Source organism: Streptomyces sp. NPDC047043 (assembly GCF_040644055.1).
GTDB lineage: Bacteria > Actinomycetota > Actinomycetes > Streptomycetales > Streptomycetaceae > Streptomyces.
This window is the reverse complement of the sequence record NZ_JBEYVO010000056.1, coordinates 1-42107: the sequence shown is the minus strand read 5'-3', so window position 1 is coordinate 42107 and position 42107 is coordinate 1. Positions and strand designations below refer to the sequence as shown.

Below are 42107 nucleotides of genomic sequence, written 5' to 3'. Positions count from 1 at the left end.
TCCGGTCCGGGAGCAACGGCTCGATCCGCGCCCACTGCGCATCACTCAACGACACACCAGACCAACGATCCGATGATCTAAACGAAACGCCCTAGTTGTTGCGGGTCAGGACGTTGGTGACGGCGCATAGTGGTGGGCAAGATTGGTGGCGAGGTCGCGGAGGTGAGCCCTGGCTTCGGTGGGGCCGTGCACAGTGATGGCGCTCCCGAACGGCAGGAGTGCTCGCACGTCCTCCAGCTGCAGGAAGCGGATCGTTACCTTGCGGCCAGTGGCAGATTCTTCCTGGTCGTCCGGGGCGAGTCGTAGGCCGAAGATCCGTTGCGCTCGCTCGATCTGGGTGTGGTCGATGGTGGCGCTGACCTCTATCGCGTGGTTGTGCTCCCACTGATCAATGAGCGCTGCAGCGACGGTGGCCAGGGTCTGGCTCTCGCGGATCCGTCGTGGCTGGTCGACTTCTTTCCACGTCGTGATCCGTTCGAGTCGGTACATCCGTGGCTCTCGGGCACAGTCGGCGACGAGGTACCAGATGCCGGCCTTGGCGAACAGCCCGTAGGGATCCACGACCAGGTCGCGTGGGCATGACTCGCGTGGGCTGTCGTACGCGATCCGTAGCCGGCGGCCTCGCCGCACTGCGCCGATCAGCGAAGCCGGAGTCGTGCCGGAAGCTTGTGCCTGACGCCAGGGACGGCTGTCCACGTGCACTACGTCGGTGAGCGGCAGGAGCTCATGAACTCGACGTGGCTGTGTAGCGACGATCTTGGAGAGTGCACGCTGGCTTTCGGCCGATGCGTTGAGCTCCGCTCGTTGCTTCTCATCCAGCCCGGTGAGCGACAGATGATCACGCTCGTCCGGTGTGAGTCGCGTGAGGTCGAGCCCGGACCCGGGCGGCATGGTCACGCCTCCGAGGCGGCCCCGGTGTGCGGTCACCGGCAGACCGGCGTCGCGGAGCCAGTTCAGGTCTCGGGTGATGGTTCGAAGGGACACTCCGAGCGCTGAGGCAAGTTCCTGTGTGGTCACGGCATCCCTCGATGTGAGGAGCAGCATCAGGGTGAAGAAGCGATCTGGGGTCACACGCCAACTTTTTCAGGAATTGCGACATGATGCGGCGCATATCCCGGTCAGGCTGGTGGATGCGTACCTACGACCTGTGAGAAGGAACAACCATGACCCGATCTGTCGTGTCCATCGTCTACGTGAACGACGCTCCCGCCGCAGCGCGTTTCTACGGCGACCTCCTCGGCATGAGCCCCTCGTTCGAGACTTCGGGATACATCACCTTCGACCTCGGGCCAGGCGCTGATCTCGGTCTGTGGTCTGGCCAGTTCGAGGATCTGTCACCGGACGTCCCGCGCACCAGTGAGGTGTGCCTGGCCATCGACGGTGGACCCGACGAGCTCAACGCGATCTTTGAGCAGTGGAATTCCAAGGCGGTCACGATCCTGCGCGAGCCTCATGATGCGGGGTTCGGGCTGACCTTCCTCGCAGCCGATCCTGACGGGAACCGTATCCGCGTCGCACCGCGGGGCTGAAAGGCCGCAATGCGGCAGGCGCGCACCATAGGTGTCGCGCCTGCCGTCGTCTGACTTCGAGAGGACGACGAGTGCCCCACGCGAATGCGCCCCTGAGCGTCGAGGGCCGTAGGCGGCTCGTGAAGCGGTGCCAGACACGTGCCATCGCCCACGTCGCCGCTGAGATGGGCATCTCTCGCGCATGCGCCAGCACGTGGGTAAATCGCTGGCGGCTACACGGTGATGCGGGATAGCGAGGCCGGCCGTCGAGTCCGCACCGGAGTCCGAACGCGACTCCAGGAGGTTGCAGGCGAAGATCCCCAGTCCGGTCCCCGTCTGGGCGCCGGCCAGGCGTGGCAGGCGAGTGCGGCGAAGGCCGAAGCTGCGATTGAGGTGACTGATTCCCTCGACGCCGACCCTCCAATTGCGCATCCGCCGGAATCGGCGGCTCTGCTCGTACAAACCCCGCGCCTTCCCGGGCTTTCCAACGCGTTGCAGTCCGATCCGCCGGACACCGAGTCCGGCCGGGGAGAGATCGTTGGCCGCGGTGGCGAAGCCGCGCGGCGACGACCCTGCTGGTCGGCGGCATCACCTACCTGCCCACCGCCGAGGGCTGGGTCTAACTCGTCTGCCGGCTGGACCCGGTCGCTGGCGTGGTCGTCGGCTATGCCATGGCCGACATCACGGCGCCGAACTCGTTCTAGACGCCCTGGACTTGGCCTGTGGCCGCGGCCACCTGGAGCCCGGCTGTGTGATCCACAGCGATCGCGGAAGCGCATATACCTCGGCCCGATTCCTCGGACGGATAAGGGAGTTGGGCCTGCGGCAGAGCCGCGGATGCACCGGATCATGCTTCGACAACGCCGCCGCGGAGAGCTTCTGGACCCTGCTCAAGGAGGAGATCGGCGCCCGCACCTGGCCCAACGGGGCCTCGCTCACGCCGAGGATCTCAACTGTCGAGTTGCCAAGGTGGTTGATGCTGTCCTTGGCTGCGGTGTGGTGCGGCAGGTGTTCGGCGAGGAGGGGGTGTGGCGGGCTGCCTGGGCCGGTCGGGTCGGGGGGTGAGCCGTCTGCGTTGTGGTACTGACGGTGTGCGGGACTAGACGGGGGGCTGTCGCCGTGTGTGCGTGCGAGGCAGGCTTCACGGCCGCGGACATCACCACACCGGTGCAATGCGGCAAGGATGATGGTCGTCCCCTCTGCGGATGTCTTCGAGCGGGAGACGCGAGATGCGGGTGTCGTGCGGGCAGTGCGCACGGTGTACTCCCGGGATGGCCGCGATCCGCCGTTGCACGGCAAGGCCCGGCCGGCGACCGGGGGTGACTGATGGGTCAGCCCACGGGTGTCTTCGATGCGGGCTGTGCCTCTTCTGGGTGGGGGTAGGACGGTTGGACGCGCAAGGGGCGGGCAGCCCAGCCCGGGAGGTACCAGTTCCACGAGCCGAACAACGAGACGAGCGAGGGTACGAGCAGCATCCGCACGATGGTCGCGTCCAGGAGGATGCCGAAGCCGAGGCCGGTGGCCAGGGTCTTGAGGTCGGTGCCGGGACCGGAAGCGAGTGCGGCGAAGGCGAGGAAGAGGATCAGCGCTGCGCTGGTGACGAGACGGCCCGTACGGCCGACACCCTCGATGACGGCGGCGTTGGTCGATCGTGGGGTGTCGTACTCCTCGCGGATGCGGGACAGGATGAACACCTCGTAGTCCATCGACAGGCCGAACAGGAATGCGAAGACCATGAGGGGGATCCAGAACGTGATGGCGCCGGTGGCCTCGATGCCGAAGATCGCGTTGGAGCCGTGACCGTACTGCCAGAAGATCACCATCAGGCCGAGTGTCGCGGCCAGTGAGATCAGGTTGAGGAGCACCGCCTTGAGGGGCAGCAGCAGCGAGCGGAAGGCGCGCACCAGCAGCACGTACGTCAGCAGCGCGATGATCGTGAGCATCAGCGGGAAGTTGCCGTAGACGGCGTGCATGAAGTCGATCTGGGCCGCCCCGATGCCGGCGACGCCGACGACCCCGGGAAGGTTGTCCGTGGCGTGCTTGACCCGCTTGACCACGCCAATGCTCTTCGAGTTCACCGTCTCGTCGTCCGGGATGACCACGACAATGCTCTGTCCGCCCCGGTTGCCGGCCGGCCCGGAGGGCACGAGCGCCCGCTTCACGCCGTCGACCTTGGCCAGCTCGGCGGCCACCGGCTGGGCCCGGTCGGTGCGGACCAGGACCTCCATCGGGGTCAGCACGCCGGTCGGGACACCGCCACGTTCCAAAGTGGTCAGGGTCTCGTACGCCGGGCCGTTCTTTGCCAGCGATTCCGAGGAGGCGAGGCCGATCTTGACACCGAAAAAGACCCCGATCAGGGCCGCCAGCGCGGCGAGCGCGGCGCCGGCCGCGATCCAGCGGTGCCGCACCACGGCGGCGGTCCACCGGCTCCAGGCGCGGCTTGCCCGGTTCTCGTGGCGGATCTTGGGCCAGTCGACCCGCGGTCCGATGCCGCCCAGAATCGCCGGCGTCAGGGTCAGCGTCGTCAGCACGCTCGCCAGCGGGATGAGCGCCCCGCCGTAGCCCATGCTGCGCATGAACGGCACCGGGAGGACGACCAGGGCGAGCAGGCCGATGGCCACCGTCACGCCGCTGAACACCACCGCATGCCCGGCCCGTTCCATCGCGACCACGACCGCTTCGTGGTTGTCCCGGCCGTGGTCGCGCTCCTCGCGCCAGCGGGTGACGAACAGCAGCGAGTAGTCGATCGCCACACCCAGTCCGATGAGGGCGACCAGGAATTGCACGATGAACGACACATTGGTGGCGTAGGTGAGCGGCAGCAGCATCACGAAGGTCGCAAGGATCGACACCGCTGCTACCAGCAGCGGCAGCAGAGCGAGGAAGGAGGCGAAGACGAAGGCGAGCACGGCGAGGGCGCCGACGGCGCCGAGGAGCGTCTCTCCGAGCACCCCCGGCCCTCCGTTGTCGTCGCCTCCGGAGGCCAGAACGTCCTCACCCGTCACTCCGACCGTGGCGCCGGAGGGCGTGGCCTTCTCAGCCGCCGAGCGGATCGGATCGGTCAACAGCTTCTGACTCGGCGACGGGTTGAACCGGTAGAACACCAGCGCATAGGCGGTGCGGTCGTCTTTGGTCCGGAAGGCCTTGTCACCGGTGTTCGCCTCGTCGATCACCCGCACATTCGGGACCGCGTCGCCGACTGCTGTGAACACCCGGCCGACGTCGGCCTCGTGGCCGGAGATCGTTTGCCCGGCCGGGAGCGTGACCGAGACCAGGTAGGGACTGGTATCGCCGCCGCTGCCGAAGGCGTGCTCGATCTTGTGCGCCGTCACAGTGCCAGGTTGGCCAGGCAACGAGAAGTCGATCGTCATCCGATCCGTCGTCCGGCCGGCCAGCAACACGCCTGCAATCAGCACCAGGCCCCAAAAACCCACAACCGCCTTGCGATGCCGCAGAACGAACTCGGCCCACCGTCGCATACCGGCCACCCCCATGGCGTAGGTTGCGCGAGTCTAGCCCTCGGTCCCCTTCCTCCGCTATCAGGTAGATCGATGTGCTTTGATCCCCTCGGGCGGTAGTGCTGGCCGCCGTCACAGGTGTCGTTCTCGGGGTGCCCGGGCCATCGCGTCGGTGCGGTAGCGTCCATGGCCTCCGGCGGTGCTCATCCCACAGGCTTGCGGGGTTCGGCTGCCAGGCGTTGCGACGCGCTGGGCTTTGTCTCTTGGTGACGGCCGAATTCTGGCTCATCCAAGATTTTCCGTGAAACGGGTCATGAGGCTGTTGCGACTCTGTGTTGTCGGTGGTCTGCGGCAACGAGGGGAACTCGCTTGCGGAGCAAGGGATGCTTCTGGCTCAAGACCCACCTGTCGCTGGGCCAGTTGGAGCACTCCACCGGCAACCACCACGACCGCACCGCGTGGGCGTGCACCCTCCCGCCGGACTGGGACAGGCCCGCGGCGATGCTCCACCACCTCAGAATTCAAGGCGACGGCGGTCCTCCTCGTCCCACGTGCGGGTGTCGCGCGGCTCGACGTACGGCTCCGCCTCGGCCGGATGGCCGCCCGCGACGGCCCGCTGGCGGGCCAGTTCCGCGTCGACCTCCAGGCCCAGCAGGATCGCCAGGTTCGTGATCCACAGCCACACCAGAAAGACGATCACGCCGGCGAAGGTGCCGTAGGTCTTGTTGTAGGAGGCGAAGTTCGCCACATACAAAGCGAACCCGGCCGAGGCGACCATCCAGATCACCAGCGCCAGGAAACTGCCCGGCGTGATCCAGCGGAAGCCGCGCACGCGCGCGTTCGGTGTCGCCCAGTACAGGATTGCGATCATGATCGTGACCAGGAGGATCAGCACGGGCCACTTCGCGATCGACCACACCGTCAAGAACGTGTCCCCGACCCCGAGCGTAGTGCCGGCCTGGCGGGCCAGGCTGCCGGTGAACACCACGATCAGCGCGCTGATCACCGCCAGGACCATCAGGACCGCGGTCACACCGACGCGGACCGGGAGCACCTTCCACACCGGGCGGCCCTCCGGGACGTCGTAGACGGCGTTCGCGCTGCGGATGAACGCGGCGACATAGCCGGACGCCGACCACACCGCGAGCACCAGACCCACGATCGCCATGATGGAGCCGAGGCCGGCGTTGTGCTGCAGTTGCGTGACTGCGTTACCAAGAACGTCCCGCGCCGCGCCCGGGGCGAGCTTTTGGATGTTGTCCAGCACCTGCTGCGTCGCCGACTGTCCGACGAGGCCGAGCAGCGAAATCAGCGCCAGCAGGGCCGGGAACAGCGCCAGGATCCCGTAGTAGGTCAGCGCCGCCGCCCGGTCGGTCAACTCGTCCTTCTTGAACTCCCTCACGGCGCCCTTCAGCACCGCCGCCCAGGAGCGCTTGGGCAGATCCGTCGGAGTGTCCGGCGCCTGCCGCTCAACCTGCTCATCCGGCCCGGTCTCACGGGCCCGCGCGACATCGGCCTCCTGGCCGGCCGCAGCGTGTCCACCGTGCCTTCCATGCCCCTTCAACGTCCGTACCATTGCGCCCGGGTATCCGGCCGGGGCACCAGCCATGCCTGCAATTCATGACAAATAACCCCTGTTTGCTGGGGAAGGGTAAGCCGGACACGGGGGTCGTGCTGTACGCGAGTCCGTGTGGTGGCGCAGCTGGCGGAGAGCCGTTAGACCCTGGGGTGAAGGCCCGTGTATGGAGGCCGCACGGTTGCGGGCCCGGTGTTCGCCGCCGTTCTGCGGCGTGTCCCGGACGCACGCCGTTGGCCGCTGTTTGCCGTCCAGGCAGCCAGGGCGGAAGCGGCCTTCTCGGTTCCGCTGGGCGGCCCGAGAGCGGTATTGGGCACTCTCGACCTGTAGCGGGACGCCGCAGGCGAGGAGGAAGGCACGAGGTCATCAGACGCAGGTGGCCGATCGCTCCCGCCGTTCTGCCGTGATCACGTCGGCGCGCGCTTTCCGGCGACAGCGTCCGACGGGGTGGCGGGGGACAGCAGTGCCTCCGCGGCCCTGGCGTGCAGGACGTCCAGCGCCTGGATCTGTTGCTCCGCCCGGTCCAGTAGCTGTTCGAGCCAGTCGGCGTCCAGGCGGGAGTCTCGCGCTGATGCGGAGAGCAGGGAGCGCCAGAGTGATGCCTTGCCCTGCACCCCCGTCCGCAGGGTTTCGAGTTCGACCAGCAGGGTGAGGCCGGAGCGACGCAGCAGGCGGCCATTCGGCTTCACCCGCGTAATTTTCTCGCCCAGCCACGCCCCGTAGAGCTTGTAACGCCTTATCGGGAGGTCGAGATCTGCAACCAGCCGCAACAGAGCCTGACGATCCTGTGAGATCTCCGCCGACAGTTTCCCCAAGGTGCCGGCGTACGCAGACCCCTGATGCTCCTGAACCATGCGCCGGGCAAGCTCGGTGCCCGTCGTGGCACCCGCCAGGTGATCATTGAGGTAGATGCCCAGCATCTTCTGCCGCGTCGGGCCGTCGCGAGAGTCCCGTGTCGTTACGCTCATGGTTTCACTCCCAGTCCTCAGGTCCTTTGCGGTCACCGAGTTCCCCGACTGCGCCGGCCAACCGCTTCGGTCGATCAGCAGTCGACAGTCCGTTCCGGCGTCCGAGGGCCTGGCGCGGGGCCCTTGGGCTGCAGGGGCCCCGGGGCGGGCGCGGGTACGTACGGCGGGTTGGAGATCACCAGGTCGAAGCGACGGCCGGGCACTGCCGCCGTCGGGTCGCCGTGGCGCACGCAGCGTCTGACCGTTCAGCAGGGCGTTCAGCCAGGCTGCGGCGATCGCCCACCAGGAGATGTCCCCCGCAGTGACCTGGCAGCCGAGGCGGGCCGCCGCCACCGCGAGCAGGCCGCTTCCAGTACCCAGGTCCAGTACGTCCTTCCCCGCGGTGCCTCTCCCCCCGCGCATCGCACGCTCCAACAGCCGGGTGTCGGTCTGCGGCGCGTACACACCCGGGGGCACCCAACAGCGAAGCGGGGGAGCGTTGGCGAGGGTCTCGGCTGTCATCGGCGCCTCCTCGGCCGGTGTCCGCGACGGGCAAAGAAGGACAGAGTCCGGGCGATGCCGCAGACCAGTCCCTCGGCAGCAGGCGTAACGATGACGAACTGCCCATCTCGCACCCAGGGGATCTTGAGGCTGTCAATCCAGGTGAAGTCGCTATTGGCGGGTGCGTCCTGTCGCTGGTGTGGCACTTGTCGTCTCATGGAGTGGAAACGTAGGGCGGCCCGGACCGTCCGGTGGCGGGTCGGCACTGCCGTACGGGCGGTGCGGCGGGCGTGGGCCGGCCCGGGGCCTGAGCGGGATCTGGCGGTGCAGGTGGGGAAGGGGGCACTGGCCGCCTGGGTGGCATGGGCCGTCGTGGGCTGGTGGCTCCAGGCTCCGATGGCGTTCGTGGCACCGTGGGTCGCGGTCGTGCTGGTGGAGTCGACGGTGTACAGGTCGGTCGCACACGGCCTGCAGCAGCTCGCCGCGATCGCGGTGGGCACGCTGGTCGCGACTCTGGTGGCGCTGCTGCTGGACCGCACGATGATTACGATGGCCCTGGTCCTCCCGGCGGTGCTGCTTCTGGGGCAGTGGCAGCGCCTGGGGAGCCAGGGCATCTACGCCGCGACCGGTGCGCTCTTCGTGCTGACCGGTGGCCAGGTCACCGTCGCCTCGGCGGCCGCCCGCATCGCGGAGGCGGTCTTCGGCGCGGTGGTCGGCGTGGCGGTCAACGCGCTGGTCCGGCCGCCGGTGTACTTGCGCGACGCCCGCGCCGCGCTGGAGGACGCGGCCCGTGAGGCGCAGGAGATCCTGGATGCGGTGGCCGACGGACTGGCCACCGGCGAGTGGGACGGCCACGCGGCCGGGGAATGGCACGAGCGCGCACTGCGTCTGGGCCGCCTGGTCGACCGGGCCCGGTCGGCGATCGGCTGGAGCCGCGAAAGCATGCGCGGCAATCCGCGCGGGCGGCACGAGAGGTCGCCTTCCGCGCACGACCAGGCCTATGCCGACGGGCTGGCCGTCCTCGACTCCGTCGCCGTCCATACGGCGGGTATGACCCGGGCCGCACGGGAGATCGCCGGCAGGGGGAGGGCGGCCCCGCCGACCGCAGCACTCACCCGTGCCTACGCGGACTTCCTGCGTCATACGGCGTATGCCGTCCGGCTCTACCGTCAAACCCGGTTCGCCCCGGGCCGTCGCGACGACTGCTCCGCGAAGCGGCTGCCCGAGGCAGTCGGCGAACTCCACCGCACGCTCGACGAGTTCCGGCGACGGCTGCCGGAAGCCGTGCCCGACGACCCCGACGCGCTGGCGGCCTACGGAACGCTGCTGGCCCAGGCGCATCGCCTTGCCGATCAACTGGTCCAGGACTGACGCTGCCGACCATGGCTCGGTGAAGGTCGCCTCTCTGTGCTGCCGTACCTGGCTGGGAGAGCGAGCGCGCACGCCATCCCCGCCGACCGAATGCGCCGGCCTGCGCATGCACGTCGGGAATCGTCAGGTGGGTGCCGACAGGGGCCGGGCGTTCAGGCTTGATCGACCGGGATGACCTGAAAAAACGTCGGTCGACGAGCGTGCAACGCGTGCTGAGTGCGCCGCAGCGTCGAGATGTACAGAGCGGTGGTCGGCAGTCCGCGATGCTGAGCCCCGCGCTTGGCCGCTGCGTTCGAGTCTGTCTGCTCGGGCTGTATTTCACCGGTTCCTTGGCTGCGCCCACGTTCGGGCCGATGCCACGTTTTGTGGCGGGCGCTGAGTGCACCGGTCGGCGGATCTCCGGGCGGCTGGCACGTCGGGAGCCGCGCTCCTGCGTGCCGGAAATCGTTCTCGCACCCGCCTGGCCGCGGTGGTCGGGACGGGAGACGGCCACTAGCACCGGCTGCACGGCGTTGACCAGCTCTTCGGCGCAGGCGTTCAGGTTGTGTTCAGGCTCGGAGGAGTATTGGGCAACTCGGGTTCCAGAAGCCCCAAAACAATGGCAAAGGGGTCTGGGGCGGCGACCGGTCACCGTGTCATCGTGCGTGCCATGTCGACTGATCACCTCACCCACAACCGGCCCGCGGGCCACATCCGTCACGCGGCGAGCACGGTGCCGGAGGTGACCGTCTACTTCTGGATCATCAAGGTGCTGACAACCGGGATGGGCGAGACGGCCTCCGACTTCCTGGCCCATGCCTTCGGCCCGATCCCCGCTGTCGGCCTCGGCGGCGTCGCTCTGGCGGCCGCCCTGGCGGTGCAGTTCGCCGTCCGGCGGTACGTGGCCTGGATTTACTGGACTGCGATCGTCATGGTCAGCGTGTTCGGCACGATGGCCGCCGACGTCCTGCACGTGGGGCTCGGCGTGCCCTATGCGCTCTCGACCCCGTTCTTCATGGCCGCGTTGGCCGCCGTCTTCGCCTTCTGGTACCGCAGCGAAGGCACCCTGTCCATCCACAGCATCCACACCCGGCGCCGCGAGACCTTCTACTGGGCCGCCGTGCTGGCCACGTTCGCGCTGGGCACCGCAGCCGGGGACCTCACCGCCACGATCGGCCTCGGCTACCTCGGTTCCGCCGTTGTGTACGCCGCTGCGATCGCCGTTCCGGCCGTCGCCCACCGCTGGGGAAGTCTCAACGCCGTGGCCGCGTTCTGGGCGGCGTACGTCATCACCCGCCCGCTCGGTGCCTCCGTCGCCGACTGGATGGCCGTCGGCCACAGCCGGGGCGGGCTCGACCTGGGCCTGGGGCCGGTCACGCTGTCCTGGACGGTGGCCATCCTCGGCTTCGTCGGCTATCTGGCCGCCTCTCGCAAGGACGTTGGGCACGACGTCATGCCGTGAACACGGCGGTGTCGCCGACCGGTGCAGGCTGTTACCCGGCGGGCAGGCTGACCACGAACCGTGCCCCGGGCGTGTGCCCGGGGTCGTGTGCCACCTCGCCGCCCGCGGAGCGGGCGAGGCGTCGGGCCAGCGGCAGGCCCAGGCCCGCTCCGGCGTGTCCGTCGTCGGGATCCGCGCGTCGGCCGGGTTCGAAGAGGTGCCTGGCGAACGCGGGAGGAACGCCGGGGCCGTCGTCGACGATGTCGATCCGTACGCCGCCCGGTGTGCGGTGCGCGCGGACGGTGACGCTGGAGCGGGCGTAACGGCAGGCGTTGGCGAGGAGCGGGCTGACGATGCGTTCGAGGAGAGCAGGCGGCACCCCGGCCGTCACAGGCGGGCCGTCGGCCGTGAGCGTCAAGTGGCCCGGCATGTCCAGGGCTTCGACGAGGCGTTGCAGAGTGGGCGGTATTTCGGCGGTGCCCCGTGCGGTGAGTGCGCCGTCGCGGGCGTCGTCGAGAAGGGTGTCGCAGATGGTGCGCATGGACTCGGCGGCATCCACGATGACCTGGTGGCTGGCGCGGGTCTGGTCGGCCGTGCGCGGGCGGGTCTGCCACCAGTCGAGTTCGGCGATGATCCGGCTGAGCGGTGTACGCAACTCGTGCGAGAGTTCCCCGGTGAGCTGCCGTTCGTGCCGCAGAACGGTGCGAATGCGGTCCAGTATGGCGTCCAACGACGTACCGAGGCGGGCCAGTTCGGCCGGGTGCCGCATGCTCCCGAAACGCTCTTCGGAGGCGACGGCACTCCACTGCGTCGCCTGGTCCGTCATCGTGCGCACGGGCCGCAGCGCGCGGCCGACCGCAAGCCGGGTCAGGCCGTAGGTGCAGGCGAGCATGACGGCGTCCAGGGCGAGCGAGCCCAGGAGCAGGGTGTCGGCCGAACTCCGGTAGGGAGACAGATCCAGCGCCGTGACCACCGTGGCCTCGCTCCTTCCTCCGGGCAGCGGGTGGGAGCACAGCCGGAAGGGGCCGTGGACGTCGGTGGTGAGGCATCGCTGCCCGCCACCGTGGGCGAGTGCGCCCGCGACGGGGGTCAGCGGCCCGGCGGTCGGCGGTGCTTCCAGCAGTCGGCGGCCGGCGTAGATCCACACGTTGGCGTCGAGGAGTTCGTCGTGGGAGGTCTCCAGGACCCGTACGGTCGTGCCGCCGGTGTCGACGGTCGTCGCCACCGCGACGGCACGGGTGCGTAGTTCGTCGTCCGCCTGGTGCTGGAGGCGGCGCTGGACCACGGCGTTGAAGGCGACGGTGAGGACCAGCATGAGCAGTGTGGCCGTGATGAGGGCCACGAGGGAGAGCCGGCCGCGCAGCGTGCGGGGGCCCAGACGCCGCAGGACGGAGGCCGCGGCGGGCCGCAGTGAGGGGCGGGCGTCGCTCATGAGAGGCGGTGGCCGATCCCGCGGCTCGTGCCGATTGTCCGGTCGCTGCCCGCCTCGCGCAGCTTCCGGCGCAGTCGGGTCAGGTACTGGTCGAGGGTGTTGTCGTGGACCTGGGCCCCTTCCGGCCAGCCTGCGCGGACCAGGTCGCGGCGGGGCACGATTGCTCCGGAAGCGGCCATGAGAGCGGCCAGGAGACGGAACTCGGTCGGAGTCAGATCGACCCGGGCGCCGCGCACGCTGACCGTATGCCGGACGGCGTCCAGGACCAGGTCTCCCGCGATGGCGGCGGGTACCGGAGCGGCCCGATTGAGGACTGCCCGCAGGCGGGCGGCGAGTTCGGCGAGGTGGAACGGCTTGGGCAGGTAGTCGTCGCCTCCAGCGGAGAACCCGGAGAGCCGGTCGGGGAGCCGGTGATGCGCGGTCAGGAAGATGACCGGCGAGAGGAACCCGTTCGCACGCATCGCCTGGCATACGTCGCGCCCGTCGGCGTCGGGCAGCCCGATGTCGAGTACGGCGGCGGAGATGCCGGTGGTGGCCAGCCGCAGGGCAGTGGCGCCGTCCGGTGCGGGGACCGTGTCGAAGTCCTCGTCGCGCAGTCCGCGCATCAGCACGTCACGCAGGGCGTGATCGTCCTCGACGACCAGGATCGTCCGGCGCATGGTCCTCCCTCTGTTCGTGTGCCGTGTCCGCTCGGTCTCCTGTCGAGGCCGTCGCCTCCTTCGCCCTGTGCGCCGAGTCGCTCTCCGTCGTGTCGGGGGCCCAACGCCCGGGCAGCCACCAGGTCACGGCGCACAGGCACACGCCGAGCCAGCCGAGTGCGAACAGCCAGCCGCCGACGACATCGGTGAACCAGTGGACTCCGAGATAGACGCGGGTCAGCCCGACCAGCGCGCCCCAGGTGCCGATGACCAGGACGAGCGGGGACCGGCCACGTGGGCCGCGCACGCAGACCGCGATGATCAGCAGGCCCGCGGTGAGGGCCGCCGTGGTGGTGTGACCGGACGGGAACGCCCAGCCCGAGGCATGCGTGTCCCAGTCCGCCTGCGGCGGTCGCGGCCGGGCGACCACCGCCATCACCGCATACCGCAGCATCTGGCCCACCCCGAGGCAGGCCAGGCAGAGCGCGGCGGCGAGAGCGCGCCGCCGCAGGGTACGGCCCGCGATGATCCCGGCAAGCGCCGCCAGGGCGTACGGGACGACACCCGTCCCGGTGGCGGTCAGCCCTCGGGCGAATGCCACCGCCACGTCCGGCCGGTGGCTGACGGACCAGGTCAGAAGGTCGCCGTCCGCGAAGAGCGGTGTGCCGTCGTGGCCCACCATGACCATGGTCAGCACGCCGAACGCCGTCCACGCGCCCAGGCCGCAGCTGCCGGACAGTTCGGCGATGTCGCCGCGCTTCACGACACCGCCAGCAGCCCATGCAGGCGAGTGACCGTCAGCCGCTCGGCCAGTGCCCCCGCATGCCTGCGCACTGCCGGCATGACAAGCAACACGGTCAGGACGCCGACCACGACTCCTGCAGCAACGTCATGGGGGTAGTGCGCGCCGATCCAGACCCGCGAGGCCGCCATTGCACCGGCGGCGACGACAGCAATCCAACCGAGTCGACGCGAGACGAACAACAACGCGACGGCCGCGGCGGCGGTAATGGCCGCGTGGTTGCTGGGGAAGGACCAGTCGCCGGACGCCGGACACGCGTCCAGAGGAGCCACCCGCAGGCTCCTGCAGGGGCGGTCCTCGCGCACCAGCAGCTTCCGCACCGCGTCCACTCCGTGGGCCACGACCGCGACGAACGGCACCGTCAGCGCCGTCACCGACGCGGTGGCGCTCGCCCGCCGGGCGCGCCACCAGCCGAGAACCATGAGCACCGCGAACAGGGCCAGTCCGTACGTCGACCACACCGACACGGTGTCTTTCAGCCATGCGGGGGCGTGCCGGGCGAGCCCCACCACGTCGGTGTAGGCCGGGCCGTCGATCGACGACCCGTCGAGGGCGAGAATCATCCGCGGGCCTCCTTCGCCTTTGCGTCCCGCCGTGAGCGGAGCACCTCGGCGGCGAGCGGAATCAGCGACAGGGCCACGATCACCGCGACCATCGGCAGCAGATACCGGTCCACGTTGGGTACCGAGGAGCCCAGCGCGTAGCCCGCCAGCGTGAGACCCAGGCTCCACACCAGCCCGCCGGCCATCTGCCAGACGGTGAACGTCCGCACCGGCACCCGCAGGGCGCCCGCCATCGGGTTCAGGACCGTACGCACCACCGGAACGAAGCGGGCCAGCACGATCGCCTTCGCATGCCCGTAGCGCTCCAGCAGCTCCTCCGCGCGCTGCGCCCCCTCGTGCAGGCGGGCCGAGCGACTGCGGGCGAGCAGGGCGCCGCCCGCTCTTCGGCCCAGGAGAAAACCGCACTGCGAGCCGGCCAGCGCCCCCACGGCCGCGGCGACCAGCAGCGGGGCGAGCGACAGCTTCAGGCCGCGGTCGGCGGTGCCGGTGCACAGCAGCCCCGCCGTGAACAGCAGCGAGTCGCCCGGCAGGAAGAAGCCGATCAGCAGCCCGGTCTCGGCGAACAGCACCACGCCCACGCCCAGCACGCCGAAGGCCGACAGCAGCGAGCGCGCATCCAGCACATTGACGGCGAGCTGCGACGACAGGTGCATGGCTGTGGTCATCGTCGAGAGCCCTTTCGTCGTTCTTTCGGACCGTCGGGCGCGGGGAGAGGGCGGCATCCGACGGGTGACTACAATCCTGTAGACGGTCTACTCAACTGTAGACGACGGTGGAGTGAGGAATGTTCCCATGACCGACGCGCGGGACGACAGGCGGCCGGCCGGCGAGCTGGAAGCGGCCGTCATGGCGGCGCTGTGGGCGGCGGGTGTCCCGCTTACGCCAGGTCGGATTCAGGGTGAACTCGGCTCCGGGCTGGCCCGGACGACGGTGGCGACGATTCTGACCCGTCTGCACGAGAAGGGTGTGGTCAGCCGTGAGCGGCAGGGGCGCGGCTACGCCTATGTCCCCGTGCAGGACGCCCAGGGCCTGACTGCCCGGCGCATGCACACCGAACTCGACCGGGACACCGACCGGGAGACGGTCCTGGCCCGCTTCGTCGCCCAGCTCAGCCCCGGCGACGAACAGGTCCTGCGCCAGCTCCTGGACGGTGACGGGCAATGACGGCTCTGCTGCTCGTACCGCTGATCCTGTCCTTCCTCGTGCCGAGGCCGGCCCGCTGGACCCTCGACCGTCTGGCCCCCGCCACCGCGCTGCAGGTCCTCACCGCCTCGGCCCTCGCGCTGGCGGGAGCCTGCGTGGCCGCCCTCGGTGCCCTCGTCCTGACCGGGCTGCTCACGTTTCCCGCTTTCGCCGCCCTCGGCGAACTCATCCACCCCCTGCACACTCCCTCGGACTACCTCGTCCTCCCCGCGGCCGCCGCGGCGACCGGAGTGCTCACCCTCGGTGCTCTCACCCTCGCCCGTTCGGTCTTTCGGCAGGCCCGCGCACTGCGTGCAGCCCGCATCCAGGCCGGTCGCCGTCCCGCCGCCGGCGACCTCTGCGTCGTCGACTCGCCCCACCCGGACGCGTACGCCCTGCCCGGACGGCCGCACCGCATCGTCGTCACCACCGCAATGCTGCGCAGCCTTCAACCCGCTGAACGAGAGGCCCTCTTCGCCCACGAACGCGCCCACAACCGGGCCGGCCACCACTACTTCCTGGCCGCCGCGGAACTCGCCGCCCACTGCCATCCCGCGCTGCGCAGCGTGCGCGACTCCGTCCGGCTCGCTGCCGAGCGGGATGCCGACGAGGCCGCTGCCAGCGCAATCGGTGACCGGCGTCTGATCGCCACGGCGATCGCCCGCGCCGCCCTCGCCGGTCACGCCTCCCCCTCCACGCGCCCGGACTTCGCACCCGCCGCGGCCACCGGCCCCGTTCCGCAACGCGTCGCCGCCCTCCTGGCACCCGCCGGGGGCCGCCCGCGCGCGGCGTGTTGCACCGCGCTCCTTCTCGTGGCCTGCGCACTCCTGTCCGTCACCGCCGGAACGGCCGGCGTCGTCGACTTCCACCACGAGGTCGAGATCGCCCAGGGAGAGAACGGCCCGTGACCGCTCGGGGCCGGCCGCCGACCGCCTGCTGTTCACCCCGTCCCGAGTGATCATCTTGGGGTGCGGGTCGGCTTCAACGGTCGCGACAGGTCGTCGCTGGCATCGGGGCGCCCGGCGCGGTGACGGCGAGACGGGTGGAGCGGAGTCTGCGTCACGGCTCCCGGTATTCGGCCGTGAACGCCGCCCGGGCGGTGCGCGGACGGTCACCGTGGCCATCCGCGCCCAGTCTGACGGCCTGTCCCGTGGCGAGGATCTCGCCCGCCAGCTCATCGGCGTTACGTCATGCGGCTGCATGCGGCTCCCTTCGGCCCGGCCGGGGAGCCCGTGTCGGCCGGTCCGGAAGCCCTTGCGGCGCGTGGCGCTTTGACGCTGCACAGCGTTGCCGGAGGTCCTGAAGGTTGTAGAGTCGGTACTCCTACAAGTTGTAGGAGCAAGAGGTGTGTGATGGCAGACGGCGTACAGGCCCTGACGGCCGGCCCGCGCAGGCCCGGCCCACCGACGGCCGTGCGCGCCGACTGGCGATCCCTGGGCGAGGTGGCCCTCGCGGTCGTTGCCGGCGCCTTCGCACTGACCCAACTCCTTCTCGTGCGACCGGGGATGGGCCTCGGTTGGGACGAGTCGGTCTATGTCAGCCAGGTCGCCTCGCATGCGCCGGCCGCGTTCTTCAGCGCACCACGCGCTCGCGGCGTTCCGCTGCTGGTGGCGCCGGTCGTCGCCTGGTCGTCGTCCACCGCTCTGTTGCGGATCTACCTGGCCGTCCTGTCCGGTCTCGCCCTCTTCCTCGCCCTCCGCTGCTGGCGTGGGGTCTTTTCCGCCCCTGCGCGCACGATGGCCGGCGCCCTCTTCGCCACCTTGTGGGTGACTCTGTACTACGGCCCGCAGGCCATGCCCAACGTCTGGGTCGCCGTCGGCGCTTTGGCCGGCACGGGCTGCTTCCTGCGCGCCCAGGCGAACCGCTTCGACCGCACGGCCCTGTGGGGCGTGGGTCTGAGTGCGGCGCTGATGGCCTGGATGCGCCCCGTGGACGCGGTCTGGGCGACCCTGCCCTTGCTCGTCCTGCTGGTGGGCGTACGGCGCTGGCGGCGCCCCGCGCTGCTGATGGCGCTGTTCGCCGGGCTCACCGCCGGGGCGGCCGAGTGGGTGATCGAGGCGTATGTCTCCTACGGCGGCCTCACGCAGCGCCTGTCCGACGCCTCCCGCGTCGAGGGCGGCCTCGGCTGGCACTTCGCCGTCGGAGACCAGCTGCGTGCCCTCGGCGGACGTACGCTGTGCCGCCCGTGCACCGGTGCCGCGCCGCCTGCCGCGGTGACCTTGTGGTGGTGCGCCTTACCCCTCCTCGCCGTCCTCGCCGCAGTGGTCGCCATGCGCACTCGGCGCAGTGCTGCGGCGCTCGTACCGCTGGCATGCGCGGCCTCGGTGGCCTTCCCCTACCTTTTCCTGATCGGCTACGCGGCGCCCCGTTTCCTGCTGCCCGCCTATGCGCTGACAGCCGTCCCGGTGGCCGATCTCCTGGTGCATCTGCTCCGGACACCCGGACGGATCCGTCGGCCGCTGACCGTGGCGGTGCTGACGTGCGCTCTGGCCGGGCATCTGGCTGTGCAGTTCGTGGTGCTGGAGCACACCGTGCACCGCACGACCGCCGCCCATCGCGAGTGGGCCGCTGTCGCCGCCGGGCTGCACCGGCTGGGTGTCCGTCCGCCCTGCCTGGTGACCGGAGAGGACTACGTCCCGATCGCCTACTACGCGGGCTGCTCGTCCGCGGCGATCGGTGGCCACGACGCCAGCACCACGGCAGCCGCCATCCGGCAGGCTGCCCGTCGGATGCCCACCGCCACGCTGGTGGCACCGCGGGGTGGCCCGCCCGGCTACGCCCGCTCCTGGACTGCGCACCGGGTCTCCGGCCTGCGCGTGTACGTCGCATCCGCCCCGGAGCGGGGAGGACGGCGGTGAGTGCCACCGGCGCGCCGCCGTCCCGCGGCTTCGGCCGGCCCTGGCAACTTGCCGTCACTGCGGCCGCGGCTGTGGCGGCGGCTTGGGGCCTCGCCGCGCACCGAAACACGGTGGACGCCGGCGCAGACCAGCTCGCCGTCGCGGACCGGAACTGGCTGCTGGCTGCCTGCGCGGCCGCCTGGCGACCTGGGTGTGCGCGGCCCTCGCCCAACAGGGGGCGGTGGCCGAACGGCTGCCCGCCGGGCGGCTGGTGGCCGCACAGTTCGCGGCATGCGCGGCCAACCACGTGCTTCCGGCCGGGATCGGCGCGAGCGCGGTCAACCTGCGATTCCTCACTCGCTGCGGCCTGTCCACCGCCCGCTCGGCGACCGCGCTGGCGGTCAAGGCCGCCGCCGGCGGGCTGGTCCGTCTCGGGCTGGCCGGTGTGCTGCTCCTGGCCTGGCCCCAGACCCCGCGGCTGTCGACGACCATCCCGCGCAACTCCCTGGCGATACCGGTCGTCGGCTGCATTGCGGTGGCCGCCCTGGCCGTGGCGCTGAGCCGACCGCTGCGCCACCGCGTGGGGCGCGTGGCTCGGCGCGTCCTGACCGACGTGAGAGCGGCGCACGGCAGGCGTTCCAGGGTTTGCGCCCTGTGGGGAGGATGTCTCGGCTTCGCCCTGCTGCACGCCGCCGTGCTGATCGCCGTGGTCCGGGCACTGGACGTGACCGTGCCCGCCGGTCACGTCCTGCTCGCCTACCTTCTCGCCAGCGGCGCCGCCGTCCTGCTGCCCACCCCCGGCGGACTGGGCTCGCTGGACGCCGCGCTCGTGCTGACGCTCACCGCGGCCGGCGCACCCGGGTCGGCGGCCCTGTCGGCGGTCATCGGCTACCGCCTGTTGACGGGTTGGCTGCCGTTGCTCCCTGGCCTGCTGGTCCTGGCGCTGTTGGCGCGCCGCTCGGTTTTGTGATCCTGGCTGGGCGGGCGGGTCGGACCCGTCCAATCTGAGAACGTGACCCTGGGGACGACGCGGCGTCTTGGAGCACTGCTGTCCGGCACCTTCACGGTCTCGGATGTCCTTGACGAACTCGGATGCGGATCACTCGCCGCGCGGCTGCCTGAGAGCGCATCGCTCGACGAACTCCTCAGCGAGGCCGAGCACGAGGCCCGGTGCCGTCGGCATCCGTACCTGAGCAGCGAGCACGTCCTGCTTGCCGTCGCCAGGGCGGCCGGGGAGCGTGAACTCGTCAGCGAGTACGCGGGGGCACTGGACCGGACTCCCGTCCGGGTGCACCGGTGGTGGCGGCCACGAGGACGCAGCTCCGCGCTCCGGGCCCGAGGCCAGAGGCTCCTGGACGAGCAGCAACGATCTGCCCTGGAGCGCGGACGCGACTGCCCCTGAACCGTCAGGCCGGTCGGGGCCAGCCGTGGTCGCGCAACCGGCCGACCCCGTAGCCCCGTTGCTCGCAGGTGTCGAGGATGCGAGGGAGCGCGCCCAGAGCCGAGCGCCAGGCCCCAGGGGCGGAGGTGCAGTCGGAGTCGTGGAGCAGGATCGTGCCGCCGCCGTCCAGGTCGGACGTGACGGTGCGGTGGACGGACTCCGGAGTGGCGCGGGCGGTCCAGTCCTCGCCCCAGCTGGTCCACAGCACCGGAGTGAGAGCCAGGCGGCGGGCGGCCAGATGGGCGGCGGTCGACATGACGCCGTACGGGGGCCGGAACAGCGTGGGCTGCTGCCCGGTGAGGTCGGCGGTGGTGTCGCGTGCGCGGGCGAAGTCGTCGTACGTGGCGCGCGGGCCGCGCAGCAGCAGTGGGCGGTGCAGCCAGCCGTGGATGCCGATCTCGTGACCCGCCGCGGCGATCTCGCGGACCAGGCCGGGCGAGCGGTGCGCCTCGCGGCCCAACAGGAAGAAGGTCGCCCGGACTTGGCGCCCGGCGAGGAGGCCCAGGAACTGCGGGGTGGACAACGGGTCGGGGCCGTCGTCGAAGGTGAGAGCGATGTGATCCGGGCGGCCCCGGCCCGACAGACGGGGCATGGTGCGGTTGCGCAGCGGTCCGAAGGTCGAGATCACCGGCGCTCCATGGGTGGCCATCAGAGTCGGCGCGGCGGCGAGGGCGGCGGTGCGCAGCAGCCGGGCGGCGGTCACGAGTGATGTCCTTCCGGACGGAGATCGCGGCCGGGATGGTGGTCGTCGAGGTCGAGGCGGTGTCCGATGGCGTGCAGCACACCCGGGCCGTCGTATGCCGTCGCGACCCCCGTGCCGACGGCGCACGCCCACACGGCGCACGCCACGGCGCTCGTGGTGACGAGCCGGCGTGCCGTGGGGCGGCGCCGTCGCCTGAGCGTTGGCGGCCGCATGGGCGGCAGGCCCTGGGCGCGGACGAGGGCTATCTCGGCGGCAGGCCCGGCGTCGGGGTCCGGGGCGAAGAGGGCGAGCCCGGCCGCGCGCCGGCGCCGTCCGAGCGGGCCGTCGATCAGTTCGCCCAGCACGGTCTCGAGGTGGGCCGGGTCACGGATCCAGACGGCCGCGCCGGCCTCCTGCAGGGCGGCGGCGTTGGTCAGCCCGTGCCCCGGTATGCACCGGTAGCTCGCGACGGGCAGACCGGTGGCGAAGGCCTCCAGGGAACTGAGCCCGCCCGCGTTCTGGACCAGGACGTCGGCGGCGTGCATCAGGCCCGGCATGTCGTCGACCCAGCCGAGTGCGTGCTCGATGCCGTCCGCCCGCAGCTGTGCGGCCAGGGCCTCGTTGCGGCCGCAGACGACCACGGGGAGGGCCACGCCGCAGTCGCGCAGTTCCAGGGCCACCTGCCGGACCGGTCCGACGCCCCAGGAGCCGGAGACCAGCAGTGCCAGCGGGGCGTTCTCCGGCAGCCCGAAGCGGGCCCGGGCCGCCTCGCGCTCCCGCGCGCTGCCGGGACGGAACCGCGGATCCACCACCGGACCGCACACCCGGACGTCCCGTGCCCCGACGGCCCGCGCCTGCGCGGCGGGCACCGCGTGCGCGGCGAGATGCACGTCCACGCCGTCGGCCACCCACAGCGGGTGCACCGAGAAGTCGGTGAGATACGTGACGACGGGCACGGCCAGTCGTGCGCGCCGCCGCAGGCCGCCCAGGACGCGGCTGGCTCCCGGGTAGGTGGAGACGACCGCGCCGGTGCCGGGATGCAGCGCGTTCAGCATGCGTTCCTCGGCGGTGCGCAGCAGCGCTCGTGCCAACGGCCCGCCGCCACCGGCGCGTTCGGTGCTGCGGTAGACCCGCTGGTAGGCCCAGGGTGCCTGGACCAGCATGCGGTGGTAACCGTCCCGCACGAGCCGTCCGAGATGGGCCGGCAGCAGGTCCAGCAGGTCGAACCGATCGACGGTGAGGCCGTCGGCCGTGAGCCGGCGGGCAAGCTCTGCGGCGGCGCCGTCGTGACCGGCACCGATGCTCGCCGAGACGATCGCTACGCGCGCGGTCTGCACCGTCGCCGGCACCGGCTCGGAGCGCAGGGTGGCGGCCGCCAGGGCGCGCAGATGCACCGAACTTCCGAGGTAGGGCATAGGGGCTCGTTCCTCCGCGGGGTGGAGTGGGCGGCCGAACTCTACAACATGTAGTAGAGCAACTCGTACAACATGTAGTAGCTCTGGTGGCAGCGATCCCGCACCGGTTCTACAGGTCGTAGTAGCTCCCGGTAGGCTGGGGCCGAGCGGGAAGGCGGTGAACGGTGCGCGACCGGAAAAGCGACGAAAGCGGCGAGACGACCGGCAGAAGAGCACGCGGGGAGCTGGAGAGCGGTGTGCTCGGCGCATTGTGGGCCGCTGACCAGCCGCTGACCGCACGGCAGGTCCAGGAGCGGCTGTCCGGGGACCTCGCCTACACGACAGTGCTGACGATCCTGTCGCGCCTGCACGACAAGGGCATGCTGGTACGGCATCCCGCGGGCCGCGGCTACGTGTTCGCGCCGGTCCGGGACGAGGCGTCCGAGACTGCCGTACGGATGCACAGCCTGCTAGAGCGCGGTTCGGACCGGGAGGCGGTGCTCGCCCGTTTCGTGTCCGAACTGTCGCAGGAGGACGAGCAGTTGCTGCAGCGTCTGCTGGGCGGGCAGGACGCCGGGAGCGGGGACGACGGGCAGTGAGCCGGTGAGGATCAGCGTCTACGTCCCGCTCCTGGTCACCGTGGTTCTCGCGGTGCTCGCACCCCGGGCTGCCCGGCGCCCGGCACCGCGCCCTGCGGCCTGGTTCCTGGCGTGCGCGGCGCTGGTGACGGCGACCGGCTGGCTCGGCTCGCTGGCCCTGCTGGCGTTCACCGGGTTCGCACAGATCCCCGAGGTCGCCGAGGAGGGCCACTGGTCGGTGGTCGCACTTCGCACGCAGGACCCGGTCTCGCTGGCCGTCGCGGCCGTCAGCGCCCTGGCACTCGCGGCTGGGCTCCTCTCGCTGGGCGTGGCGGCCGTACGGCAGGCCCGCCACCTCCTGTGGGCGCGGCGGCAATGCGACCGACTGCCCACAGGGACCGAACTGGCGGTGCTCGACGACGAGGCACCGCAGGCGTTCGCGCTGCCCGGCACGCCCGGTCGGATCGTGGTGTCCCGAGGAATGCTGCGCTGCCTCGGTGACGCGGAGCGCGAGGCCCTGCTGGCGCACGAACGGGTCCATCTCCGCGGCCGCCACCACCTCTTCCAGGCTGTGTGGCGGCTCACGGCGGCCGTCAACCCCATGCTGCGCCCGCTGGCCGAGGCGGGCGGTTTCGTCCTGGAGCGGTGGGCCGACGAGGAGGCCGCGGCCCACGTCGGCAGCCGTAAGGTCGTCGCCCATGCCGTCGGACGGGCGGCTCTCGCCTCGGCAGGCGCCCCCCGCCCGGCCGCCCTGGCGGCGACCGGCGGCGCGGTGCCCCAGCGGGTGCAGGCCCTGCTGGCCCCGCCGCCCCCGCGCCGCACCCTGCCCTTCGCGGCGGGCGCCCTCCTGCTCACCCTGTGCTGCGCCAGCCTGGCCAACGCCGCCTCGGACAGCGAGAGCCTGGTCGATAGCGCGGAGCGGGCCCAGTGCGCCGCGGATGCCGGGCCGGCCGGCGCGGCGTCGGCGGGCCATGTCCCGCACGGCCCGGATCCTTGCTGCGACCACCGTGGAGCCGACGCGCACGGAAGTCACCGCTGGTAGGCAGGTAGTACCGCGGTACTACCTGCCCGTCGCCGGTCAGCCTTCCGGTACCACCGGATCGGGCGGATCGGCTCCTAGCGTTGCGGGTGAGGCGTCGGCAGTGACGGGCGCCGCAGTCCGACAGGGAGAACGCGGATGATCGACGCACGGCAGTTGACCAAGAGGTACGGCGAGAAGACGGCCGTCGACAGCCTGGACTTCGTCGTGAAGCCCGGCACGGTGACGGGCTTTCTGGGGCCCAACGGCGCCGGCAAGTCCACGACCATGCGCATGATCGTCGGCCTCGACGCCCCGACGAGCGGCTCCGTCACCGTCAACGGCCACCACTACGCCCAGCACCGGGCACCGCTGCAGGAGGTCGGCGCCCTGCTGGAGGCGAAGTCGATCCACCCGGGCCGCTCGGCCTACAACCACCTCAGGGCCCTCGCGCTGACGCATGGCATTCCGCGCCACCGGGTGGAGGAGGTCATCGATCTCGCCGGGCTGGCCAGCGTGGCGAACAAACGGGCCGGCGCCTTCTCCCTCGGGATGGGCCAGCGCCTGGGCATCGCGGCGGCGCTGCTGGGCGATCCGCAGACGGTGATGCTGGACGAGCCGGTCAACGGGCTGGACCCGGAGGGCGTGCTGTGGATCCGCAATCTGCTCAAGAGGCTTGCCGACGAGGGCCGTACGGTGTTCGTGTCCTCGCACCTGATGAGCGAGATGGCCCTGGTGGCGGACCACCTGATCATCGTCGGCCGCGGGCGGCTGCTGGCCGACACCACCGTCGGAGACCTCATCCGTGAGGCGGGCGGCGACACCGTGACGGTCGCGACGCAGGACCCGGCGCGACTGCGGGACGTACTGGCCGGACCGGGCGTCGACATCACCGGCCGCATCGGCTCCGAGGAACTGCAGGTGACCGGGCTGACCGCCCGCGCGATCGGGCTGAAGGCGGCCGAGCACGGGATCGCACTCTTCGAGCTGAGCGCCCGGACCGTGTCGCTGGAGGAGGCGTTCATGGACCTGACCAGGGACGCCGTGGAATACCACGGCTCCACGACTGGCATCGAGACCCTCGGGAGGCCCGCATGAGCACCCTCACCGCAACCGCCCAGGAACCTGGGACCGTCCCCGCCCGCCCCGCCTACCGGGTGACCGGACGGCGCGTGCTTTCCTCCGAGTGGGCGAAGCTGTGGTCCCTGCGTTCAACCTGGATCACCCTGGGTCTCGGCCTGCTGTTCCTGGTGGCGTTCGGGCTGATCGCCGCGAGCCGCTACGAGTCGGGCATCAACTCCGGACACATGGACCGGGACTTCGCGGCTTCGACGGCAGTAAGCCTGTCCCTGTTCGGTACGAACTTCGCCCAGCTGGCCCTGGGCGTGCTCGGTGTGCTGGTCACGGCGGGCGAGTACTCGACCGGCATGATCCGCTCGACGCTCGCGGCGGTGCCCCGACGGCTGCCCGTGCTGTGGTCCAAGGCGGCGGTGTTCGGGCTGGTCGCGCTGGCGGTGGGCATGCTGGGGGCGTTCGTCGCCTTCCTGTTCGGGAGCGGCATCGTCTCGGGTACACCCGCGGCCATGGGCCTGACGCACGCGGGTGTCCTGCGCAGCCTGCTGGGCGCCGGGCTCTACCTCGGCCTGGTCGGCGTGATCGGCACCGCGCTGGGTGCGCTGCTGCGGTCGGTGGCTGGCGGGATCTCGGTGCTGGTGGCCTCCCTGATGCTGATCCCGGGCCTGATCTCGCTGCTGCCGAGCTCCTGGCAGGACGACATCAGCCCCTACCTGCCGTCCAACGCGGGGGAGTCGATGTTCGCGCTGACCCACGACTCGACGACCCTGTCGCCGGGTGCCGGGCTACTGGTCTTCCTGTGCTGGACGGCGCTGGCGCTGGGCGGCGCGGCGTACCGGCTCGCGCGCAGCGACGTCTGACGGCCGCACCATGGACAGGTGACGTCCGTGACCACCGATGACCTCAGCGGGATGGGACCGCTGGTCGCCCGCCTGTCCCGGGGCGGCCAGCGGTTGCGGCAGGCCGACCGGGCACACCCGTGGGTGCTGGACACCGCGGTCGTGTTCCTGGTCTTCCTGATGTTCTGTCTGCCCGAACTGATCCACGGCGGCGCCGACGACGACGGCGACGGCCCACGCCGTTTCCGGCTCGCCTTCACCCAGCTGCCCGTCGCGGGGATGCTGGCCCTGCAGGCCGGCCTGGTCCTGCCCCTGCTGTGGCGGCGGCGCAGGCCCGCGGCCGCCTTCGGCGTCATTGCCGCGGTGTTCGTCCTCCAGTGGTCCTTGGGCGCGGCGCTGCGCGCCGACGTCGCCCTCTTCGTCGCTCTGTACAGCCTGGCCCTGCACGGGCGGCTGCGGCACCTGCCGTGGGCCTGTGCCGCCATGGCAGGTGCCATGGTGCTGGTCGCCGTACGCGTGTCCGTGGCCGTGTCCGTCTGGGACGCGCTGTTCTTCCTGCTCAGCACGACGACCGCGGCCCTCGCACTCGGCCTGATGGTCCGTATCCGCCGGGCCCAGCTCGCCGGACTGCGTGACCGGGCCGCCCGCCTGGAGATCGAGCGCGACCAGCGCAGCCAACTCGCGGCGGCCACCGAACGCACCCGCGTGGCCCGCGAGATGCACGACATCGTCGGCCACAACCTCTCCGTCATCATCACCCTCGCCGACGCCGGCTCCTATGCGAGCGACACCGCACCCGAACGCGGCAAGGAAGCCCTCCAGCTCATCGGCGACACCGGCAGGCAGGCCCTCGGTGAGCTGCGGCGCGTGCTCGGTGTGCTGCGCGGGCCGGCGGAGGCATCCCCGGCCGGGCCCGAGCTCAGCCCGCAGCCCGGGATCGCGGACATCGACTCGCTGTGCGCCACAGTGCGCGCCGCCGGACTGGAGGTCGTCTACCGGACCTCCGGTGACGTGGACGCCCTGGACAGCGGGGTGCAGCTGACGGCGTATCGCATCGTCCAGGAAGCCCTCACCAACACCCTCAAGCACGCTGAAACCGATACCCGGGTGCACCTGGCGATCATCGAGTCGGACACCCGGCTGACCATCCGGGTCCGGGACACCGGAGCGGCCGCGCCGCCCGCGCCGCACGAGGAAGGGCACGGACTGGTCGGCATGCGGGAACGGGCAGCCCTGTACGGCGGGAGCGTCATCGCGGGGCCGGCGGGCGGCGGAGGATGGAGCGTCGAGGCCGTCCTCGATCTCACACCCGAAGGAGATGCCCGGTGACCACCGTGCTCGTCGTGGACGACCAGCCGCTGCAACGCTACGGCTTCCGCATCCTGCTGGACTCCGTCCCCGAGACCGACGTCGTCGGTGAGGCCGGCCACGGCGCTGAAGCCGTCCGCAAGGCCGCCGAACTGCGCCCGGACGTCGTCCTGATGGACATCCGGATGCCCGGGATGGACGGCATCGAAGCCACCCGCCGCATCGTCGCCGCCGGCGAGCGATCGCGCGTCCTGGTATTGACCACCTTCGACCTCGACGAGTACGTCCACGCCGCCCTGCGGGCCGGTGCCAGCGGCTTCCTGCTGAAGGACGCGCGCCCCGAGGAGCTCCTGGCCGGCATCCGGGCCGTCGCCGTCGGCGATGCGGTCATCGCGCCCGCACTCACCCGTCGTCTCCTGGACGAGTACGCGCGGTACGTCCCCGCGCACCGCGGTGACCTCACCGAGGACCCGAGGCTGAGCTCCCTCACCGACCGCGAGCGCGAGATCCTCGAAGCAGTCGGCAAGGGCTGGACCAACGGCGAGATCGCCACCCGCTTCGTCCTGTCCGAGTCCACCATCAAGACCCACGTCGGCCGCGTCCTCGCCAAGATCGGCGCCCGTGACCGCATCCAGGCCGTGATCTTCGCCTACGACCACGGCCTCGCCCGGCCCAGCGCAGACTGAGCCACGACAGGCTCCAGTCGGTAGCCGCGTCCGCGCGGTGTGTGTGGTGCGTGCGCCCGGATACGGCCGCTCGGCCGCCAGCAGCGCCGAAAACGCTTCATGCAGGGCCTGGCGCCAGTCGCGGATGGGCTAGACTCCGGCGGCTGCCCAGCGGTCGTGGCCAAGGACGCCGTACGCCGGTCTGTGGGCCGGCGTAAGTAGGCGTCGCTGGTGGTCGGGCGGACCCGCTCGGGGTCCGCGCCGAGCAGCCGGAAGATCTCCCGGGTGAGGCCGAACCAGGTGGTCTCGTCACCGCTGGTGCCGTGGTAGACCCCGCCCGGGGCGGCACCGTTCAGCGCGGAGTGGCCCAGGCGGACGAGCCGGTCGGCGAGGTCGACGGTCCAGGTGGGCTGGCCGCGCTGGTCGTCGACCACGTGGAGGGTGTCCTTGACACTCTCCAGTTTGATCATCGTACGGACGAAGTTGCCGCCGCCCGCGCCGTACAACCACGCTGTTCGCACCACGAGGCCCGCGTCGGACGGTACGTGTGTGGGAGGTGATCAGCACGCGCAGTCAGGATGCGTTCAGGTAACCGCTGGCACGGTCGAGCCTCATGACCTATGAACTCTCCGAAACACCGGACGCCGCGCGGGCTGCCGACGGACCCGCCCGGCACGCACACCGCCTCCGCCTGAACAAGATCCCCGAGGTCACCGTCTACTTCTGGATCATCAAGGTCCTGTGCACGACGGTCGGCGAGACCGCGGCCGACCTGCTCAACGAGAAGGCGGGCCTGGGCCTGACGGGTGTGTCGGTGCTGATGAGCGCCCTCCTCGCGGTCGTCCTGGTCGTCCAGTTCCGCACCACCGCCTACCGCGCGGGCGTGTACTGGCTCGCTGTCGCCCTGATCAGCGTCGTCGGCACCCTGATCAGCGACAACCTGACCGACAACATGGGTGTACCGCTGGAGACGACCACCACGGTGTTCGGGATCATTCTCGCCGTCGTGTTCGTCGTCTGGTACCGGCGTGAGCGGACTCTGTCCATCCACAGCATCGACACCACCAGCCGCGAGGCGTTCTACTGGCTGGCCGTGCTGTTCACCTTCGCCCTCGGTACCGCGGCGGGCGACCTGGTCTCCGAGCGCATGGATCTCGGCTACTGGCTGTCCGCGATCCTGTTCGCCCTGGCCATCGCCGCCGTCGGCATCGCCCACTTCACCCTCGGCCTGGACGCGGTGTGGAGCTTCTGGATCGCCTACATCCTCACCCGCCCCCTCGGCGCCTCGATCGGCGACTACCTCTCCCAGCCGACCGGCGACGGCGGCCTCGGCTTCGGCACCGTCGTCACGAGCGGTCTCTTCCTGGCGGTCATCCTCGGCCTCGTGGTGTATCTGACGGTGACCCGGAAGGACGTCGCGGATGCCGGACGCGTCGCGCGGCCGGTGGTCTGAACGGCGCCAGGGCGTGCGGGCCCTCGCCGACGGGTGCGTTCACCACACCCGTCGCAGACGGCCCCGCCGCATCACAGGGCGCCGGTCTCTCTTCGCGGAGACCGGCGCCCTTCCCCGCCCTCGCATTGGTCGCCATAGTCTTCTGGATCGCGAACACAGTGGCGACGCCCGGTCACATCGGCGCGTTCACGTCAGGGACTGCCCAGGTGTAGGGGACGTCGCCGCGAGAATCGCCACCCACTCACGAGATGTATTGGGCCCCGAGCTGCGAGCGTCGACCCGTTGTTCCCTCTCGTCGACCGCCGGGTGTCACGGCTCCCGCAGCAATGTGGTGACCTCGCTACGGTCGATACGGCGCAGGGCCAGACCCAGCGCGGGTGCGGAGATGGCCACGACGAGTCCGGCCAGCAGGACCAGCGCACTGGCGGGGACGGTGACCAGCGGCGGGGGAAGCGTGAAGAACAGGCTCAGGACGCGGATGGAGAGCACCCCCAGGCCAAGGCCCAGCGGGATACCGATCAGCAGGCTGCCCACGACGGCGACGGCGTCCTCGACGACGGGCCCGGTGAGAACCCGCCCGGTGCCGGCGCCGACCGTGCGCAGGACGGCGTACTCACGTCGGCGTTCCATCACCAGGAAGGCGCCGAGCAGCCCGACCCCCAGCGCGGCGACCGTCGCGGAGGAGACGGCCTCGATACGGCTGAGGCCGTCGAGGTTGAGCGCCGTCAGGTCGCGCTGCTGCCGGACGCGGTCGACGAGGGTCGCGACGCCGTAGCCCGCGGGCCTGTGCTCCTGCCGCATCTGGTCCGCGCCCGCACCGGGGCTCCCCCCTGAGGCCACGTCGGCTAGATAGAAGTCCGGCGGGGGCAGCGGGGCGGGGATGTCGGAGAGGCTTGTGACCGTCTCGGAGAGCGGGTCGGTGGGGGGTGGGGGGAAGGTCCGGTAGACGCCGACCACGTGCAGGTCGAGTTTCTGGGACAGGTCGAGGTCGTCGGGGAAGACGGTGACCGGGATGGTGTCGCCGGGGTGACGTGTGAGGTGTCACGGCTTGTGCCGACCACGTTGAATCCCGCTGCGACCAGGGCGAGCGCCGTTTCCTTCCCGATGCCGGAGGAGGCGCCCGTCACGAGGGCCACCGGCCGATCTGTCGTCAGGACTCCCGTATCCACTCGAAACCGATCGGTTTCCGCGTGCGAATTCAAGCAGGGAGAATGGCGTCATGGGCAGGATCAGTGCGCCGGAGAGGCGTGAGAGCGTCATCCGCGCGGCGATCGCCGAGTTCGCGCGCACGGGCTACCAGGGCACCTCCACCGCGGCGATCGCCAAGCGGGTGGGCGTCACGCAGCCGTATCTCTTCCGGCTGTTCCCGGGCAAGAAGGCGATCTTCGTCGCCGCTCTGGTGCGGAGCGCGGAAGATACCCGCCTGGCTTTCGAGAGGGCGGCCGACGGGGTGGAGGATGGCGAGCGGGCCTGGCAAGTGATGGCGGACGCCTACGCGCAGCTGATCTCGACGCGCCCCGAAACGCTCCTGATGCAGATGCAGGCATACGTCATCGTGGCTGCCACCGAGGCGCAGGGTGACGACCTGATCGGCGAGGTCGTCCGGGCCGGCTGGATGAGGATCTGGGAAACCGTGTACTTGTCGCTGGGCGCTGATGCCGAGAGGACCGCAAGCTTCTTCGCCTGCGGCATGCTCGGCAACACGCTCACGGCCATCGGGCTTCCCGTGAACGCCGGGGGGTGAGGGGGCGTCCCGAACGGGGATTCGTCAGTGCACGCCTGCCGCGTCTAGCAGGGTGGTCACGGTGGGTGCGATGAGCCCGGTCAGGTTGTCGGCCTGAATTCCCGCGCGGGCGCTGGCGCCGTCGAAGACCAGGCTGAGCTGGCGGGCCAGCAGATCCGGATCGCCCGCCCCGCCCTGCTCGGCCTCGGCGCGGAAGAAGGCCGTCAGATTCGCCTTGACTTGGTGGGCCACGCGGCTCGCCGGGTGGCTCGGGTCCTTGAGCTCGACCTGCACGGCCAGATACCTGCAGCCCCGGAACTCGGGCGCCCCTGCCTGCGATTCCACCTGCTCGAAAACGTGCAGGATCCGCTCGCGGGGTGGGCGATGGTCGTCCGCCGCGGGAAGGAGTGCCGTCACGTAGGCGGACGTGCGTTCCTCCAGGCTCGCCGCCAGTAGTTCGCCTTTGCTCTCGAACAGCTTGTACATGGAGCGCTTGGACACCCCGGCCGCCTTGCACAGCGCGTCGACGCCGATGTTGACGCCGTCTCGGTAGGTGAGCGTGGCCGCTGCCTCCAGCAGTCGCTCTCGGGAGCTTGGCATTGCTTCGGTGGTCATATTGCGAGGTTAACTCGATTCCGACCCATTGGAAACCGATCGGTTTACGATGTTGATCGGGATGTGCTACGGCGCCGCCCGCGGCCGAGTCGGTTCGGCGCCACCACCGCGGTTTCCAGAAGGGCCGGTGTGTCTCACCGGCCTTGGAAGCTCGTACGTGACCCTCGACCGGCGACGATCGGTTTGCTGAAGGCCGGGACGCACGGGACCGTCTCGGAGACGCCTCTGCCCTGCGCTGATCACTGCCTGGAGGGCACCAATCAGCGCAGGACAGTTCTCACCACGATGGATTCAGGCTCAGTGGGCGATCACAGGCTCGCCCTCCGACGGCGCCAGAGGTGAATTCGGCATCAGGAACGCCGTGAGTACCGCACCGACCACGAAGATTCCGGCGCCCCACGCCAGGGTGGCCGTGTAGCTCTCGACCCCGGCCTGGGCCATGGTCAGTGCGCCCGGCTTGTGCGAGGACAGGTAATCGGTCGCGGCCGATGAGGCAACAGTGGTCAGCAGCGCCGTGCTGATCGAGCCGCCCACCTGCTGGCTGGTGTTGATCAGCGCCGAGGCGACGCCCGCGTCCTCGTGGTGTACGCCTGCGGTCGCACCCTGGAGCGCGGTGGTCATCACCGCGCCGATGCCGAGGCCCAGCAGGATCATGCCCGGCATGATGTTGGCGACGTAGGCGCTGTCCAGTGTGAGTCGGGTCAGCAGGGCCATACCGGATGCGGAGACCAGGAAGCCGGCGCTGACCACGACCTTGGGGCCGAGCCTGGGCAGCAGCAGCGAGGGCACCGTGGTCGAGGAGGCGACGATGGCACCGACCATCGGCAGGAAGGACAGACCGGCCTCGATCGGCGAGTAGCCGATGCTGGCCTCCAGGTAATAGGTCAGGAACAGGAAGATCGAGAACATCCCCATGCCCAGGACGAACACGGCCAGGAACGAACCACCTCGGGTCCGATCCAGTACGACTCGCAGCGGCAGCAGCGGGTGCGCGACCCTGCGCTGCAGCCAGGCGAATACCGCGAGCAGCGCCACGCCGCTGATCATGGAGCCGAGGGCGACCGGGTCGGTCCAACTGGTGGATTCGACGTGCGCGAACCCGTAGACGATGCCGAACAGCGCGGCGCTCACCACGACCGTGCCGGGAATGTCGATCTTGGGTCGTTCGGTGACCACGGGCTTGGCCAGCAACAGCAGCGCACCGGCCAGCGCGACGCCCGCGAAAATGACGTTCACGTACATCACCCAGCGCCATGACGCCCATTCGGTCAGCATGCCGCCGAGCAGCAGTCCGACCGCGGCGCCCGCACCGGAGAGCGCACTGAAGATGCCGAACGCCTTCGGCCTTTCGGCCGGGTCGGTGAAGGTCACGCTGAGCAGTGAGAGCGCCGCGGGCGCGAGCAGCGCGGCGAACAGGCCCTGGGCCACACGTGCCGCGACGAGTATCTCGAAGCTGGTGGCCGCGCCGCCGACGACGGATGCGGCCGCGAAGCCGATCAGGCCGGTCACGAAGGTCGTACGTCGGCCGAACAGGTCGCCGAGTCGGCCCCCGAGCAGCAGCAGGCTGCCGAACGCGAGGGCGTACCCCGTGATGACCCACTGCCGGCTGCCGTCGCTGAAACCGAGGTCATGCTGTGCTTCGGGCAGCGCGATGTTCACGACGGTCGCGTCGAGCGTGACCATGAGCTGTGCCACGCCCAGCACGACGAGCACCCACCAGCGCACGGCATGTGAGCCGCGGCGGCCCGAGTCTGTTGTCCCGGAGGCGGGCGCCCCGCGGTCGAAGGTGGTACTCACTTTTCCCCTTAGTCGCTGGTCATGGGCCGACCATCGGTCGGAAACCGATCTGTTTCCACTCAGGAAAACAGATCGGTTTCCTCGGTGCAAGTGAACAGGGCGCCTCTGGCCCCGGAGTGACTCGACGGGGGCGAAGCCCGCACAGGCCGACGACGCTGCCTCGATCGGCGGTCCGGGTGTCGGCGTCGACGCCTTGTGTCGCACCGTCAAGACCGCACCCGGGCGTACCTGGTCGGTGAGTCGGCGGTCTACGGCGACACCCTGGACGCGCTCGGCTCGGTGCTGCTGCCGCTGAAGGTCACCGCGGCGAACGGGCTGTCGCTGGCTGCAACCTTCGGGCTCTCCATGGACTGCGGGGTGTTCCTGGTGGCGTCCCCCTGCCCCCAGTCCTCCGCCTCCACCTCACGCCCGACACCGTCCCGGAGTGGCTCTACGGCACGGTCGGGAAACTCGATCTCACGCTCCAACTGGGCTTGGGTGGCGCCGCCATCGACCAGGCCGGACAGGCGGGTGGAGAGCTCGTCGTCCCCAGGATCGCGGGCGCGGAACGCCCCGGTGAAGCCGGCGGGTCCTGCTGGGCTTGCGCCAGGAAACCGATCAGTTTACCTTAGTGGAAACCGATCGGTTTCTCATTCTCCGGGTGAGAGTCATGACCGTTTTGGTGATCCACTCACACCCAAGGAGCCGGCGAGATGCCCAGCCATGAGTCACGTCCCACGATTCACATTCCGGGAACCACCAGCCACACCATTGCCCCGCGCGCGGGATCCGGCGGCCGTGAGGGAACGCTGCGCTACCTCAAGGCCGGGACCGGCGCCCCTCTGGTCCTGCTGCACACCGTGCGCACCCAGGCCGAGCACTTCCGTCACCTCATCCCGCTCATCGCGGACCACTACACCGTGTACGCCCTCGACCTGCCGGGGATGGGCTACTCCGAGATCGTGCCTGGGACGTCGTACAACGAGCCGGACATGCGCGCCGGCGTCGAGCGGCTGCTGACCGAACTCGACCTGAATGACGTGACGTTGGTCGGGGAGTCCATGGGTGCAGTGCTCGCCCTGACCACCGCGGCTGATCTGCCGGAGCGGGTACGGCGCGCCGTCGCGGTGAACACCTACGACTTCCGCGGCGGCATCGCCCGTTCGAGCCTCCTCGCCCGTGTGGTGGTCGGCGGTGTCCTCGCCCCCGGAGTGGGCCCGGTGATCGCCGGGGTGGAGCCCAAGCCCGCCCTCCGCAAGATCCTTCAGGGCGGCCTCGGCGACAAGACCGCGCTGCGGGAGGACTACGTGGACGAGCTCCTCCAGGTGGGCGCCCGCCCCGGCTACCCGACCGTCGCCCGGGCCGTGTACCAGGCCCTGCCCAGCCTCATCGCCGCCCGCTCGCGCTACCCCGAGGTCAAGGCACCCGTCCACCTCGTCTACGGCGAGAAGGACTGGTCCCGCCCCTCCGACCGGGAGGCCAACAAGCGGCTGCTTCCGGCCGCCGACTTCACCCAGGTCCCCAAGGCAGGCCACTTCATCGCCCTGGAACGCCCCGACGTGCTGGGCGACTTGCTGAACGCGGTGGCCTGACCACCGGGACCACCGACGACGACTCCGGATGAGAACAGACACGGATCCAGGACTCTCCAGGGGTACTACGGCACCCCCCGTCGCCGTACACACTTCCGCAACCGGCTAGGGCCGGTTGGCGGGCTCCTTCGACGGCTTGGCTTTGGCGCTGGGCTTGCCGGGGCCTTTTCCGTTCTTGTTCGTCTTCGTCGGCGACGGGATGGTCTTGTCTGCTGCTCCCGGCAGTTGGGCGCAGTAGGCCAGCACCTGCTGTTCACCGCCCGCGGCTTGGACGAGGCGCCGCCATGCCGTGGCGTCAAGGACGTGGCCTCGGTTCTTGATGTGCTCGTAGGCGCGGCAGTGCGCCTCGACGTCCTTGGCCGTGTCGGGGTGGTGTGGGGGTGCGGTCGGCGTCGTGCGGGGCCCGGCGGAAGGCGAACCCTGTTCGCCGGGCAGGTGTGCGGTGGGCAGGCGACTGCTGTGGCTGGTGCCGGGGTCGAGGGTGTTGTGCGGCGGTGTGTCCGTCGCGTGGATGGAGGCGAAGGCGATGCCGCCCAGCACCGTGCTCGTCACGAGGGCGATTGCTCCGCCGCGCACCCATCGCTGCCTTTGGGGTTTCGGGCGCCAGTCGTCCGCGCGTCGGGTGCGCGGGGCGTGGTCGCCCGCCGTGCGGGCACTGCGGAATGCGGCGACGGCGGCCTGCTCCGCGGTGTCGTCCACGGGCTGCTGCCGCAGGGCCTCGCCGATCCGTTCGGCGGTTCTGTCCAGGATGGCCGCGTCGTCGAGGAGGGTCGTGGCATCGGCGTTTTCAGTCGCACCGGGGCGCGGTGTGACTGTGCGCCTGCCGGTTTCGCCGCTCAACGGCTCATCTCCGTTCCGGTCGGTGGTCATCCCGGTTCCCCCTGCGTGCGCGCGACATCATGTGTCACATCTGCGGGGCCGAGCAGGCGCGCCAGGTTCCTCAGTCCGCGGCGGGCCAGCACGCGTATGACGGGGCGGGGCGGGGCCTGCCCATCACCCGGGCCGCCGCGTGCTCGTCCGGGCGTACGGCATGGCGCAGGAGGACTGCCTCGGCCTGGGAGCGGGGGAGTCGGGCGAGAAGGGCCTGGGCCGTTTCGGCCGACAGCGTCGCGATCCCGGGCGGAGCATGGGCGGCAGACGCTGTCGAGGAGCTTGCCGTCGAGCGGGAGGATGCGCCGTGACGCCGCAGATGGCCGCGCGCGTGGCGCCGGGCGATGCTCGCCGTCCAGCCGCGAAATCCCGGGCCGTCGCCGCGGAACCGCGGCAGCTCGCGGGCGATCTCCTGCCAGGCAGCGGCGGCGATGTCCTCGGCGCCGATACCCACGATGCCGCGCAGGTAGCTGAGCAGTCCCGGCTGGACCAGCCGGTAGAGCACGGCGAACGCGGCCTCGTCACCGTCCTGGGCCCGGACGACGGCCGTGCCCAGCGCAAGCTCGTGGGCCGACACGCTCCCGGCGTGTCCTCGTCGTCCCAACGTCCGTCCCCCCGATGGCCGAAACCAATGCCCCGGGAGCGTATGGCACGTCGCACCGGCCTCCCAAATACCCGACGGCCATTCCGCATAACCGTCACAGACACCCATCTCGGGTCACACGGCGGAGCGAGCAGGCTGTCGCTCTTCGGCCTGCCCTGCGCCGGTTACGCGCGCAGGGGCAGACCTGTCACGGGGATAACGGGCCTGCCCCTGCACGCCGGTGCCCGCATGCCTCCCCCAAGAGGGGCGGGCCCGGTGACCCTACGGGTCACTACCTCCAGCGCGTCTCCCAACCGGTGCGTCACGGGGGACGGCTGATGGTTGCGAGATCAACACTCTCGTGAAGACGGGAAGTTGTCGTCGTCACACGTTCTTCGCGGCGCTGGGCGCGATGGCCCGTCGGGGCTCAGCCCGAGGAGCTGCTCGCCGCGCAAGCCCAAGACGTAGCGCGCCGAGCGATGCCGATGCCGCCGTGCTGTACGAAGAGACCGGGAGCACTCTGGGGGCGCCGTGAATATCGCTGAACTGGCAAGGTGCGGGAAGCCGCTACCGTGGGTTGCGCTCACCCTGGAGGCTGACTCGTAGCGGCCGGACACCGTGGGCGTCTGCCGTCATCACCAGGAGAGAGTGCACCTCACCCCGGTTCCCGCTGTTCGAGCACTTCGAGGACCTTAACCTTCTCCGCAGGAACGATGTGGGCTGCCTGAGCCTGCCGGGTCGTCCACCACGGGCCGGTCCCGATCGCATCCCCCGCCCGTCCCCACTGCACCATCTCGAGTTCCTCATAGGGACGGAAGATCCTCAGTTCCAGGGGATCAACGGATATGGACTGATGCTCTCGGACGATGCGGACGCGAGCACGAACGAACCAGCCCTGCGCAGGGAGGCCACTACCCCGGGCACTGCGATCGCTCATCTTGTCTGTCTATCCGGAGTTGCTGACACCCGCATCCCGCCACGCTTGCCGATCACTGAGCACTCTTGGTGCCTTGCGCCGTCGGCCGCGGGCCACGGGCTGGACCTGACCCACCTGGACACGGACGCGGTCGCCCCAGTCCGCGGGCGGTGTCTTCGCGTGGCAGTTGGCCTCCACCGGGCCCGAGGTATGGCATGCCAGAGGCGGCAGCCGACATTGATGAGGGAGTCCACGTCCGGCAGTGGAACCGCCCTCGTGTGTGCCGTTCGCGATCAATTGGTGGTGTGGCTACGTGTCCACCTTCATGAAGGCGTTGAGCCGGTAACCATCTCCGATCACCCGTGACAGTCGCAACATGCGGCGCGCTGAGAGGAGTGACCCCGGGCGGGGTCACGGCGCCCATCCTCCGGGGGGAGGTCTGCGCGCGCCGCCGCGCAGGGGCGGGCCCGGTGCGCCCCCCCACAACTCGGCACCGGTACGAACTCCTCGCTGCAGGACGAGCGCTTGAGCCCGCGTGACCGAGCCAGGACCATACAGGTGTTCACCGTCCATCGTGATCAGCGCGTATCGGTTCGTCTGCGGCTTGACAGGCTCGCACGCTGGAGCCCGATCGCTCAGCCCTATGTCCGTCAGCTGAGGGCCGCAGCCATAGGCCATCAAGTCCCTCTGCCGTTGGCGCCCGGCCAGGGCTATCTGCTCGACAACGAACGCTGGCTGCATGGGCGCCGAGCCTTCACCGGAGATAGGCTTTGCCGGCGCGCCCTGGAGCATCCCCGCTTCCCCATGTCTCGAGGATTCGAGCCCGACCTGGTGACGGCCGTTCCGCCCATGCTCTCGGAGGCGGGATGACGACAGAACGAATCGTGATGGCCCTCGTCAGGTCGTTGAAGACCATCACAGCCGAAGCCTCGGCCGACTCAGTCTCAGATCAGGCAGCTGTGTGAAGCGCTTCGGGATCGGTGGAGGCTCTAGACGTTGACTCCAGCCGCCGGTTGGGGCTGGTGTTGAGCGTAGTAGTTGATCTCGTGCTCGTGGGGCGGGATGTGCCCGATCGCGGTGTGGAGACGCTGGTTGTTGAACCAGTCGACCCATTCCGCGGTGGCGAGTTCGACGTCGGCCAGGCCGTGCCAGGGCCTGCGGGGCTTTATCAACTCGGTTTTGTAGAGGCCGATCTGGGATTCCATGAGGGCGTTGTCCAGGGCGTCGCCGACGGTGCCGATCGAGGCGTCGATTCCGGCCTCGAGGAGGTGCGCGGTGAACGCGAAAGACGTGTATTGACTGCCCGCATCCGAATGATGAACCAGCCCCGGGCCAGCGGGAGTTCCGGCTCGGTCACGGCGCCACCAGGCCATGTCCACGGCGTCGAGGACGAGCTTGGCCCGTTTGCTGGTGGAGGCGGACCAGCCGACGATCGCCCGGGAGAACACGTCCACGACGAACGCGACGTAGACGACCCCGGACCAGGTGGCGACATAGGTGAAGTCGGCGACCCACCGCTCATTCGGGCGAGACGCGGTGAAGTCGCGCCTGAGCAGGTCAGCGGCCCGCTCGTGGCCGTCGTCCCGGATGGTGGTGCGGATCTTCCTGCCTCGTCGGGCGCCCTGGAGACCGAGGTCGTGCATCAGCCGGGCGACCGTGCAGCGGGCCACCGGTATGCCTTCGCGATGCAGCTGCCGCCAGACCTTCCGGACCCCGTAGACGCCGAAGTTGTCCGTGTGGACACGCCTGATCTGCCTCCTCAGCTCCGCGTCGCGGACTGTCCGGGTGCTGGGAGCGCGGTTCTTCGCCGCGTAGTAGGTGCTCGTCGCGATCTTGAGTCCGTGGCTGGTCAGGACTCGGCAGATCGGCTCGACTCCGAACACCTCGCGGTGAGTGTCGATGAACGCTACGAGCGCTTCGACGGCCGGTCGAGCTCGGCCGCGAAGAAAGCCGACGCCGCCTTCAAGATCTCGTTCGCTCGCCGCAGCTCGGCGTTCTCGGCCTTGAGTCGCTTGATCTCCGCGGCCTCGTCGGACGTGGTGCCGGGCCGCCGGCCGGCGTCGACCTCGGCCTTGCGGACCCACGTCCGCACCGTCTCTGCGGCACCGATGCCCAACTTCGCCGCAACTGCCTTCATCGCGGCCCACTCGGTCGGGTAGTTGGGACGGATCTCCGCGACCATGCGCACCGCACGCTCACGAAGCTCGGACGGATAGGGGGACGGACGTGCCATGACTCGATCCTCTCAGGGAATCGAGCCTCCATCAGACCCGGAGCGCTTCAGTGCGCGGCTTCGAGGTGAATTTCCTCCCTGCTGACTTCCGTGTTGGGCACATGCGACGGATCATGTCGGCCCACCTACATCTCTGGGATCTGACGGGGCTGTGTGACTCAGTCAATCTCGCCGTATCGGAATTGGTCACCAACGCCGTGCGACATGGTCATGGGAAGCCGGTCGGATTCCGGGTGACGAACGCCGACGACGAATTACGCATCGAGGTCACTGACGGAAACGCGACGCCCGCCCGGCTCCGTAAAGCGGGTGAATTTGCTGAGAGCGGCCTTTGCTGACCCCTCTCGGCCGGAAGCCTCCTGACCTGCAAGAACCGCTGCGCCACAGCATTCACGATGTTCTTCGTCTGCTGGTAGTACAGGCGTCACGTATCGCTGACCTGCACAAGACGTGGCCACGTATGGCTCGTTGGAGCCGTCGGCCCGGGAATGGTCCGGATCTTGTCCTCAGCGAGACGGGCCTGGTCATCTGTCCACGCCACATCCCTCGCCTCGTGGACTGCTCCATGCGGATGTGTCGGCCGTCGAGTGCTACATCGAGGTGGGCAAGTCCGGGGAGCGGAGCACGAGCAGGGTGATCTCGCTGGGGGCGAAGACGCGGAAGGGCGGGCCCCAGAAGCCGGTGCCGCGGCTGGTGTAGAGGAGGGTGCGGGTGCCGTGGCGGCTGAGGCCGGCGAGGGCGGGCTGGTCGAGGCGGACCAGGTGGTGGAAGGGCCAGATCTGGCCGCCGTGGGTGTGGCCGGAGAGCTGGAGGTCGATGCCGGCGGCCGCTGCCCGGTCGACGAACTTGGGCTGGTGCGCCAGGAGCAGGACGGGTAGGTCGGGGTCGGCGCCGTTCAAGGCTCCGGCGAGGTGGGCGCGGTGGCCTGCCAGGCCGGAGGACTCGGCGGTGACGTCGTCCACGCCGGCGACCACGAGGGTGTCGCCTCCGCGTTCGAGCAGCAGATGGCGGTTGCGCAGTGGCTCCCAGCCCAGCTCGTCCATCAGGTCGACCCAGCCCTGGGCCTCGCTGTAGTACTCGTGGTTGCCGGTGACGTACACACGGGCGCGGGTGGCCCGCACGGTACCGAGGGGGACGGCCTGGGCGCGGCGGCGTTCGGCCGTGCCGTCCGCGATGTCGCCGGTGTGGCAGACCAGGTCGGCATCCAGGGAGTTCACCGTCTCGCATACCCGCGCCGACCAGCGGGCGCGATCGAGGGGGCCGTAGTGGGTGTCGGTGATGAGGACGACGCGGAGGCCGTCCAGGCCGGCACCCAGCCGGGGGAGTTGCACGTCGAGTTGGCGCACGCGTGGCACGCGGCGGGCCTCGGCGTACCCCCAGGCGAGCAGTACGGCGGTTACGCCGAGGACGGACCAAGTGACGATTCGAGCCCGGTCCTGACTCCCCTCGACGCCGGCCACGGTCAGGGCGAGCCGCAATGGGACGCCGATCAGAATGGACCAGGTGAACAGAACCCAGCTGGTGCCCAGCAGGGTGTCACCGACGATCGCAGCCCTGTCCTGCTGGCGTCGGCCATGACCGCGCACCATCGCCAGCGGCATACCCATGAGGCCGAGGGCGAACAGGGCGGTGCCGACCAGTGTGACGGGCAGCGGCCAGTGCTGGCCGGTGTACAGGAGCACCAAGCAGGGCACGGCCCACAGCAGGACGGGGGCGATCAGGGGGATGTAGCGCATCAGGCGGTGCAGTGGGCTCCGCCGCGGTGCTTGCGCTGCACCTTCTGCGAGCCGGGCGTCGCTGGTGTCGGTCACGCTTCCCCTCCCTGACCGGGCTGCCGTCTCGCGCACTGTATCCGGTCGCCCTTGGGGTGGCCGGACGGGAGTTCATGGGTGAGGCCCCGTGGGGCGAAGGGTTTTTTGCACGACCACCAAGGATCGTCGTGCACTGCGTCCGGCCCGTATCCGCCAGGTTGGAGCCAGTGTCGTAATGACGGGGCGTCAGGCACTGGTTCCTCGCGTACACCTTCCCGTCTCGCTTGCCGGACCCGGACTCTCTGGCAGTGCCAGCCCGCCCCGCCGTTGTCGGGGCTGCTTACCGCCCGCCTCGGCATCCCCCGAGGCGAACTGCCCGCTGCTTCAATCGGGTTACTGCGACAACCCGGCGGTGAAGGTCCCTCACCTCACTCGACTCCATGGCCCCACGTGGCGCACCCACCAGGCGCGAAAAGGGGCCCGAAAGCTACCTCGCCTGACCGCAGCTGCGTGCTTCCATGATCTGGATCAACGACCTCACGCGAACCACCCTTGATCACAATCAGCGGTCCCTGGGCATTTGTGTGATGCCGGACCCGTTGGCCCGGCATGATGGATGAGATCGTGCTTCACGGCTACTGGCGGTCTGGGGAATCCGAGAGTTCCGCCGGGGCCCTTGAAGGCGTGACGTTGCGCGGACTCACGGGGGCATTGTGGACGCCAGTTGGTCGGGGTTGTGGATCGCCGTGGTGGGTGTGGCGGGGACGCTGGGCGCCGCGGTGCTGACACAGAGCCGCGCGGACCGCGCCAGACGTATGGAAAGTCAGAGCGAGAGCCTGGAGCGGCGGCGCACTTGCTACATCACATTGAATACCGCCGCGCGCCAGTACCTGACGGAGAGGGGGAACTACCTCCACGCCCTGCAACACGACGAGGGCGTTGCCGCGTCCCTCGAGAATTTGGAAGCGGCCAGGATGACCTATCGGGACAGCTACCCGGAAGCCCAGATGGTCGTCCCGACTGCGGTGCTGGGCGCCTCCCGCGCGGCAAAGAAGCGCCTAAACCACGCATACGGCGACCTCAAGAGGTATGGGGCGGAACCCTCCAGGTACGCGGAGGAACTGGCGAACCTGGAGAGGCATCTCCACCTTGAGGTCTGGCCCTCCGTGGGGGCACTGCGGAAGTCCATGCGCGTCGACCTCGGCGTCGACGACTGACGGGGGCCCACGCCAGACGCCAGGACACAGTCGGGCAACTCGATGCAGGCCCTAGGTCGTGTCTTCGAATGATCTTGAGTGGTGGATCATGGTTGGGTGATACGTCGCCATGAACTGTCCGATGCCGAGTGGGAGTTCGTCCGG

The 42107-nt window shown here is 70.1% G+C and carries 39 protein-coding genes and 5 pseudogenes; 20 read left to right on the top strand and 24 right to left on the bottom strand.

The window, feature by feature from the left end:
• Window positions 1-105 precede the first annotated feature (105 nt).
• Window positions 106-1071: a WYL domain-containing protein gene (locus ABZ880_RS51490; RefSeq protein ID WP_361278240.1), complete on the bottom strand. Its 966-nt coding sequence runs from the start codon at window positions 1069-1071 to the stop codon at window positions 106-108.
• A 92-nt stretch (window positions 1072-1163) separates the two neighbouring features.
• On the opposite strand from ABZ880_RS51490, the gene ABZ880_RS51485 reads away from it, so the two are divergent.
• Together ABZ880_RS51485 and ABZ880_RS51480 are read left to right on the top strand one after the other, a co-directional pair.
• Window positions 1164-1529 (top strand): VOC family protein, encoded by a 366-nt coding sequence (locus tag ABZ880_RS51485; RefSeq protein WP_361278238.1) that lies wholly within the window; start codon window positions 1164-1166, stop codon window positions 1527-1529.
• 71 nt (window positions 1530-1600) lie between these two features.
• Window positions 1601-1759: pseudogene (locus ABZ880_RS51480) on the top strand (leucine zipper domain-containing protein); the annotation flags it as partial.
• A 49-nt stretch (window positions 1760-1808) separates the two neighbouring features.
• Here ABZ880_RS51480 and ABZ880_RS51475 read toward each other — a convergent pair.
• From ABZ880_RS51475 to ABZ880_RS51455, 5 genes and pseudogenes are all read right to left on the bottom strand, one after another.
• Window positions 1809-2090 (bottom strand): annotated as a pseudogene (locus ABZ880_RS51475) (ISNCY family transposase); the annotation flags it as partial.
• 749 nt (window positions 2091-2839) lie between these two features.
• The gene (locus ABZ880_RS51470; protein ID WP_361278236.1) at window positions 2840-4987 is read right to left on the bottom strand and encodes an MMPL family transporter; all 2148 of its coding nucleotides are present in this window, start codon (window positions 4985-4987) and stop codon (window positions 2840-2842) included.
• 493 nt (window positions 4988-5480) lie between these two features.
• The gene (locus ABZ880_RS51465) at window positions 5481-6542 is read right to left on the bottom strand and encodes a YihY/virulence factor BrkB family protein (protein WP_361278234.1); all 1062 of its coding nucleotides are present in this window, start codon (window positions 6540-6542) and stop codon (window positions 5481-5483) included.
• A 407-nt stretch (window positions 6543-6949) separates the two neighbouring features.
• Window positions 6950-7510: a hypothetical protein gene (locus tag ABZ880_RS51460; RefSeq protein WP_361278244.1), complete on the bottom strand. Its 561-nt coding sequence runs from the start codon at window positions 7508-7510 to the stop codon at window positions 6950-6952.
• Window positions 7511-7759: 249 nt separating this feature from the next.
• Window positions 7760-7912 (bottom strand): annotated as a pseudogene (locus tag ABZ880_RS51455) (50S ribosomal protein L11 methyltransferase); the annotation flags it as partial.
• Window positions 7913-8206: 294 nt separating this feature from the next.
• Between ABZ880_RS51455 and ABZ880_RS51450 the strand changes: the two are divergent.
• Window positions 8207-9361 carry an aromatic acid exporter family protein gene (locus ABZ880_RS51450; RefSeq protein ID WP_361278232.1) on the top strand — a complete coding sequence of 385 codons (1155 nt, stop codon included), beginning with the start codon at window positions 8207-8209 and terminating at the stop codon, window positions 9359-9361.
• Window positions 9362-10010: 649 nt separating this feature from the next.
• Window positions 10011-10802 carry a hypothetical protein gene (locus ABZ880_RS51445; RefSeq protein ID WP_361278230.1) on the top strand — a complete coding sequence of 264 codons (792 nt, stop codon included), beginning with the start codon at window positions 10011-10013 and terminating at the stop codon, window positions 10800-10802.
• A gap of 31 nt (window positions 10803-10833) precedes the next feature.
• Here ABZ880_RS51445 and ABZ880_RS51440 read toward each other — a convergent pair whose 3' ends face one another.
• From ABZ880_RS51440 to ABZ880_RS51420, 5 genes are read right to left on the bottom strand one after another with little or no spacing between them, the layout of a single operon-like run.
• Window positions 10834-12213, bottom strand: coding sequence for a HAMP domain-containing sensor histidine kinase (locus ABZ880_RS51440; RefSeq protein ID WP_361278228.1), 1380 nt, complete (start codon window positions 12211-12213; stop codon window positions 10834-10836).
• A complete protein-coding gene (locus ABZ880_RS51435; RefSeq protein ID WP_361278226.1) occupies window positions 12210-12872 on the bottom strand; it encodes a response regulator transcription factor in 663 nt (220 codons plus the stop codon). The genes ABZ880_RS51440 and ABZ880_RS51435 overlap by 4 nt, the downstream gene beginning before the upstream one ends.
• Window positions 12826-13614, bottom strand: a complete 789-nt coding sequence (locus tag ABZ880_RS51430) for a phosphatase PAP2 family protein (protein WP_361278224.1) — start codon at window positions 13612-13614, stop codon at window positions 12826-12828. The genes ABZ880_RS51435 and ABZ880_RS51430 overlap by 47 nt, the downstream gene beginning before the upstream one ends.
• Window positions 13611-14216: a phosphatase PAP2 family protein gene (locus ABZ880_RS51425; protein ID WP_361278222.1), complete on the bottom strand. Its 606-nt coding sequence runs from the start codon at window positions 14214-14216 to the stop codon at window positions 13611-13613. Before ABZ880_RS51425 ends, ABZ880_RS51430 begins: the two co-directional genes overlap by 4 nt.
• Window positions 14213-14881 (bottom strand): DedA family protein, encoded by a 669-nt coding sequence (locus ABZ880_RS51420; RefSeq protein ID WP_361278220.1) that lies wholly within the window; start codon window positions 14879-14881, stop codon window positions 14213-14215. Before ABZ880_RS51420 ends, ABZ880_RS51425 begins: the two co-directional genes overlap by 4 nt.
• 127 nt (window positions 14882-15008) lie before the next feature.
• Between ABZ880_RS51420 and ABZ880_RS51415 the strand changes: the two genes are divergently transcribed.
• The 5 genes from ABZ880_RS51415 (at window position 15009) to ABZ880_RS51395 (ending at window position 19637) form a co-directional block, all read left to right on the top strand.
• Window positions 15009-15380, top strand: a complete 372-nt coding sequence (locus tag ABZ880_RS51415) for a BlaI/MecI/CopY family transcriptional regulator (protein ID WP_361278217.1) — start codon at window positions 15009-15011, stop codon at window positions 15378-15380.
• The gene (locus ABZ880_RS51410; protein WP_361278215.1) at window positions 15377-16306 is read left to right on the top strand and encodes a M48 family metalloprotease; all 930 of its coding nucleotides are present in this window, start codon (window positions 15377-15379) and stop codon (window positions 16304-16306) included. The genes ABZ880_RS51415 and ABZ880_RS51410 overlap by 4 nt, the downstream gene beginning before the upstream one ends.
• Before the next feature lie 444 nt (window positions 16307-16750).
• Window positions 16751-18256 carry a hypothetical protein gene (locus ABZ880_RS51405; RefSeq protein WP_361278213.1) on the top strand — a complete coding sequence of 502 codons (1506 nt, stop codon included), beginning with the start codon at window positions 16751-16753 and terminating at the stop codon, window positions 18254-18256.
• Between the two features lie 220 nt (window positions 18257-18476).
• Window positions 18477-19205 (top strand): lysylphosphatidylglycerol synthase domain-containing protein, encoded by a 729-nt coding sequence (locus ABZ880_RS51400; protein ID WP_361278211.1) that lies wholly within the window; start codon window positions 18477-18479, stop codon window positions 19203-19205.
• Between the two features lie 42 nt (window positions 19206-19247).
• The gene (locus ABZ880_RS51395) at window positions 19248-19637 is read left to right on the top strand and encodes a Clp protease N-terminal domain-containing protein (RefSeq protein ID WP_361278209.1); all 390 of its coding nucleotides are present in this window, start codon (window positions 19248-19250) and stop codon (window positions 19635-19637) included.
• A gap of 4 nt (window positions 19638-19641) precedes the next feature.
• Here the strand turns inward: ABZ880_RS51395 and ABZ880_RS51390 are convergent, their stop codons facing one another.
• Together ABZ880_RS51390 and ABZ880_RS51385 are read right to left on the bottom strand one after the other, a co-directional pair.
• Window positions 19642-20379 carry a polysaccharide deacetylase family protein gene (locus tag ABZ880_RS51390; RefSeq protein ID WP_361278207.1) on the bottom strand — a complete coding sequence of 246 codons (738 nt, stop codon included), beginning with the start codon at window positions 20377-20379 and terminating at the stop codon, window positions 19642-19644.
• Window positions 20376-21773 carry a glycosyltransferase gene (locus ABZ880_RS51385; RefSeq protein WP_361278205.1) on the bottom strand — a complete coding sequence of 466 codons (1398 nt, stop codon included), beginning with the start codon at window positions 21771-21773 and terminating at the stop codon, window positions 20376-20378. Before ABZ880_RS51385 ends, ABZ880_RS51390 begins: the two co-directional genes overlap by 4 nt.
• A gap of 164 nt (window positions 21774-21937) precedes the next feature.
• Between ABZ880_RS51385 and ABZ880_RS51380 the strand changes: the two genes are divergently transcribed.
• The 6 genes from ABZ880_RS51380 (at window position 21938) to ABZ880_RS51355 (ending at window position 27255) form a co-directional block, all read left to right on the top strand.
• Window positions 21938-22351 (top strand): BlaI/MecI/CopY family transcriptional regulator, encoded by a 414-nt coding sequence (locus ABZ880_RS51380; protein ID WP_361278203.1) that lies wholly within the window; start codon window positions 21938-21940, stop codon window positions 22349-22351.
• Window positions 22352-22355: 4 nt separating this feature from the next.
• On the top strand, window positions 22356-23372 hold the full coding sequence (locus tag ABZ880_RS51375) for a M56 family metallopeptidase (RefSeq protein ID WP_361278201.1): 1017 nt from the start codon (window positions 22356-22358) through the stop codon (window positions 23370-23372).
• 135 nt (window positions 23373-23507) lie between these two features.
• Complete coding sequence (locus ABZ880_RS51370) at window positions 23508-24446, top strand: ATP-binding cassette domain-containing protein (protein ID WP_361278199.1); 939 nt, start codon at window positions 23508-23510, stop codon at window positions 24444-24446.
• Window positions 24443-25282 (top strand): ABC transporter permease, encoded by an 840-nt coding sequence (locus ABZ880_RS51365; protein WP_361278197.1) that lies wholly within the window; start codon window positions 24443-24445, stop codon window positions 25280-25282. Before ABZ880_RS51370 ends, ABZ880_RS51365 begins: the two co-directional genes overlap by 4 nt.
• A gap of 27 nt (window positions 25283-25309) precedes the next feature.
• Complete coding sequence (locus tag ABZ880_RS51360; RefSeq protein ID WP_361278195.1) at window positions 25310-26590, top strand: sensor histidine kinase; 1281 nt, start codon at window positions 25310-25312, stop codon at window positions 26588-26590.
• Window positions 26587-27255: a response regulator transcription factor gene (locus tag ABZ880_RS51355; RefSeq protein ID WP_361278193.1), complete on the top strand. Its 669-nt coding sequence runs from the start codon at window positions 26587-26589 to the stop codon at window positions 27253-27255. The genes ABZ880_RS51360 and ABZ880_RS51355 overlap by 4 nt, the downstream gene beginning before the upstream one ends.
• Window positions 27256-27318: 63 nt before the next feature.
• On the opposite strand, the pseudogene ABZ880_RS51350 reads toward ABZ880_RS51355, so the two are convergent.
• Window positions 27319-27770, bottom strand: a pseudogene (locus ABZ880_RS51350) (sugar nucleotide-binding protein); the annotation flags it as partial.
• A 77-nt stretch (window positions 27771-27847) separates the two neighbouring features.
• Here ABZ880_RS51350 and ABZ880_RS51345 point away from each other — a divergent pair.
• Window positions 27848-28687 (top strand): hypothetical protein, encoded by an 840-nt coding sequence (locus ABZ880_RS51345; RefSeq protein ID WP_361278191.1) that lies wholly within the window; start codon window positions 27848-27850, stop codon window positions 28685-28687.
• A gap of 309 nt (window positions 28688-28996) precedes the next feature.
• Here ABZ880_RS51345 and ABZ880_RS51340 read toward each other — a convergent pair whose 3' ends face one another.
• On the bottom strand, window positions 28997-29644 hold the full coding sequence (locus tag ABZ880_RS51340) for an FtsX-like permease family protein (protein ID WP_361278189.1): 648 nt from the start codon (window positions 29642-29644) through the stop codon (window positions 28997-28999).
• Window positions 29645-29709: 65 nt separating this feature from the next.
• A pseudogene (locus ABZ880_RS51335) lies at window positions 29710-29841 on the bottom strand (SDR family NAD(P)-dependent oxidoreductase); the annotation flags it as partial.
• A gap of 65 nt (window positions 29842-29906) precedes the next feature.
• On the opposite strand from ABZ880_RS51335, the gene ABZ880_RS51330 reads away from it, so the two are divergent.
• A complete protein-coding gene (locus ABZ880_RS51330) occupies window positions 29907-30431 on the top strand; it encodes a TetR/AcrR family transcriptional regulator (RefSeq protein WP_361278187.1) in 525 nt (174 codons plus the stop codon).
• Between the two features lie 24 nt (window positions 30432-30455).
• Here the strand turns inward: ABZ880_RS51330 and ABZ880_RS51325 are convergent, their stop codons facing one another.
• The 3 genes from ABZ880_RS51325 to ABZ880_RS51315 all read right to left on the bottom strand — a co-directional run bounded on the left by ABZ880_RS51325 (window position 30456) and on the right by ABZ880_RS51315 (window position 33289).
• A complete protein-coding gene (locus tag ABZ880_RS51325) occupies window positions 30456-31025 on the bottom strand; it encodes a TetR/AcrR family transcriptional regulator (protein ID WP_361278185.1) in 570 nt (189 codons plus the stop codon).
• A 297-nt stretch (window positions 31026-31322) separates the two neighbouring features.
• Window positions 31323-33026 carry an MFS transporter gene (locus ABZ880_RS51320; RefSeq protein WP_361278242.1) on the bottom strand — a complete coding sequence of 568 codons (1704 nt, stop codon included), beginning with the start codon at window positions 33024-33026 and terminating at the stop codon, window positions 31323-31325.
• Between the two features lie 44 nt (window positions 33027-33070).
• A complete protein-coding gene (locus ABZ880_RS51315; RefSeq protein WP_361278183.1) occupies window positions 33071-33289 on the bottom strand; it encodes a hypothetical protein in 219 nt (72 codons plus the stop codon).
• A 225-nt stretch (window positions 33290-33514) separates the two neighbouring features.
• On the opposite strand from ABZ880_RS51315, the gene ABZ880_RS51310 reads away from it, so the two are divergent.
• Window positions 33515-34393, top strand: a complete 879-nt coding sequence (locus ABZ880_RS51310) for an alpha/beta hydrolase (RefSeq protein WP_361278181.1) — start codon at window positions 33515-33517, stop codon at window positions 34391-34393.
• A 105-nt stretch (window positions 34394-34498) separates the two neighbouring features.
• Here the strand turns inward: ABZ880_RS51310 and ABZ880_RS51305 are convergent, their stop codons facing one another.
• The 4 genes from ABZ880_RS51305 to ABZ880_RS51290 form a co-directional block, all read right to left on the bottom strand.
• Window positions 34499-35263, bottom strand: coding sequence for a hypothetical protein (locus ABZ880_RS51305; RefSeq protein ID WP_361278179.1), 765 nt, complete (start codon window positions 35261-35263; stop codon window positions 34499-34501).
• A 70-nt stretch (window positions 35264-35333) separates the two neighbouring features.
• Window positions 35334-35840 (bottom strand): sigma-70 family RNA polymerase sigma factor, encoded by a 507-nt coding sequence (locus ABZ880_RS51300; protein WP_361278177.1) that lies wholly within the window; start codon window positions 35838-35840, stop codon window positions 35334-35336.
• A 661-nt stretch (window positions 35841-36501) separates the two neighbouring features.
• Window positions 36502-36783 (bottom strand): hypothetical protein, encoded by a 282-nt coding sequence (locus tag ABZ880_RS51295; protein WP_361278175.1) that lies wholly within the window; start codon window positions 36781-36783, stop codon window positions 36502-36504.
• A gap of 968 nt (window positions 36784-37751) precedes the next feature.
• Window positions 37752-38995, bottom strand: a protein-coding gene (locus ABZ880_RS51290) for an IS3 family transposase (RefSeq protein WP_361278173.1) whose coding sequence is annotated in 2 segments (ribosomal slippage) — window positions 37752-38713 and window positions 38713-38995 — 1245 coding nt in all. Because the reading frame shifts where the segments join, the coding sequence is not laid out codon by codon here.
• Between the two features lie 50 nt (window positions 38996-39045).
• Here ABZ880_RS51290 and ABZ880_RS51285 point away from each other — a divergent pair.
• Complete coding sequence (locus ABZ880_RS51285; RefSeq protein WP_361278171.1) at window positions 39046-39333, top strand: ATP-binding protein; 288 nt, start codon at window positions 39046-39048, stop codon at window positions 39331-39333.
• A gap of 252 nt (window positions 39334-39585) precedes the next feature.
• On the opposite strand, the gene ABZ880_RS51280 is transcribed toward ABZ880_RS51285, so the two are convergent.
• Window positions 39586-40806, bottom strand: coding sequence for a metallophosphoesterase (locus tag ABZ880_RS51280; RefSeq protein WP_361278169.1), 1221 nt, complete (start codon window positions 40804-40806; stop codon window positions 39586-39588).
• Between the two features lie 755 nt (window positions 40807-41561).
• On the opposite strand from ABZ880_RS51280, the gene ABZ880_RS51275 reads away from it, so the two are divergent.
• Window positions 41562-41963, top strand: a complete 402-nt coding sequence (locus tag ABZ880_RS51275; protein ID WP_361278167.1) for a hypothetical protein — start codon at window positions 41562-41564, stop codon at window positions 41961-41963.
• Window positions 41964-42107: the final 144 nt, after the last annotated feature.

Coding starts and splice junctions, on each gene's coding strand:
- ABZ880_RS51440 (WP_361278228.1), bottom strand. CDS start 12,213: ATGAGCGACGCCCGCCCCTCACTGCGGCCCGCCGCGGCCTCCGTCCTG.
- ABZ880_RS51365 (WP_361278197.1), top strand. CDS start 24,443: ATGAGCACCCTCACCGCAACCGCCCAGGAACCTGGGACCGTCCCCGCC.
- ABZ880_RS51470 (WP_361278236.1), bottom strand. CDS start 4,987: ATGCGACGGTGGGCCGAGTTCGTTCTGCGGCATCGCAAGGCGGTTGTG.
- ABZ880_RS51405 (WP_361278213.1), top strand. CDS start 16,751: ATGGCAGACGGCGTACAGGCCCTGACGGCCGGCCCGCGCAGGCCCGGC.
- ABZ880_RS51385 (WP_361278205.1), bottom strand. CDS start 21,773: ATGCCCTACCTCGGAAGTTCGGTGCATCTGCGCGCCCTGGCGGCCGCC.
- ABZ880_RS51415 (WP_361278217.1), top strand. CDS start 15,009: ATGACCGACGCGCGGGACGACAGGCGGCCGGCCGGCGAGCTGGAAGCG.
- ABZ880_RS51460 (WP_361278244.1), bottom strand. CDS start 7,510: ATGAGCGTAACGACACGGGACTCTCGCGACGGCCCGACGCGGCAGAAG.
- ABZ880_RS51310 (WP_361278181.1), top strand. CDS start 33,515: ATGCCCAGCCATGAGTCACGTCCCACGATTCACATTCCGGGAACCACC.
- ABZ880_RS51425 (WP_361278222.1), bottom strand. CDS start 14,216: ATGATTCTCGCCCTCGACGGGTCGTCGATCGACGGCCCGGCCTACACC.
- ABZ880_RS51345 (WP_361278191.1), top strand. CDS start 27,848: ATGACCTATGAACTCTCCGAAACACCGGACGCCGCGCGGGCTGCCGAC.
- ABZ880_RS51435 (WP_361278226.1), bottom strand. CDS start 12,872: ATGCGCCGGACGATCCTGGTCGTCGAGGACGATCACGCCCTGCGTGAC.
- ABZ880_RS51325 (WP_361278185.1), bottom strand. CDS start 31,025: ATGACCACCGAAGCAATGCCAAGCTCCCGAGAGCGACTGCTGGAGGCA.
- ABZ880_RS51370 (WP_361278199.1), top strand. CDS start 23,508: ATGATCGACGCACGGCAGTTGACCAAGAGGTACGGCGAGAAGACGGCC.
- ABZ880_RS51275 (WP_361278167.1), top strand. CDS start 41,562: ATGGAAAGTCAGAGCGAGAGCCTGGAGCGGCGGCGCACTTGCTACATC.
- ABZ880_RS51330 (WP_361278187.1), top strand. CDS start 29,907: ATGGGCAGGATCAGTGCGCCGGAGAGGCGTGAGAGCGTCATCCGCGCG.
- ABZ880_RS51465 (WP_361278234.1), bottom strand. CDS start 6,542: ATGGTACGGACGTTGAAGGGGCATGGAAGGCACGGTGGACACGCTGCG.
- ABZ880_RS51485 (WP_361278238.1), top strand. CDS start 1,164: ATGACCCGATCTGTCGTGTCCATCGTCTACGTGAACGACGCTCCCGCC.
- ABZ880_RS51445 (WP_361278230.1), top strand. CDS start 10,011: ATGTCGACTGATCACCTCACCCACAACCGGCCCGCGGGCCACATCCGT.
- ABZ880_RS51420 (WP_361278220.1), bottom strand. CDS start 14,881: ATGACCACAGCCATGCACCTGTCGTCGCAGCTCGCCGTCAATGTGCTG.
- ABZ880_RS51305 (WP_361278179.1), bottom strand. CDS start 35,263: ATGACCACCGACCGGAACGGAGATGAGCCGTTGAGCGGCGAAACCGGC.
- ABZ880_RS51450 (WP_361278232.1), top strand. CDS start 8,207: ATGGAGTGGAAACGTAGGGCGGCCCGGACCGTCCGGTGGCGGGTCGGC.
- ABZ880_RS51295 (WP_361278175.1), bottom strand. CDS start 36,783: ATGAGCGATCGCAGTGCCCGGGGTAGTGGCCTCCCTGCGCAGGGCTGG.
- ABZ880_RS51410 (WP_361278215.1), top strand. CDS start 15,377: ATGACGGCTCTGCTGCTCGTACCGCTGATCCTGTCCTTCCTCGTGCCG.